The following is a 57,671-nucleotide window of genomic DNA, read 5'->3' as shown; positions in this document are numbered from 1 at the left end:
CACTTCTTCCGCTGACCTGCCACATACCGGTAAGCCCCGGCCGGATGCCCAGCCTTGCCTTGTGATGAAGCTCATACTGTTCAAATTCTTCTTCGGTAGGAGGCCTTGTCCCCACAAGGCTCATATCCCCTTTCAGTACATTCCAGAACTGAGGTAGCTCGTCAACAGAAAACTTGCGCATGAACCTGCCCACACCAAAAATTCTGGGGTCATGCTCCATTTTGAACATCAGCCCCTCCATCTCATTCTGAGCCATCAGGTCCTGTTTCATTTTATCTGCTCCCACCACCATGGTACGGAATTTGTAAAATTTGAATCGTCTGCCGTTTCTTCCAATCCTGGTCTGAGCATAAAAAATGGGCCCCGGAGACTGTACTTTAATAATCGGCGCAAAAATCAGAAATGCTATCCCCGTCAGCAGCAGTCCTGCCAGACTTCCCGTAATATCCATGCACCGTTTGATAAACACCTGTCTTGTGGTAGCAATTTTCATACTGGTAGTCAATACCATATATTTTCCGCATTTTTCCACCATTTTATTGGGCATAAGCCGGGATTCCCGTACCAGATTAAAATGTACCGTCAGTCCCAGCTCCAGCAGTTCATTGGCCAGTGCTTCACTGCTTTCTCTGGTATTTCCGTTGATGAATATTTCATCTACCACGTTAATACGCACATATTCCAGAAAACTGTCCGCGCAGGCCACCACCGGAACTCCGCAGATAGTATCTCCAATTCTGTTTTTATCCACAATCACCACGCCGGTCACTTCGAATTCCTTATACCGGTCATGCTGAAAATCACTTACACATTCTTCTGCATAGCGTTCTTCCGTAACCACAATCAGCTGGGAAAACTTCTTTCCCCGTATCATGCGCTGACGGATATATATTTTCCACAGACATCTGGAGAAATACTCTATTACTATGGCAAATCCCCAAAACACAAAAATAACCTGCCGGGAATAAATTTCCGACTGTTTGGTCGCCCATACATATACAGTAACCGTTGCAAATATTATGCTGCAGTGAACAATCACTGCCTTCAGTTCCTGAATTTTATTACGCCTCAGGATCCCGGTATATGCTTCAAAGAAAAATACAACACAGATATCCACAAGAAGCAAAACCACCGCCAGACGGTTATAGTAATCCATCAGTAAAGGAAGCCTTCTTATATTTCCCAGCCTGATCAGACAGGAAGTATAAAGAGCTGTTTCCAGACACAATAAGTCAAGTATCAGGAAATCCAGATGTTTTACCCAGCTTTTTTTCTGTCTTTTATACATAGTCCTTTCATCCTTAACGTAATTTTCGTTCCCTTATCAAACAGCCTTTTTACTGTCCCTGTTGTGAATTATCATACACGATTTTCCTATAAATAAGCAACAAAATTTCTCTTAAATTTTCCTTAATTCTGTGCAGTTTTTTCTGTACATACAGGGATACCCGGAGGGTGATTCCCTAGTTCCGGGTTTTATTCCGTATGTAGAGCCAGCTTTCCGAATAATCTTTTCTCTGCTGCTCATCCATCTCACTGTATTGTGAAAACGTCAGTCTGGAGGGAATCATTCTGGTTCCCCCGCATTTGTGGCAGTAAATTTCTTTCCTCCTGGATACTGTTGTAATGCTTCCGCATTCCGGGCAGATAAACACTTTCATCATATGTCACTTCTCACATTCAACTCTGTATTTTATCTTTGCTTTCACTCTATTGTAGCATTGAATTGGAAAAAGGGCAAGTTCAAAGGAACCTGCCCACAGAATTATTCCTGCTGTTCAGTTTTATGGTTTCAATGCATAGTTACATTTTTTCAGTGAAAAATTGGGATTATAACAGGGGTCACCCTCTTTCAGCAGTTCTATCCAGCGTGTACGGAAAAATTCTATTTCTTCCCCGAACCGCCGCACCTTTTCCTGGGTATCTTCGGCCCCGCGGGTTTTGGATTCATAGTGGTATGCTTCCACAAAAGGGTCATATACCACAAGATATCCGGCCTTTCTCACCCGCAGACAGAAATCCACATCATTAAAAGCCACTGCCAGCTTTTCCTCCAGTCCGCGTACTTTTTCAAACGCCTCCCTGGACACCATCATACAGGCCGCTGTCACGGCGCTGTAATTAAGCTGCAGGGCTGCTTTGTGGTAATACCCCTCCTGTCCCCTTCTGAGCCCCGGAAACATATTTGCGGCAATTCCGTCGATACCCACAACGATACCAGCATGCTGAACCGTATTATCCGGATAATACAGGCGGGCGCCCACAATCCCCACTTCCGGCCGCTGACAGTTTCCAAGGAGTTCCTCAATCCAGTCCTGGGTGAGGATTTCCACATCATTGTTCAGCAGAATAAAGTAACTGCCCTGAGCATGAGAGGCACCGAAATTGTTGATGGAAGAGTAATTAAATCCTTTTTCCCAGACCACCACACGGGCATGCTGTCTGTCCTGTAGCTCCTGATAATAAGCGAATGTTTCCGGCTCCGTACTGTTATTTTCAACAACAATAATTTCATAGTTCCGGTATGTGGATTTCCGGATGGACTCCACACAGCGGCGAAGCATTCCGGACTGATCTTTACTGGGAATTAAAATGGAAACCAGAGGTTCCCCTTCCACTTCATACTTCACCCGATAAAAGCCAAAATGGGGAAGCTGGGATACCCTCCCTTTTTTTCCTGTCCGTTCCAGATGTTCCTGCACCGCTCTTCTCCCGGCCTCATAGGCATAGGTTTTACTCAGAGGGTTGTCTGCTGTGGAATTACTGTGGACCCTCCAGTGATACAGCACCTTTGCCACATGTCCTGTTTTCCTGGCAAGTTCCGTACAGCGCAGAATAAAGTCATAATCCTGGGCTCCGTCAAAATCTTCCCGGAATCCTCCTGCCTGCTTTACCACAGAATCCTTTACACACAGAAAATGAGTGATATAATTGTTAGAACACAGCAGATCCGGACTGAATTCCGGTTTGAAATGGGGATTTTGATGTTTCAGCCCCTGTCTTGTTTCTTCCACCTGATCTTCATCCGAGTAAATAACCTCCACTTCCGAATCCTGATTGATCAGTGCGACAACCTCATAAAATGCTTCCGGAGCCAGCAGGTCATCATGATCCAGAAATCCAATCCAGGAACCTGCGGCCACCGCCAGCCCCTGGTTGGTGTTTCCTGCAATTCCAAGATTTTTCTCCAGACGATGACAGTGAATCCGTGTTTCCCGGTGTTCACTGCAGTATCGGCGCACTGCCTCTGCCACTGTTTCGGAAGGCGTGGCGTCCATCAGACAGAGTTCCCAGTTTTCATAAGATTGCTCCCGGACAGAATCCAGCATTTCCAGCAGATATTTTTCCGGCGTCTGATAACAGGGAACCACCACGCTGAGCAAAGGGCGGCAGGTAAATTTTCTGCCCTGCCGCCTCTGGCTTTCCAGTTCTTCCTGACTGGCCCTGTATTTCTCGAACCATGGCTGATACGCCACTTCCTCCGGCTCCATTTTGTCACGCAGCCGGTTCCAGAAAGCCTTTGGTCCATAATGTCTGAAATACCGGATTCCTTTTTTTATTTTATAGGGTGTGATTTTCATAGTAATCCTCCGACATGGCAGCCCGTCGTAAGACGGGCTTCATGACTGCCTGTTTCGGTATCCGGTTATTTTGCCCGGACATATTTCTGCGCAGAACAGGCGGAATATTTTACTTTCTTTCCATTGTTTGCATAAGATCTCACTTTGTAGTAATAGTTTTTTCCGGCTTTGGCGGTTTTATCCGTCCAGGAAACTGTCGTATTTTCAGTAATCTTTTTTATTTCCTGATATTTTCCATTTTTGGAAGTGGCACGGTAAATTTTATAGCCTGTGGCCTTACTGTCTTTCTTCCATTTTAATTTTACCTTTCCCTGAGAAACGGTAACAGAAGTCAGCGCCTGTTTATTCAAAGCGGTTTTCACTGTGCTGACTGTGGAATAACTGGAATATTTCCTTCCCCCGGACGACCCTTTCGCATAGGAACGTATCTTATAGTAATAAGTCTTTCCTGTCGTTATATTTTTGTCCGACCAGGATACGGTTTTATTTTTGGTAATGGTGGCAACTCTTGTATATTTTCCCTTTTTGGAAGTGGCACGGTAAATATAATAACCATCTGCTTTGGAATCCCGTTTCCAGGTCAGTTTAATCTTGCTTCCTCCGGAAACACGGGCTTTCTTCAGCTGAGGCTTCGCTATTTTCAAATCTGCCTTTTTGGTGCCGGTATATTTGGAGTAGTAGCGCTTTCCGTTTACCATCACATAACCGCGGATTCGGTAAGTATACTTGTTTTTAGGCACCACTTTGGTATCCTTGTAACTGATGGTGGCGTTTCCCTGTATGGTTGCAATACAGGAGTAACTGCCCGTACCCTTTTTTCGGTAAATCCGGTACCCGTCTACAGCCGTCTTTTCCCAGGCCAGTTCCACCGTCTTGTAATTTTTGATTTTAAATTTCGTCCAGGAAGTTGCCGGAACCCTGCAGTCCAACGTCTGTACCTCAGAATAAGAGGAATATTTATTACTTTTCAGCTTCATGTAAGCGCGTATTCTGTAATTATATATTTTGCCTGGTACTGCAGTGGTGTCTTCCCAGGTAAGGGTATCCCCCTTGCTGACCGTTGTAATCCTGGACCAGGAACCATCCGTTCCCACAGAACGGTAAATCTGGTATCCATGGGCAGCCGCCACTTCATCCCAGGACAGCCTTATGGACGCGGCTCCTGTTTTCTCTGCCCGCAGCACAGGTTTACTCAGATTTTCTTCCGGTTTTGGACATGGAGAGGCAGGCATATTGTTATACACCGGAACCTTAAATACAAAATTGTTGTTTAATGTTCCCATAGCGGCATAACTTTTCTGAACACTCTTCCCTTCACTGTCTGCTGCCAGAAGATTCTGCATATACTGATGCCAGTACAGTCCGTCATAGGACGCATCCACATCAAATTTCTGCAGATAAAACGTATCCTGTCCCCGTCTGATATATTTGGAGGAAACCTTGTCCGCTCCACCCTTAAGGGCTTTATACCGGGTGTTCCAGCCTGCATTTTTTGCTTCGCTCAGGCCGGTGATAATAACTTCCTGACCGATACCTGTTGCGCTCATATTAAAATAATTATAATATCCTTCATATCCGGGATAGGTGCCGGAAATCAGAGAAGATGTTCCGTTTACCCCCTGCTCCTGGCGTACCCGGCTGGCCAGAAAATACGGGCTGACCTTTAATTCTTTTCCTATGCTGATAAAAGCCTGGGCATAAGTCATGCCGTCGCCGGAACCATCTTCCAGCTTCCTGTGAGACATGAAAGTACCGTTTAATATCTTTTCCACACCGGACTCTGTATGGTATGTATTGTAGGTAAGCTGTTCAAACTGGAACACGGAAGTCTCATTCAGGAAATTTCTTGGGTCCAGATAATACTTCACAACAGCCTCAGATGCCTGTACCCAGTTGGTTCCGTTTTTAATCACCCATTTTCCTGTTTCCATGTTGTAGTCTTTGGACTCTGTGGACTTCCAGGTGTCAGGCTGATAATCCTCCACCAGATTCCGGGCATCAGCCATTTCATTTTTCAGCACCACAGACCACTCCAGTCCGGTATTCATGGGTACAAAACTCCAGTTGGGATGCGACTGCATCAGTTTCTGAATTAAAGTCCGGTAACTCTGGGGAAATGCAGACAAATCCGTAGCTCTGGCGCTTCCTCTGGTAAAATTCCGTACCTCCATGTTTCCGTTCAGATACTGTGTTTTCCAGGCTTCCAGCCTTTCATCCTGTGTGAGTACATACTCGCTCTCAATATATCCGCTGTACACCACATCGCTGACCGCAAATTCAATCTGAAACCACAGTCCTGCATCCGTCAGGGCAGCGCCTGTCAGTTTCACCTGATAACCGCTGGTAAGAATCTGCACCACCTCTGATGCTGCAGAAGCCTCCTGCCGAACCGGAAATTCCACATCATTGGCCAGAACCCCGTACATATCATATTCTTTTAACAGCTCTGCAAAGGCTTCCTCCGGAGAAATTCCATTTTCCCCATTATCCTCTGCTGTTCTCATCAATTCCTCCGGGAATTCAGACAGTTCATCGAATTCTCTGTTATCTTCTGTATTTTCTGACTCAGAACTTTCTCTTTCTGCCTCTTCTGATGCAGGCTGATTTCCCTCCGGCAGAAATTCTCTTTCTCCTGCCTGCTCCTGATTTTCCTCCTGAACTGCTGCCTGCTCTGTCTGCTGTGCCGCCTGAACCAGGCTGCTTCCTCCCCAGACATCTGTGGAAAGTACAACTGCAGCTAACAAAATGGCTGTCAGCTTCATACTTTTTCTCGGTTTCATAGCTGCTCTCTTCCTTTCTTTCTTTTTCACACTCCTCTTACGATTGTAGCACGTTTTTCCTTAACTTTCCATCCTGTTTCTGTATAAAAAGAATTTCCGGCTGCGCAAAAATCCATGGTTATTTCGCAGTTCCGGCCACTGGTTTACAGTAACCGCTGTAGCCGGTCTTTCTGTTCACCCGGTTCAGTACCTGGATTTTATAATAATATCGCTGCCCGCTCTTCAGATTTCTGTCTGTATAAGAGGTTGTGTTTTTTGACTTAACAGTTGCAACTGTTTTATATCCTCTGTTCTGAGAGGTACTTCTCTGGATACGGTAAGCGTATGCTTTGGGATTCCGTTTCCAGGTAATGCGCAGAGCGCCTTTCCCTTTGGCGGTGACGCTGAGTACCTTTGTTTTTTTCACCGCCCAGCCGGAATATATATTGGAAAAACTGCTGAAACCATTCTGTTCTCCGCCTCTGACCCGGACTTTATACAGATATGTCTGATGAGCCTCTACCTCCCGGTCCATATAGGTGGTCTGTCCGGCCTTCAGTGTGGCAATTTTCTCATATCCTTCCTCTTCTGACTCACTGCGGTAGATTTCGTATTTTTTTGCATCTTTTACACTGGTCCAGGTAAGATTAATCTGCTCATTTGTTTTGGAAATCACTTTCGTAAGGGTTGGCTGAGCCAGAGTTTTTCCTGATACCGGTTCTGACAGCTCCGATTCTGTTTCATCTGCATATACGGCACACAGCTTATAATAATATTTTTTACCGGCTTTCAGGCTGCTGTTATCATAACTGGTTCCGGTAACCTGTGCAATTTCAGAATAACTCCCATTTTCCGAGGTACTGCGGTATACACGATAAAAATCAGCCTCCGGAATATCTTCCCATCTCACCCGGAGTTTTGAGCTGTTTCTGGACTGTACATAGGAAATTTCCGGGATTTCACCTTCTCTTTCTTCATCTCCGCTGTCATCCCCTCCGTCACTTTTCAGTGAAAGGCCATAATAAGCAGCAATTCCCTGAGCATCTGCCACACCCAGCTTCTTTAATTTTGCATCAGAATTCAGAAATTTATTTACATCACCGGTATTGCTTATAAAAGCATGTTCAATCAGGACCGCCGGAAATCCTGCCAGCTTGCTTCTTCTGATAATCGCCAGGTAATCCGCCAGAGAACCATCGGGATATCTGGAATTATCCTGAGAATTGCGAATCAGAATACCACCTGCCCAGGTAGCAAGGCCAAGAGCTGCCAGCTTCCGGTAAATTTCCGTTGCAAGTCCCTTTCCTTCTGTTCCTATGGCCGGCCTGTAATTGCTGTTGGGATAATATACGCCAATTCCGTTGGCACTGCTGCTGGCACTGGCATTCAGATGAAAGCTCACGTAGACATTTGCTTTTTTTCCTGCTGCAAATTCCACCCTTCTGGCATTGCAGGTGGCTGCGTCCACACTTTTCCCTCCATTGGCACAGCTTACGGTTTCTCTTGTCATGTAAACGGTAACACCGCTGTATTTCTGTAATTCTGTTTTGCAATACTGTGCAATTTTCAGCACCAGATTTTCTTCTTTGAGCCCGTTATACCCGGCTCCGGAGTGGGTGCTGTCATGACCGGGATCCAGTACAATCACCATTTTTTTCGCCCCGCGTGTCATACTGTGCAGGGATAATCCGCTTCCTGCCTGTGCATTATCCAGCGCACGCTCCATGGTATTCCTGGAACTGGCCCGACCATTTTCATCCAGAGTTACCACATTGGCTTCCACCTGCTCCAGCAGTTCCTGATTCAGCAGCACTTCATCGGGCTCTGTCTCCACTGCCTGATTCACGCCATATACAATCCGCATATCCGTTTCGCTCATAAGTACACGGCAGGATTTCCGGTCTGTTTTCCAGGTGATTCCGGTAAGTTCATAGAGCCCTTTCTGCTCTTCTCTGTTGTATTCCATGGAAAACCGTACCATATTTTCAGCAATTCCTGCAGCCTCTGTGGTAAATTCCTGTCCTGTGACAGTATTTTTGTACTGGAGCCAGGCCTGCGTTACAACTTCTCCTTCTGCTCCAAGACCTGCTACCACATTCTGAACTCCCGGCACCTGAATCTGTTCAGATTCCTGCATAATAAAATTCAGAACCCCCGTTTCCCATTCCTGTGTCTGGCTCTGTTCCGCTGTTCTCTCCGGTTCCTGCTCTGTCCTGCTTTCCGGCACTCTCACTTCCGTTCTGCCATCCTGCAGACTCTCTTCCATTCTGTCTTCCAACAGCTCCTGTTCCGTTCTGCTTTTCACTTTTTCAGAATCAGACGACATTTTATCATAGGCTTCCGCCTGCATACTGCCGGAAGAAGCAAGCATACATACTGATAATAAAGCTGCCAGGATTCTTTTTGATAATTTCATTCCTCTGCACTCCATTTCTTTCTGTTTTATCATTTTGTGTCGCTTTTTATCGTATCACAATTTTTTTTCCAGTACAACTACCTGCCAGAAACTTACAGAAAAAAAAGAATCCTGCTTTGCAGGATTCTCCGCCAGATTATTCATCTTTAATTTTAATACAGTTCTTCCCGCTCTTCTTTCCAATATACAGTCTTCGGTCGGCCCGCCGGATCAGCTCATCCACATCTTTGCCGGGAACCTCACCGCATTCCGAAATTCCAAAGGTCATGGTCACCGAAATCTGTTTTCCGTCCACAGACAAATCTGCCTGTTTCAGCTCTCTTTGTACTTTATCAATCACTTTCAGAGCATAGGCCACACTGCCAAACACAATCATCAGAAACTCTTCACCGCCCCAGCGGCTGACAAAATCCTCCCGGTCCACTGCTTCCTTCATACTGAAAGATACCAGTTTCAGAACCTCGTCTCCCGTCTCATGGCCATAAGTATCATTAATTTTCTTAAAATCATCAATGTCCCCCATCACCACACAGTAATCGCTGCGCGTGATGTCTTTCCAGCAGTCCAGCATACTTCTCCGGTTTCTGAGTCTGGTGAGTTCATCATAACTGGCCAGGCGCTTCAGCTCTCTGTTCTGCTGATTCAGTTCTTCCCGGTTTGCTGTCAGTTCCAGAATAAACAGCATGGAAAAGGTCATTACAAAAAGAAAACACACCGTATTGTTGAAAAAGGAAACCCAGAAAGCCGTTTCTGTCCCGTAACTGTACCTGGGTTTTCCCAGATAAACATATCGGCGCAGAAACAATGTACCAACACAGTTGGCTGCCGTATAAATCATAGCATACCGTCTGGGATCTGAAATTCCCTTTGTCATATAAATCATATAAAACAATACCGGAATAATAACCAGATTGTAAAGGGAAAATCCGAAAGTCCATCCCAGAAACACACAGGAGGCCAGCGCATGGATACAGGTAAGAAAATAAATCAGGCTGATCCCCGGAAAATAGCTTTCCTTTTCCTTCCCCGCATGCAGCATCAGAAACTCTGCTGCCGCTGCAAATCCACTGATAAAAAACAACGGCAGACAGGGGAGCAGCAGCCCAATCCCTGTCAGTATCAGATGGGTGATCCCCATAAATACTGCCAGAAGCCGGAAGCGCTCCCTGTCCGTAACCCGCTTTTTTCCTCTGAAAACTAAAACCGTATTGTTCCATATTTCTGACATCTTCTGTACCACTATTTTTTCTTATAAGTAATATACCAGGCGTCCACTCCGCCTTCTGCCATGCCGGAATACATTTTCTTCCCGACTTTATTATAAGCAGTCACATAAAAATAATATTTCTTTCCGCTTTTAAAGGATGATTTTCCAAATTTCTTCACCGTTATTGTGGTTTTATTTGTGGTGGCACATTTCTTATATCCTGATTTGGCTTTATTGGACACATAGACCTCATATCGGTCCGCACCCTTAATAGTATTCCATTTTACACTGATTCCTGATTTTACGGATTTCAGCTTAATCACATCCGGCTGAGGACAGAAATACGTCCAGTCAGACCATTTTCCTTCCAGTTTCGTTCCGTCACTGTTGGTACAGTACCCGCGGACTCTCATTTTAAAGAAATTATATTTTTTGAATCCATTATAGCTGATAAAAGCAACGTCAGACCCCTGGGTTTTGGTTTTTAATTTCTTATCTTTCTTCTGATATGCAGACCAGATTTCCCATTTGTATCCATCTGCTGATTTTATGGAAACAGCGTCAGAGCGAATCTGCCCCAAAGCCTGCCAGTAAGCTGCGCAGGAAGGCTTTTTCGCTTTCCCCGGAACTACCGGAACACCGTACAGGGTGGCTTCTGATTTGCCTGCGGCAATGAACCCGGCAGAACTTTTCCTTATCGGATAAACATCCACATAGTATTCTTCATTGGGTGCAAGCTGATTTAACACCGCCTGATTCTGCTCCGAGTACGTTTCCGTATACTCACTGGCTGCACCGGCTTTATAGCGTATCTGATAACCGCTGGCCCCCGCCACCGGATTCCAGCTCAGACTGATACTGGTCTCTGTAGAACTGGTATGCTTCAGATTTTCAGGTTTTGCATTTGGGGCAGTCACTACTTCGATTGTTTCAGATACCGGCCCATATTCCCTCTGAAGCCCGTTTCTGATAAAAGGAACCACCTGAAGATAATAGGAACTGCCTGCGTTCGGAAGATTATAAAGGTAATCCTCTCCTCCGGAACAGACGGACCATTCTTTAAATGTACCTGTCGGACTGTCGCTCAGGCGGATTTCATATCTTACATCATTATCCACCAGTGCCTGAAACGTAATATTTACGGAATTCGTTCCTGCATTTGTCTGTTTTAATCCGGTTACCTGCCCCGGAGCTGCCTCTGCTCTGATTCCCATGCCCAGAAATACTGCAAACATCAGCACTATGGCATATTTGCCGGCCCGGTTCCATATTTTCCTCATATTCTTCCCTTTCCTTCCCGGTATGCTTCTTCCCGGCCGCTGTCATGAGAATTTTTCTTACATACAGCTGCCCGGAACATCTCCCAATACACTTCCGTTGTTACTGCTTTTATCATACCAGTATCTGACATCCGGTGTCAATGTTTCCGGGCACTTTTCACATTTATATCCAAATATCCCCTTTAATATCCTGTATTTGCCTTTATGGTGGCACTGATGCTTTTTACCGTTTCAGAAGGAGTATAATTATCACTGTTGTACAGGAACTGGTGAAGCTGAGCCACGTTATTTTCCAGGTTCACCGGTACCACAGCATCCCCGGCACTTCCCACATTGCCCGGAGTTTCTTTGTCAAATGGAAAACCTGTATTTTCTCCCATATGATATTTGGGCAGATTTCCGGCAAGTCCCAGCATTTCCGTAAAACTTAAACTGGTGGAAATCTGAGGCAGCATCTCATCCAGAAGATTATTTAATGTCATTAAATCGCATTGCTTTGCTTTTTCAAACATTTTGGTGATTACCGTACGCTGGCGTTCCGTACGCTGATAATCCAGGCCCACATAACGGATTCTCGCATAGGAAGTAGCCTGTACCCCGTCCACATGAACTCCCTGTCCCGGAGATACGGGGCCGCTGTTGTGGCCGGTCACTTCGTTGGTTTCCACCACATATCCGTTCAGCCATTCGGCCTCTTCCGGGGAAATATCCAGTTCTATGCCGCCCAGCAGGTCAATGGCATCCACCAGAGCGCTGAAATCCACACTGACGTAATCGGTAATATCCAGATCCAGATTCTTATTCAGCATTTCCATGGCCTGTTTCGGCCCTCCGTTGGCGTATGCCGCATTTGCCTTGCGATAGGTATTATCGCTGATATCCAGATAGGTATCCCGGTATACGGAAGCCATTTTGATTTCTCCGGATTTCCGGTTAATGCTTACCACTATAATCGTATCGCTGTTTCCTCTTTCAAAATTACCGGTAGAACGGTTGTCCAGTCCAAACAATGCAATACTCTCATAACCGTCTAGGTTCTTCTGAGTATCCTTTGACAGATCGTTCACCTTAACATCTTTATCTTTAATGGAAATTCTTCCCAGTTTTCCGTATTTACTCCAGGCATAGGCGAAAACCAGTCCCACCAGAGCCAGAATCACAGCCAGAATTACCAGAATAATCTTCCGCTGCTGGCGTTTTTTCCTTCTGGTTTTCTTTTTTTTCTTTCCGGTGCTGTTATAATTACGCGTGTCTTTTGCCATTTCTGTGTCCTCCTATCTGTTTTTGATACCCCGTTGTCTGCAGCGGGGTTTTAACTTTTCAGGAAGCGCTTCCACCAGCGTTTCCTTTATATTTTGCAGGTTCTGTCCTGTTTTCATACTAACCCCGTGAGTATATCACAAAATACAGGACTTTTCTATACATATTTTCCATTTCTTCTATTGCTTTCCTGCAAAATGTCATGTAAACTATCCATGATAATAATAATGATAATGATGCTGGTAATAATAAAAAAGAATCCTGTAACTTAACATTTCAAAGTAAAACTTTTTTCTGTCAGGGCCTCAGGCGGCAACAGGGTTTCTGGCATTTTAATTACATCAGATAAAAACTTTTACTGACAGATACGAGGTGGAAACATGGAATCTCATTTTCGTAAAATACATGCTTTTGGCAGACTGCACTTTTTTCTGACCGCACTTTTTCTTTTTCTGGTTTTTGCGTCTCACTGCATTCCGGACGAAAAAATTATGGGGCACAGAGAACTGTCTCTGCAGCTGCTGTCTGAATTTCCTGAGAACGGCTGTCTGCCGGGAGACACCCCTTCCCTGAAACCGGAAACGGAATTTCTGACTTCTCTGAATCAGAATCCGGAATATTCCACACTGTGGAACACGCTCACAGGACAGGACCAGGGATTTCGCTGGAACGGAATGCAGGCACCGGGCCGGTTTTTGCTGTGCTTTTTTCATATCGGCCAGATTCGTTATCTCTGCATGATTGCTTTTTTCATGCTTCTGTTCGGCGCCGCCTGGAAAATCAGCAGAACGTATTCCGCTCCATACGGATTTTTTTTCCTCTTTTTCTTTTTATGGGCAGACATTCTTCCCGTTTCCTGGACACTGCCTCAGACCGGATGTTTCCTTACCGCATTCTGTTCCATTCTGTTCCTGTGCGGAAAAAAAGAATTATTCCGGGAAGAAAACCTGCACCGGCTTCTTTTTTCCTTTTACGGAATCGGAGCAGTCACTGCTTTCCTGGATACGGGAACTGTTCCGGTTATTGCCCTGAGCCTTCCTCTTACCATTGCCTTTCTTTCTTTCCGTGACTATGGGCCAAAACAGAAAGCCAGCGCTGTGTGGAAATCTCTGACGGGCTGTACCCTTTTCTGGTTCCTGGGTTATCTGCTTCTGACCATAACCAAATGGGTACTGACTGTATTATTCACCGGAAGCAACCTGTTTCCTGCATATATGGCCCGGATCAAAGAATACTGTTTCGGTTCGTCTTTCTCAGCCGGCTCACTTAAAACCATGCTTTTTGAAAATCTGAACGGATTTCTTTCTCATGTGGGTTTTGGAAAGAAAACCCTTCTGATTCTGATACTGGCAGTTTTTGCAATATACATGATTCTGTTTTTTACGGGGCATAAAACCCGGCAGACCTGTGTGAGAAACCTGCCTCTTATTTTTATCGGCATGCTGCCTTTCCTGAGCTATGTGCTGGCGCCTGCCCACGGACTTATGGAGACAGCCGTTACCTTTCGGGCTCTGACTGCGGCCTTCTGGCCCTGGATGCTGTTTTTCTATTCCATGCTGGATTTACCGCAAATCCGCCGGTCACTACACACCATATGGAACTCGGCAGGGAGGAATTAAGATGACAAACATTTATTTATTGTGCATGGTTATTATTCTGCTGTATCTGATTTTCAGCTATATGTTAGGAGACCTGTTCCTGAGCTTTACAAAATCTCAGGAGACTTCCTTATCTTACCGGATAATCCTTGGGTTTTTCCTCTTCTTTCTTCTGTTTCAGGCAGCCGCCCTTCCGCTGAAATTCACACTGCAGCCCCTGTCACTGTTAGCAAAGCTCTGGTGTTTCCTGCTGGCTGTTACTGCCCTCCTGTATTTTCTGCGAAATCGGAAGATTTTAAAAGAAAAATGGAACCAGCGAAAAGAATTGCTGTCAGAATATAAATGGATATTCCTGTTTCTGATTTTCCTTGTGCTGATTCAGATTTGTCTGACCAATTACAATGGAGAGACTTACGCCCTGTGGGATCAGTCCTATTATATCGGAGACGTGAGTTCCTCGGTATACACTGATACCATCAGCCAGTACAGCCCCTATACCGGCCACCTGCTGGACAGGCTGGATGCGGAGTATCTGTTGGAAACCTACCAGAATCACAGCGCAGTTATCTGCACTCTGACCGGCCTTGCACCCCTGATTGAAACCAGAACCGTGGAAACCACTCTGATGGTGATTATGGCCAATCTGATTTACTATCAGCTGGGGCGTCAGCTTTTTCCCCTCTCCAGAAAAAAAAGCGCGCTCCTGGTATTTTGTCTGTTCTGGCTGAATCTGTTCAGTTTTAACTTATATACCAGTGCAGAATTTTTATTCTTCCGTGCATTTGAGGGAAAAACCATTCTGGCCTGTATTATCATGCCGGCTGTGTTTCTGCTGTTCCTGAAAATTGCCAGGGAATACCGGAATCACCACCACTGGATGGAGCTGTTCCTGATTATATGGGCCAGCTTCGGCCTGAACATGTCAGCAATTTACATGCTGCCTTTTGAACTGAGCATTTGCCTGATTCCTCTGGGATTCTGTAAGAAAGATACTTCTGTACTCTGGGAATCCGTGAAAGGCAAAAGCCGCTTCCGCCTGATGCAGGCCTCGGCAAAACCTTCGCTGTATATCTGGATACGATATGCTGTCTGCCTGTTTCCCTGTATATTGTATGGAGCGGCTTACCTGCTGACGAAACATCATCTGTTTATTTATACCGGTTAGGAGGATTGTTATGCAGAATTTGTATAAACCAGGCATGGACTTTCTGAACAAAGCCTTTGACGATGCATTTTCCAATATTGTAATTTTTTTCCTGGCTTATGTGCTGGCCTTGGCCGTATTCTGGCTCCTGAAAAAAAGAGATTTAAAAACCATCTTCGTCTATCCGGTGCTGTTTGCCTTACTTACCGTATTCAATCCTTATCTGATGATTCCTGTTGCGGACAAGATTGGCCTGTCTTCCCGAATCCGCCGGATTTTCTGGCTTCTGCCGGTCAATCTGGTGCTGGCTTTTTCCATCGTCTGCCTGGTTTACCGATTTACCAGACGGTGGAAACAGGCTGCTGCTCTGGCTCTTTTCCTTATCCTGGCAGCTGCAGCGGGAGAATGTCAGCTGCCCCATATGGTTCCTGCGGAAAATATCTACAAAATCAGTGATGAGTCCATTGCCATTGCAGATATGATTGAGGAAGACGCCCAAACTTCTGAACCGAAACGCTGCCTTTTTGCAGATATACAGCTTCTGGAACTGCGCCAGTATAACCCTTCCATTTACAATACCATTCGGCGGAAGGACATCCTGAACTGGTCCATGAATCCTGCAGATCCGTCTTCTGTGGAGCAGGTCCTGAATGAGCGGAGCAGCCATCATATTCTTACCATGCTGCTTTACTACGGAGTGCCGGTGGAATCGGATATTCTGAAACGTTATGTCAGGAGATTTCATATCCGGTATATCATTCCCAATAAGGAGAAAGGGCTTGACGGATATTTTGAAGAGATGGGATATGATGAGATAGGAGAGACGGAGCATTTTACAGTGTGGCGGGTGGGGTGAGCCTGCCCAGAGCCCAGACTGTAAAACTGCCACACCACACCATGATAGCAAATCCATGGTGTGGTGTGGCAGTTTCAATTTTTATTTCACTTTTTTAATCAATATACTAATACCACAACTCCCAGAATCTGATTCTTCTGCTCTCTGGCCAGATTCAGTTCATTGGAAATTTCGTCATAAATGGATTCCCCTGTCTGTTCCACAAAAATCATATTGCCGATTTCCGTACCCTGTTTTAAAGATTCAGCATCATAGAATATATTGCCTCCCTCTTTTACCTGAATATTCTGACTGGTTAATTCCCGCTTCAGCATATCTAATGTGGCAATATCTGCATTCTCATATTCACTGCCTGTCATATAGATATTTTCTATCCCCTGCTGCTTGCAGGAAAGAGAAATATTGGCAGCTATTACCTTAACCTGCTGCTCTACAGATAACTTCTTCTTTCTTCTGTTTTTTATAGCCAGAAGTTTATCGTCAATCACTGACAGAAAACGTTTTTTCTTTGATTTTACTGTTACTTCCCCTAACAGTCTGGTATTATACAGAGCACGGATTTCTTCCGGATTCTGCAGCCGGGCGGTAAAAAGCATTTTACAGGCTGCCCATGCGCATACCAGAAAAATTCCAAGGAAAGCACCAAGGAGGAAATATTTTTTGCTGGGGACGGGTTTTACAGGCTCTGTTTTAACATATCCTTCTTCCATCCCCTCCTCGCTATTCAGCAATTTTAGCTGTTCTTCTGACATACTATTCTTTAAATTAGTTAATTGTGTATTAATATATGCAATATTGTTGGAAAATGTATTTTTTCTTTCAGCTAAATCAGTATCAGCAATCACATTCTGTGACTCCCTTAATAACTTTAGCTTATGCGAACCAACTTCCTGAAACTCTGATTCCTTTTCAAGCAATTGCGATTTAATAAATTCAGAAATCTCTTCCAGTTTCTTTCCCTCAGCCCATGTAAAAATAATAACCATAGTGCTTCCATTTTGTGACACAGAACAAAGCTCACTATAATCTGCCTGATCAATAGAAAGTTTTGTGGCTTCTATCAGTTTATTACTCATTTCTCCACTTCTGACATAATTATAATACAAAGACATTAAATCATTGGTATAATCAGTCTGATTATCCTGTGTATAATTATACGTATAATCAGACTTCACGTAATATTGTAACTCAATAACAGGTTTTTTATAAGGATCAATTTGCATCAATGCTGACTCATTCAGATATTTCTGATAATTTTCAATTCGCTCTATCATTATCCTGGCATCTTCAAGCTGTTCCTGTTCTTCAGCAGTTAACTGACTTTCCTGTCCTACATCTGCATTTTGAGCTATATGATAAGCCCTGGTGTCTAAAACATACTTTACACCACTAACCATCAAAGCAACCAGCACACCCATACAGATAATCTGCCGCCAACAAAACAAAATGTCCCAAAATAATTCTGTCAGACTTATCTCCCGTTCCATCTTTTCCTGAGTTCCCATCCTATTTCCTCCAAACTACCTTAAATACAATCTGTTTATCAATTCATACAATTCCTTCTATTCCCATTAATCATACCTCTCTCACTTTCCCCTTTATATAGCCCGGTAATTATGGAGAACCTCCTTCAAAGCACAAACCACTTCATTCACTTCACATTCCATCAAATATGGATGAACTGGCAGACAAAGTACATGTTCACACAATCCTTCTGTTATCGGGCAATCTGCCACTTCGCTAAATGTATTTGAAAATGCCCCCTGTTTATGCATAGGTTTAATATAATAAATGTTTGTCGGAATTCCAGAATTCTTCAAAAAATTTTGCACTACTGCGCGATTAACTGTTTCAGGCAACTGCACTGTATATTGTGCCCAAGATGAATAACAGTTTTCTGGCACTGCAGGAAGTATCAATCCTTCAATTTCCTCTAATTTTTCAGTATAAAAATCCGCTACTTTATTTACATTCTCTAATTCATAGTCTTTAAATGCCTGTAACTTTGGTAAAAGTATTGCCGCCTGTAATGTATCCAATCTACTGTTCATACCAATTCTGACGTTATCATATTTATCGCCTGCATTTTTACCATGAACTGCAATCGAACGACACAAATTGGCAATACTTTCATCATCTGTAAATATTGCACCACCATCTCCATAACAGCCTAATGGTTTTGCCGGAAAGAAAGACGTGGTTGAAATATCTCCAAGGCTGCAGGCCTTTCTTCCATTATATACTCCACCAAACCCCTGCGCAGCATCTTCCACTAAAAGAAGATCATATTTATTACAGACAGAACGAACAGCCTCATAGTCAAAAGGAAGCCCGAACAAATCCACTGCAATCACTGCACGGGGGATCAATTTTCCTTCTTTAATTACTCTCCTCACTGCACGTTCCAGTGAGTCAACATCAAGATTATAAGTATCCTTTCTCACATCTACAAAAACAGGTGTGGCACCAACTGCTGCCGGGCACTCACCACTTGAGAAAAAAGTAAAATCCGGAACAAACACTGCGTCGCCTGAACCAACATTATGGGCAAGCAAAGCAATCGAAATTGCATCCGTTCCGTTACCACAACTTATGCAATATTTAACCCCCACGTATTCTGCCAGAGCAGATTCAATTTCTCCAACTGCTTCTCCTGATATGAAATGAGCAGAAGATATAACTTTTTCAATTTGAGCATCAATAGCTACTTTGAGTCTTTCATATTGTCGCTTTAAATCTCTGAATTCCATTAATTTCCTCCATCCCTACATTTCCTTTCGCCATACAAAACGATTAATCGTATCTTTATAAGACTGTATAATTTTTATAACTTTAGTACTGACATTTATATCTGTATAATCCGGCACTGGAATTCCAAAATCTCCATTCATGTTCATTGCTACCGCCAATTCTACCGACTGTAACAATCCTTCTGTATTGATTCCTGACAATACAAAACATCCCCTGTCCAGGGCCTCCGGTCTCTCTGTACTCGTCCTTATACAAATAGCAGGAAATGACATATCAATAGAAGTAAAATAACTGCTTTCCTCCGGCAACGTACCAGAATCAGACACAACGGCATATGCATTGACCTGTAAACAATTATAATCGTGAAAACCTAATGGTTCATGAGCAATTACACGAGGATCAAGCTGAAAATGACTTTCCTCAATACGTTTTCTGCTCCTCGGATGGCAGGAATAGAGAACTGGCATATTATATTTTTCCGCCATTGCATTTACTGCCCGAAACAAAGACAGGAAATTTTTTTCTGTGTCTATATTTTCCTCACGATGAGCAGAAAGCAGTATATATTTTCCTTTCTTAATATTCACACCAATTTCATCACTCAACCTTCTATGAATATCAGAATCCAATATAGGCTGGAGATTATTACTCAATACTTCTGCCATAGGAGAACCCGTAACATACGTACGCTCTTTCGGAAGACCACATTCTGCCAGATATCGCCTCGCATGCTCCGAATAAGCGAGATTCACATCGGAAATGATATCAACAATCCTTCGATTTGTTTCCTCCGGCAGACATTCATCCTTACAGCGGTTTCCCGCTTCCATATGGAAAATTGGAATATGAAGGCGTTTAGCTCCAATAACCGACAAACAGGAATTTGTATCACCCAGAACAAGAATAGCATCCGGCTTTATATGCGCCATCATTTTATAAGAAGCCGCAATAATATTCCCCATCGTACTTCCGAGATCATCCCCCACCGCATTCAGATATACATCCGGATCCGCAAGACCAAGATCTTTAAAAAATACACCATTAAGGTTATAATCATAATTCTGCCCCGTATGGGCAAGAATAGTATCAAAATATACCCGACATTTATTAATAACTGCTGACAGACGAATAATCTCCGGTCTTGTGCCTACTATAATCAAAATCTTAATTCTACCGTTTTCCTGCCATTTGATATCATTAAATTCTGTTTTCATTCCTCAGTCTCCACCTTCTCATAAAATGTATCGGGATAGTCTGGATTAAAAGCCTCATTTGCCCACATTACCGTTACAAGGTCTTCCGTATCAGAAAGATTCATAATATTATGCGTATATCCTGGTAACATCTGTACGGCTTTCATTTCTTCACCTGTCACCTCAAATTCCACCACCGGATATTTCTCACCCGTATCAGGATCAATCCCTATCTTACGCTCCTGAATTAATCCATGGCCACTGACTACAATAAATATCTCCCATTTGCTATTATGCCAATGCTGTCCTCTTATATTTCCAGGACGGGCAATATTAACACTTATCTGTCCACAGGAGCCAGTTTTTATTAACTCCGTAAAAATTCCCCTGTTATCCACATTCATATTCAATTTATATGACATCGATCCTTTCGGAAGATAGGACAGATACGTGCTGTAAAGTTTTTTCGCAAACGAACCTTCCGGTATCTCCGGCATAATAAACGTCGCCGGCATGGATTTAAATTGCTTCAATAAATCCACAATCTCCCCCAAAGTTGCGTAATGTGTCATTGGCGCATAACAATAACGCCCGGAAGATAATGGTTTTGTATTCACCCCTTCGTATTCACAACGGTTCTCTTTTCCTTCGAGGGCGTTGAACATTTCATCCACAAGATCATCTATATACAAAAGTTCCAGCTCAATAGCAGGATCACTGATCATGTATTCCAAATCATTAGCTACCGCATTACAAAATGTTGCTACTGCCGAATTATAATTAGGCCTGCACCATTTACCAAAAAGATTCGGAAAACGATAGACAAGTACTTTTGCCCCTGTTTCCTTAGCATACTCAAAAAATAAATTTTCCCCTTCCAGTTTGCTTTTTCCATATTCAGATTCTGCAAATCGACCTGCAAGAGAGGCCTGGGATGAACTTGCCAGCATTACGGGGCACTTATTATTATATTTTTTCAATATCTGCAACAACTTACTGGAAAATCCAAAATTTCCACTCATAAACTCTGCTTTTTCTTTCGGTCTGTTTACACCTGCAAGATGGAAAACAAAATCTGCTTTTTTGCATGCTTCGTCCAATATCACTTCGTCCGTATCTACATCAAATTCATAAATATCTGTAATCAACAACTGCGGTCTTGTCTGATTCTTTCCATCTCTGACATTCTTAAGGTTCTCTATTAAGTTTTTGCCGACAAATCCCTTACTTCCTGTAACCAAAACTTTCATTGTCTCACCCTTCTTTGTTCAATGCCTCCTGCACATATCCGGTTGTTAAAATTTTCTCAACTGTTCCTTCCACATCTAACAGCTTTGTATTATGACTTGTATAAGATTCCTCCGCTTCTGTAATAACCTGTCCATCAATAAAATACTTATCATAATTTAAATCCCTGTTATCCGCAGATACTCTGTAATACTGTCCCATATCCACCGAACGAAGCCCCTCTTCTTTTGTCATTAATGTTTCATAAAGTTTTTCACCATGGCGGGTCCCAATAATTCTTATACCCGTATCTCCAAAAAGCCGCTGCACTGCTTTTGCCAATACACCAATGGTACTTGCATCCGATTTCTGAACAAACAAATCCCCTGGGTTAGCATGTGTAAATGCAAATTTCACAAGATCCACCGCTTCATCTAAATTCATAAGAAATCTTGTCATATCAGGATTTGTAACCGTTATGGGCTGCCCGGATTTTATCTGTTCTATAAACAATGGAATTACAGAGCCCCTGCTGCACATTACATTTCCATATCTTGTACAACAGATAACTGTTCCACCACGTTCTGCCGCAACCCTTGCGTTCGCCTTCACCACATGCTCCATCATCGCTTTCGACGTTCCCATTGCATTAATAGGGTAAGCTGCTTTATCCGTACTAAGACATATCACTTTCTGAACACCTGCTTCTATTGCAGCATGAAGTACATTATTAGTACCTTCAACATTTGTCTGTACAGCTTCCATAGGAAAAAATTCACAGCTTGGCACCTGCTTCAGCGCCGCTGCATGGAATATAAAATCTACCCCCGGCATAGCATCACGCACCGACTGTGGATTTCTAACATTTCCTATATAAAATTTGACCTTTTTCGCATGTTCCGGATGATTTGCCTGGAGTTCATGGCGCATATCATCCTGCTTCTTCTCATCTCTGCTGAAAATTCGTATCTCTCCGATATCAGTTTCCAAAAAATGCTTAAGTACAGTATTTCCAAAGGAACCTGTCCCTCCTGTAATTAATAATGTTGCTCCGTTAAAATCGCTCATTTTCCAAAACTACTCCTTTTGTAATCATTATTTAAACACAATCCATTTATGGAATACTATATATTTTACCCTTTTACATAATTCTTATTTAAAAACAGGCTAACCATAACAGACACAAATTACCTGTCTATTTTACTCTGAATAAAATCCCTGATATAAAACAGCATCTCTTTCACCGTTTTCCTGTATAACAATATAAGAACAGATAAGCATATAAAATATCCTGCTACTGTATACATATTAAACTGAAAAAAAGTATTATAAAATGCATATATCGTGACAACAAGCGTTACAATATAATACGATTTAAGCTCAAAATCTATATAATAGTAATGTCTTCCAAGTACTGTTCTCATTATAAAAAAAACGATATAGGAAAGTCCTGTCGAAATAGCTGCACCTCTATAACCTAATATCTGAACCAGAATTATATTTCCAATAAGATTCACTGTACATGCCACCAAGGGGGGAAATATCTGCATATTTGATTTTTTCATGAAATACAGACCCGATACCGTAGTTTCTGAGACAGTGTACATTATAGGATTAAAAATTAAAAATGGAAGAAGATATGAGGCTTCTCTGTATTTTTCTCCAAGCATAAAAACAAAAATATCTTTTCCAAGAATCATTGTTAAACCAGCTGCAAATACAACTACTGTTATAATATTGTGCCCCTTTATATATAAACTTCTGTCTTCTGGATTTTTCTCATAATTCTCAAATGTCAGCGGCGTCCATAATGTACAAAAGGTAGTCTGTATAATGGCAAAAGCACTCACCAGTCCAAGAGCAGATGAATATATCCCTACATCAGAATAAGTCCCATAGGCTTTTACCACCATTTTATCTGTTACATTAAATATAGAAGCTACCCCGCCCGATACAATAAAAGGCATTCCATATTTTAAAATATCACGGGTAGAAATACATTCCGGATTATTACATCCCTTTTTTAAATTCCAAAAATTTCTCTCAAATAATACATTAAGCACCATGCTCAAAACCGCAGACAGCATAGTGGCAATAATGAGTATCTGGGCATAATGATTCTGCATGAAATATATCATTCCCACTGAAATCAACAGATATGATAACCGATATATAACATTCACAACCGAAAAACTTTTTGTTTTATAGGTCAAACGCAATAATAAAGAAGCAAATCTGTCAATTACAAGAATTGTGGTATAAATACAGAGACAGACCAAAATCCAATTATCATACTCAATTTCAAATATATCTGTTTTTTTTATAGCAAACAATATTATACTTGCTACTATACAAAGCAATAATGGATATTTTATACACCTGTATAATAAAGTTCTTTTATAGTCTTCCTCTTCTTTAGTATAGAAAAATCTCAACAATGCCTGATCCTGTCCCAGATAAAAGAAAGAGGCAGCCAAAGTTGCATACATAACAAACACGGACTGTATCCCATATTCATCCGGGGCAACTAATCTGGTTATAATCGGGGCCGTAATAAGATTAATTAACAGAACAACAATTGTTCCACTGCCAATTGTTGCAAAATGCTTAATAATACTATTTTTGTTCATATTCCTTTACCAATGGCAATAATCTGGTCTCCTCGCCAACTTTTATATTTAAAAGGTTTTTTTCGAACCCTCTCTAAGATAGAAAATATTTTATTGGTATACCTGTTTGCTCCGTTCCCCCCCCCCCCCAAAACTGGAGAACAATATTTCTTCCGGTTTAATTTCAGCCTCCATCATAACCTTACTAATGGTATAAGGCGTAAACCAATATCTATGATCTGTATTAATACATTCAATTCCTTTATAAAAAGAACCATTCCGCACCATACTTATTGCATTTGGAACTGTAATGACATACTTTCCCTTAAATCCATATGTATCCATATTTTTCTTCATTGAACTAAGAAAACTGACAGGATCATTTACATGTTCCACTATTTCGCCAAGCATTATGAAATCAAAATCATATTGGGGCAATTGTTTCAAGGATTCCAATGACATCAAATCCACGCACCAGACCGGGTTTTTACTATATTTGTTCTCATTTACAAAATCCACCGCTTTCTGATCAATATCGATTCCAAGAACAAATTCACAGGATTCGTCCAGCAATCCCTGTAGCCATTCACGCTTCTTTATTTTATCTGCAATAAGCGGAACATGGTCACAACATCCAACATGCAACACCTTTTTTCCTTTCGTGAGATTAATCAATGATGTAATTCTGTCATATAATACATTTTCACCCAAATCAAAGTAAAAGGCATTTGAAAATTTTTTACCATTTAAAAAATCATAATCTACTTTACTGAATTTCATTTTTATTTCTCCTTTGCCATAGATATAAGCATTTCAAAAAAATTACTGTAATTTTCTGACGCCATAAAACATTCTCTGTATTTTCTGACCGCGTTTTTCCTCAAATTAATATACTTATCGTCATCCAATAATAAAATCGAACGTATAGCTTCCATTAATACTTTTGGAGTAATATTTTTATCAAGAAGTATTCCATTTTCACTACTTACAATCTCACTATTGCCTCCTACATCTCGTGCAATAACCGGTATACCAAAAGAAATCGCTTCCATAACAGATACCGGCACGCCCTCCGAATCACTGCAATTTACGAATAAATCTATATGATTCCGCTCATAAAAATCATATATTTGCTGTTGTGTCAAAACGCCTTTAAACGTATACTTCACATATTTGTTAGAATCCAGCACTTTCGCCTGAGTTCTGATTTGTTCTCCCAGTTCTCCATCTCCAATATGAATCCAGTTAACGGGGATATTTATTTTTTCTAATGCTTTAATCATAAGATCCAGTCTTTTCACAATATGAATATTAGAACAGGTAAGGATTGTAAAGTATTTATTGCTCTTTCCTCCAAAATCTGTTGCAGAACTCTTTTTCATTATACCCAAACGTGATACTTTTATTTTCTCTGATAAACAACTTGTGAATGGAATCAGTCTTGCTTCAATGCTTTTCTTTCCAGCTTCACTAATGCTTATAATACAGTCAAGGCCCTCAATAATTTCTCTCCGAAAAGGTTGATAACATTCCTCTATAAAACAATCAAATCTATGTGTTCTGGACACTTTCAGAGCTTTCTTTCCTTTTATGGATAAATAATACGCCGGTGCGGCCATCCAATAACTATACAGAATATCATCATCCTCAATTACCTCTTTCTCAAACACACGTTTCAGAAGATTTGCATAATAATAATAAATAAATATCTCTTTCAGTATCTGTGGCATACTCTCTTTAGTTCGGAGCTTTTTCTTTGCAAAAACAATTTCCCGTATCGTCCGAATCCTCAACAATTGAAAGAAACTTTTTAAATAAACAGACGCCTCATAGCGTGCTTTCCTTGCATTAATTAATTTCGCATTTGGCGGCACATAACGAATATTACCTTCACCTATATGACCCGACATCGAAATCAACAAAATCTCATCAAAATACTTTTCGGCAATCTCCAACTCCTGTTTACAAAATGTTTCTCCACCATTATACGGATAATCTAATGTTATTTCAACCAGCTTCATATACATTCCTTTCCTGCCTGATATTCTGTTTGCTGTCAGACAAATAATATCCTGAGAGATAAAACATAATGATCATAATCCAAAAAATCTTAAACTTGTTAATACTGCTGGATGATATACTCGCCATAATCAGGCTTGGAACAAATGCAAAATATATGCATCTGCTATTTTTCGAAATACAGGGTTCAAATGCCATTCTCCAAATATACCATAATATAAAAAGAATTCCTGTAAAGATAAGAATTCCATATTCCACTAAAATCTCCACCAGAAAATTATGCAAATTCATTTTTACCAAATATATACTCTGTCCCGCTCCGACGCCAAAACCATGTGATTCCCTGAAAAACTTCATTCCATCTCTAATTAAATTAATGCGATACAAATCTGAACCATAGTCACCTTGACCCGAAAAACTATCTACCAACCAGTTTATTATTTCCAATAAGGCCCCAGAAACTATAATATAGCATACCAGAGGTATTGCCATAGCAAATAACAATTTAAAAAAAGATCCATTCCCTTTAAATCCATAATAAACCTTCATAGCACAATAGGCCAAAACAAAAATAATGACTGCATACAATATCCCTCTTGAATGAGAAAAAACAATACAAATTACAGAGCCTGTAAGAAGCAGTTTTATTTCCATTTTCAACTTTCCCTGTAAAGAAAACAGAACAACCCCCATCATGGCACAATACATGGTTGTTGCATACTCATTTGGATTATTTGAAAATGCTCTGGCAGTATTAGCATCCCAAATACTTTCTGCCTCCACAAAATGAATTCCTGTTAAAATTTCAAATATTCCCATTAAAGTGTTTACCACCAACACACCTGTCATAGCATTTCTTATTGTATTAAACGACCTCCTATCGTGAACTGTATAACAAACCATAAAAGCAAACATTGCATTTGTAATTAACTGATGTAAGCCAGTTGAAAAATATTCTTGATTAATATCAGTAAAAATAACCTGCACGCAGGCATAAAACACCCAAAACATAAAGAAAAAAACAATAAACCATTTATTTCCATATTTAAAATAAGACACGGATTTATTTTTTCGCATTAAATCCATTATAATAAAAGCAAATGCGAGCACTGTCAGATAATTAACGACATTTACACCTGCAATATACAATACAAAGCCCAATCCATTCATAAATACACATAGTGCAACTATCCATTCATATAGTCTGTCCACCTTTACCTTTATCATTTTTGCAATTCAACCTCATTATTCACTGTAATATTACACATTACTGAAGAAAAACAGTAATTGTGTCATTTAATATTCTCATATTTACATTTAAACTTCAAAGTTTCATTTTCTAATGTATATTCCTTTTTGCAATCCTTACAAATTAAAGTTTCGCTTAATACCTGTCCACATTCACATACCCATCCAATTTGTTTTGCGGGAACTCCTGCCATAAGCGCATGTGGCTTAACATCTTTTGTTACTACTGCTCCCGCTGCTATAGTGGCATACTCCCCTATTGTGTGTCCACAAACTATAGTACAATTTGCTCCCAAAGTCGCATCATGTTTCACTACTGTCTTCTTATACTTATGATTTTTTGAATACCTGGCTCGTGGCGTGGTATCATTTGTAAACACCATCGATGGCCCACAAAATACATAGTCTTCCAGTTCCACACCTTCATACACAGAAACATTATTTTGTATTTTTACACTATTTCCAATTCTCACGTTATTTGCAACATTTACGTTCTGTCCCAGCGAACAGTTCTCACCAATAATGGCCCCAGACTGTATATGGCAAAAATGCCATATCTTTGTCCCATTCCCTATTTTCACGTCACCATCTACATAACTGCTCTCATGCATAAAAGAATTATTATTATTCATCCACTTTCCTGTTTTCAAACCTTCCTGTAAATTCTATTGTAGAACACTCTTCTAATGGTAGTTTAACAGTTTTCCCTTCCGCTGCCGATTTATAAATTGCAAGTACAAGTTCCAATGCTCTTTTTCCAGCTTCTGCGTTCACATACGCTTCCCGCTCCTGTTCAATTGCTTCAATCATGTCTGCATAAAGAGGATTATGCCCAAATCCATACACATTTGGTGGATTCTCGGCAAATTCTTCTATTACTGCCTCTGGCCTGTCCAGAGAATCTGCAAAACGCCATTCTTCAATTTTATTTACACTTTGTCCTCCGGCTTTTACCATTCCCTTTTCTCCGAACAAATAAAGCGTCTCTTCCAGATTGTTGGGATACACATCCGTGGTTCCTTCTATAATGCCATATGAACCATTTTTAAATTTTACTAATGCTATTCCAAGATCCTCTGCTTCTATATAATCATGATTCAGTCTGTCAGTCATTCCCATAACTTCTTCTATCTCGTCCCCCATCATCCAGCGGAGTAAGTCTATATTATGAATACACTGATTCATTAACGCGCCCCCATCCTGCTCCCAGGTACCGCGCCATTTCGCTTTTGAATAATATTCATAATCTCTGCACCAGCGTATGTGGGCAGTCCCATAAAGCATTCGACCAAACCGATCCATCTCCAGTGCTTCTCGTATCTTCTGTATTGATTTATTAAAACGATTCTGATGCGACGTACAGACTTTTACTCCTTTTTCTTTAGCTGCTTCTATAATTGCATCCGCCTCCGCAATTGAAAGAGCAATTGGCTTTTCAATAATTAAATTGCACCCCTTATTGATACAATCCAGAGCAATCGCTGCATGTTTTCCACTTTCTGTAGCAATTGCCACAAGTTCAGGCCTCTCCTTCTCAAGCATTAAATGATAATCCGTATATTGATGGATATTCTCAAGTTGAAACTTTGACACCTTATCTTCCATCATACTTTTGTCAATGTCACATAACCCTACAAATTCCAGGTTATTATTTTTTGCTGCTACTATATGATTCGGAGATATCCGACCACATCCAATTAATGCATACTTCATTGCTATTTGTCTCCTTTTTTTATGTTTCTAATTGTTCTCGCCGGAATCCCGGCTACAACAGAACCATTCTCTACAGATTTTGTCACTACAGCTCCAAGACCTACAAATCCATCTGTTCCTATTTCAAGCTGATTTTTCACTATCCCTCCAGGTGCAATATATGCCCCATCGTGTAATACCACACTTCCACATATTGCCGCTCCCGCCACTACACATACAGATCTTCCAATTCTGACATTATGTGCTATATGAACAAGATTATCTATTTTTGAATTGTCTCCAATAACAGTATCATCCAGAGTTCCTCTGTCAATACACACATTCGCACCAATTTCCACATCATTTCCTATAATCACGCCACCAAAATGCTCTACTTTTCCAATTGTTCCGTCATCCTTAAAAAAATAACCATAACCATCTGTTCCAATTACCGTTCCGGAATGAATCATACAGTTATTTCCAATTTTAATATTACCCTGAATTACTACATTATTCTCAATTACGGTATGAGTCCCGACTGATACATTACCCAAAATGCTACAATTACAGCCTATTGACACGGTTGAATCAATATCTGCCTTTTGATCTATCACGGTGCCCCTGCCAATATTTCCTTCTTTATATCCTGTCCCCCAGAAATTTCTTAATATGGCAAAAAACATTTCTTTCGAAAATTCACTTATGATAATATTATCGACATCTATATTTACACCTTTCTGTACAACTGCACAGTCTATATTAACAGGCCTTCCTGCATCAATATAATTTTTCTCTTTTTTAATCCATGTAATTGTATTTTTATCATAATTCATTAACGCTGAAAAGCCTGAAATTTCTGTGTCCTTATCTCCCTTAAATTCATATCTATATTCCTGATTATCCAACCATTCTAATATTTCTTTTATCTTCATTTAACACCGTCATTTTATAAACCTTTCTTTACAATACTTCTCCTGACAACATAACAGATTCCAGGTCAGTAAAATTAGACTGTAAAAAATTATATCGACTTCGATTAGCATTATTAACAAATTCAAAAATAGAATCATGGAGACTTCTGTCTGTCATATTATACCAAAAAGGATGTGTCAGGATATGCAATCTGTCATATTCCTGTGCTTCAATAATATGTTCCACTGGTTCTCTCCATCTACGTCTGGAATCAGACAAGTACTTAAATTCTTTAAAAAATTTTTGCCCATAACTATTAATCATTCCGGGTATTTGCAAATCTACATCTAATATGGCTTTACCTGGCCTGTGCATGGAAACACATTTAATATCCTGGCCAACTGCAACACTCAACAATTTTCTCTCTTCTATTATCTTACTTTTAATTTTCTCCGGATTACCAGCAATTTCCGGATACCGAACTTCATCAAAATGTAAACCAATTGTATGCCCGCAATCTACAATTTGTCTTAAAGCGTCAACATTTTTTTTAGAAAATACATTATAAAAATCAGATGTTAACAAAACAAAATACGTTGCTTTGTACCCCCCCCCGGTTTCTTTTTCCAACATGGCCAAATCAACTGCTTTTTTTATATCATAATCAATATCATGTCGAAGAATTACAGAACGATCGTACTCATTCCAATTCTCATAATTCACTATGTGGTATCCATTCCTCTGTAACTTTCGCAATAATTCTGTATATGATTCATATGTGAACTTCATTTTATAATACCTCTATATTTTCACGATTTTTAATCTTACTCATGACATTTTTCGTATCAAATATTGCTTTCGCATTTTGTTGAACCATATCATAATCCACATTATGGTGGGCTGTCGTAACCATTATGAGATCATAAGAAGCAACAATTTCCGGTGTCAGACTTTTCAGGCTTTTTCCACTTTGTCCATACATGTTTTTGAACTCCGGTACCCATGGATCATAATATTCAACGTCTGCTCCCACTTTTCTTAATTCCTTCATCACACGAATTGCAGGCGACTCCCGATAATCATCGATATCATTCTTGTATGACACTCCTAACATCAGAACTTTTGCACCATTTATCGCTTTTTTATGGCGATTAAGTATATGCATGGCACGCTCCATACAATATTCCGGCTGACTGTCATTGATCACCATGGAATTTTCAATAAGCGTCGTATGAAAACCATACTCTCTTGCCTTCCAGGTTAAATAATACGGATCCAGCGGTATACAATGGCCGCCAAGCCCTGGTCCCGGATAAAAAGGTTGAAAACCGTAAGGCTTTGTTTTAGCAGCTTCAATTACCTCCCATATCGATATACCCATCTCATGGCATAATCGCCCTATCTCGTTAATCAGTCCTATATTAATATTTCGATACGTATTCTCCAGAATCTTTTCCATCTCAGCAACTGCCGGTGATGATACTGTAAAAACCTCCCCTTCCAACACTGCACGATACATGGCGCTGATAACATCTGCTGCATCTTCTCCTATTGCCCCGACAACTTTGGGTGTATTTTTTGTTTTGTAAATTAAATTTCCTGGATCAACCCGTTCCGGACTAAAGCCCAGAAAAAAATCTGTTCCACATGTTAAGCCAGAACCTTCTTCCAATATTGGTTTTATCAATTCTTCTGTCGTACCTGGATACGTAGTTGATTCCAACACCACCATTGTTCCCGCCTTTAAGTACTTCGCTACTTCTGTCGCGGAATTTTTTACATAACTGATATCTGGTTCCTGATGCTCGTCCAACGGAGTCGGTACGCAGATTGCTATAAAATCTACATTTTTAATAAAAGAAAAATCATTGGTTGCAGACAGCATACCTTTACTTACCAGTTCTGCCAAATCTGAATCAACAACATCCCCTATATAATTGTGCCCACTATTGACCATATCTACTTTGGAGTTTTGCACATCAAATCCAATTGTTTTAAATCCTGCTTTTGCCTTCTCAACAGCAAGGGGCAATCCTACATATCCCAGACCTACCACACCTGCAATAATCTCTTTATTATTGATTTTTTTTATAAGATTCTCTTTCATAATCTTCTCTCCATAATCTCGCTCTTTATCTTGTCATTTGCAATATCTTTTCGCAAGTTTTTTATAATCCAGTATATTCTCAGCGCACCTGACCGTTTCTTTTTTCAACTTGTCCAATGATATTTTTCCATTCATTATATCTTTAAATGCCTTCACTATATCATTTTGTTTTTTAACCCAAATAAAATTACCACAATCTATATCCCTATATGCCTGAAATGGATATGCAAGTACAGGCAAAAAATTACATATTGCATTCTGGAGAGTAGCAGATACACTACCTGGCTGGCAATAAAGGTCAGAAGCACATAAGTATTCCATCATTTCATCAGGTCTTTTCCATCCTAAAAATGTAACCCTTTTATCCCTTTCTATTAATTTCCTCAGAATTTTATCCCTCTCATTTGGAATTGAACCAATTATTATCAGTTTGGCATTTAATTCTTTAACGGTATAAAAAGCATTTAATAAAGCATCTGTCTTTTTAAATGCATCTAATTTTCCTGTATGAACCAATAACAATTCTTCTTCCGCCAGCCCTAATTCTTCCCGTTTCTTTTTCCTTACATAATCATATTTATCTTTCTCTGGTAAAATCCCTCCCAGAGGAAAAAACTCCATAATAGTTTCAGGAACTTTATATACCTCCATATTAAACTTCTTTTCATTTGCACCAATATAATAATATTTTTCCAAAAACGGAATCGTTTTCTGAATCAAATATTTGTAATATTGCTTGTGTAATAAATTCATTGACAGCCAGCCTGTACCACTGTTATAATATGCCGAGTGTGTATCTGCAAACAACCTTACATCCGGATTTTGCTTTTTATATTCCACTACTTCCAGAACAGAAGCAAAACACAAATCATGCATAAAAATAATATCTGGCTTTATCTTCCTTAATTCTTTATAAACTCCTTTATATTTCCTTATCTTGGATGATACAAACTGGTTAATAACCTTTTTATACGCCAGTCTTTTTACCGGAATACCACTTTCTGTTACATATGCTCCCGGATTTACAAATCCAAGTTTCACATTTTCAATAAATGTTTCTGTGGAGGCTAAAATATATACTTCATGCCCATCCTCTTTATTAATTTCAGGTAATACATTTTCCTGGTAATTATAATTATCTACATAATAACACGCTAAACATAAATGAAGAATTCTCATCCACTGTCCTCTGCTTTCTTTATAAATTCCTCTACATTATCTGCAAAGTTAGCCAAACCATCAATTTTCTTCAATGAATAATTCCACCAACAAATCTTTTCTAACCTATGAATTACATCATCCGAAAATCTGTATCTAATAACACGAGCAGGATTTCCACATACTATGGCATATGGAGGCACGTCTTTTGTTACAACGGCCCCCATACCTACACAGGCTCCATTTCCAATTACTACCCCCCCCCCCTTACCAAAACGTCTCTTCCTATCCAGACATCATTTCCTATCCTTGTTTTGGCAGGACTCGCATCATACGACAATTTAGCCAAGTTTTTGGGGATACTGTCTTTCCCATAATAAAATGCAGGAGAGGTTGAAATCCATTCTAACGGATGATTTGCCGCTCCTATAACCACATTATCCCCTATTGATGTAAATCTTCCTATTTCTGCATTTATAATAGTACAATTATAACCGCAATATGAATATCTTCCCATTTTTGAATTAATAACTGTACTTCTGGCTTCTGCCTTGGATGGCTTTTCAAAACGGCTGTTTTTTATGGCCGACAAAGGCAGTTTTTTACAAAATTTAGACCATAAATATGTGATTTTAAACATCCTTCTACTCCTTAAAAATATTGTATGAGTAATAATCTTCTTCCGTTGGTGCAGTTATCAGTACTGCTTTAAGTTTTCCATAATACACAAACATACTCCCTCCGGCTGCGGCATGAGCATGTCCTTTATGGAGCACTTCTTTTAAATCTTCTATCCCTGCCGCTCCTCCACAGGCAGTAACCGGAATATTTACAGAATTCACGATATTCTTCACTAATTTTAAATCATAGCCACTCATCATCCCATCACGGTCCACAGAATTAATAAATATCTCTCCTGCCCCCAATTCTTCTGCCTGTTTCGCAAGTGTCTTCGGCGATATTTTCACAATCTCCTGTCCATCATGAATTGCACACATATATTTTCCATGAACAAGTTTCGCGTCAATGGAAGCAACCACACTCTGGCTTCCCAATACTTCTACTATCCGCTTCACCAGTTCCGGATTGCGGATAAGCTGTGTATTTATTACCACTTTTTCATATCCAATCTTTGCAAGTTCCCTGGCCTGTTCTACGGTTGTAATGCCACCACCATAAGCCAATGGCATAAACGCTTCCGCCGCTATATCTTTCAATATTTCAAAATCTGGCTCTCTGTGTCTGCTTGTTGCTCCGATGTCAAGAATTGCCAGCTCGTCAATCCCTTTACGGTTAAATATTTTTACTGCATTAACCGGATCTCCCAGATAAGTTCGTTCTTTAAAATTTATCGTTTTTATCAAATCCCGGTCATCTATCAGAAGAACCGGAATAATTCTTGGTCGTACAAACACTTTTTCACCTCGTTATTCGTCAACACTTTTTTACAAAATTCTCCAAAAGAGCCATTCCAAAATTATGGCTTTTTTCCGGATGAAACTGGACACCCAGCACGTTTTCCCTTACTACTGCTGCCGCAAATTCATATCCATAATCACAGGTCATCAGAACATTTTCTTCATTACTGCATACTGCATAGTAGGAATGCACAAAATAATATCTTTGTTGCCCATCCAACTTGTCCAGCAGGGGATTTTTCTGCTTGAATCGGACAATATCCCACCCCATATGGGGAATTTTCAATTCTGTGTTTTCAGGAAATTCAAATCTCCGGTTTGTAAAAGGAATTAATCCAAGACCTTCAAGATTCCCTTCTTCACTTTTTTCTCCCAGCAACTGCATTCCAAGACATATTCCCAGTACGGGTTTCTTATCTTCCAGCGCAATTTTCTTTATTGCTTCCGATAAACCTTTTTCATTCAGATTTTTCATTCCGGCATCAAATGCGCCGACTCCTGGAAGAATCACCTTATCCGCAGACAAAATCGTATCAATATCGTCTGTAATAATATTTTTTTCTCCAATAATTTTAAGCATATTGGCTATTGAGCCAAGATTTCCTAATCCATAATCAATAATCGCTATCATTCTATACCCTTAAATTCCTCTTCTCCATTCCTAATAATTTAGAAACTGCAACACCGGCCCGTATCATCCACATCTCATTCTTATAATCTTCCGGATGTTTATTGGGCTTCGCTATTATTTTATCAAATTCTTTTTCCGTAATTCCCATTTTCTTGGCAACATATTCCTTATCCTGAGCCATCTGATCAGGGTCATATGGCGGCTGCTCCAGTATTTCCAGAGCTTCTTCCCTCGTTATAGTACCGGCAAGAATCTGATTGGAAAGCACATTCCGCCGCGTATCATACCCAAATTTATGGGGCAGATAATATCCTTCAAAAAAACGTGTAAATACATTTTCATAATGTTTGTTTTCATACTTTGTCCAACCATATTTTTCATGAAGAAATTGCTGTGCCTTCTCTTTATCATATACCACGTAATCAAGAGGATATACGCGACGCATTCCATTAATATAGCGATATGCTACTCTGTATTTTACCATCCCACACATTGGGAAGGTTCTCAGGGGAACCCTGCCATATTTTCTGTGAATATCTTTCATCATGGTTAGATCATTCATATATAAAATTCCAACAGGGGGACGCACAAATTCCGTTGAATTGTTTGAGCCTGTAAGTACATATTTAATATGATGTTTTACCGCATAATTGTAAAGTCCCGCAAATATGGCATGATCCTGCGGCTGATCACACGAAGATATGGAGGCTTTAAAATAAGAAAGCTGCAAATCCGCCATTTCTTTCCAGTTTACAACCTCTGTATACATATCAAGGTCCAGCCCTTTTACGATTTTCTCAATATTCTCAACGGCAACATTCAAATTCCAGCCCGTATCCACAACTAACACCAGTGGTCGCAAATGCATGACTTCCTTTGCAATATAGGCCATATAGGAACTGTCCGCCCCACCACTGAGCCCAAGTATACAATCGTAATCATGTCCTTTTCCTGCTTTACGAATTTTTTTTGCAAGTTCTTCCAACTCATCAAAACGATTTTCCTGTGGCTTCCAATATGGTTTTATGTTTTTTTCATAGTTTCTGCAATGATCACACACACCTCTGCTGTCAAAAGTAATTTTTGAATCAGAAGTGTCCATAACACACTGTGTACAAATCTGATATTTCTTCATATTATATTTCCCTGTCCTCACATTCTTCTCATAATTATCTTATACGCCGTTTCCGTACTGTAATTATCCTTCAAATAATTATACGCTTTACTACCCATGATCTCTTTGTCATCCCTGCAGGCTTCAAGAATTTTCCTGGCAAAACCTGCTGCAATATTACTCTCACACCACCATCCAAAGCCATTATCGACAATAATTTTCCCAATATCCGTAGCTTTGTCTGTTACTGCCAGCACCGGTAATTTAGCTCCCATATATCCGAGGAGCCTGCTTGGAAAATTGGGAATTGTAAATCTGTGATCAAGAAAAATCATTCCCACATCACAGGCAGCTAATACTTTATCATAATCTTCTTTCGGCAGCCAACGATGTAATGAAATATTTTTAATCTTATACTTTTCAACATAATACTGAATTCTTTCATATTCTGTTCCATCCCCTATGATAAGGAAATAAACATTTGCATTTTTTCTTTGAGTATGCAGACATTTCAGCATAAACTCTATGCCCTGAGGTTTTCCAAGGTTACCCCCATAAACAAAAACAGTCTTATTCTCCGGTATATTATATTTTTTTCTTATCTTCAGGCGCTCCTCCGTATTAATGCTCACATCTGCCACATTTATACTATTGGGACATACCTCAATTTTAGAAGAATGGATTTCCTGATTATGCTTTAAAATATATTTAACATTGGCATCAGACATGCAACCAATCGTATCTGAAATTTCATAAAGCCTCTTTTCCTTATTTCTGAAATATTTATACACCCCACCTTTTATACCTTTTTTACATAACAGTCCTATATCCACAGCATTTTGGGGAAAAATATCTTTTAACAGTAAATACGTTTTTGCGCGATCTCTCTTTTTTACATATTGTATTACTTTACAAAATGTAATCGGTGGTGTAGAATACAGTATAAGATCAAACTTAACATTTCCAAAGTATTTCCTGATTGCCATCATAAACTGCGATTCGATACATAGAGTGCTAATCCCTTTTTCAAAAATATTTGTCTTTTGTATATTACCAGTTTTCAGCTTCAATATGTTACAATTTTGCTCTGATACTAAATGTGTCCCCTGCTTTTTTTTACGTTCTACCGGAGAAATCGCATATACTTTGTGCCCATTTCTCAAAAATTGTCTGAGCAGATCTGTATATATATTCCGTTCTTCCACAGAAGCAAAATCAACAAGGGTTAAAAATAATATATTCATACCTTTTCCTGTGTCATCTCCTGTTTTCGTTTAAAATTCACATAATAACATACATAAATAATCCATAATTTTCCAGTGTTACAGAGTTAAGAATAGCACAATTCTGATTTTATGTCAACGTACCATGCTTTTCATGGCTTTTTCTCCTCGAAATTCTTCCATGGTTGCAGACGTCTCACTGTTAATACCTTCATGCCCTAACACCGTCTTTATCGTCTTCAGTATGATTTTTACGTCATTCATAAACGTAATATTTTCCACATATCTGACGTCCCATTCAAATTTTTCTTCCCAGCTTATGGCATTTCGGCCATTCACCTGTGCCAGACCAGTAACTCCCGGTCGTACCCTATGCCGCTTTCTCTGTCTTTTACTATAAAGGGGCAAATATTTCACCAGTAAAGGACGCGGCCCTACAATGCTCATATCTCCTTTTAAGATATTAAACAACTCTGGCAATTCATCCAGACTCGTACTCCTCAATTTTTTCCCAAAAGAAGTCAGTCGTTCTGCATCCGGCAATAAATTTCCTTTTGCATCTTTTTCATCTGTCATTGTTCGAAATTTATACATTTCAAATATCTTCTCATTCTTTCCTGGCCGTTTCTGTTTAAACAGAACAGGCCTGCCCAGTTTCTTTTCAACTAAAATACTTATAATCAGAAAAACAGGGCTTAGAATTACAATTCCCATAAGCGATAAAACAAAATCTATCCAACGTTTTAAAAATTTTTTATACATATATCCCTTTCCACATTATTTTATTTTTCTTGCAGGTATTCCTGTATAGGTACCCTTTTCCACAATATCTTTTACTACTACTGCTCCCGCTCCTATTACCACATCATCACTAACAGATACATTATTACAAATAATTGCTCCTGCCCCAACCCATGTACTTTTTCCAACTTTCACATTGCCAGCCAGATGGCTTCCCACTGATATATGAGCATAATCGTCTAATTTACATCCATGATCTACAGAAGCCAGAGTATTTACAATAACTCCATCTCCAATTTCAACGCCGGACTGAATAACAGCTCCGGCCATTATCACAGTCCCTTTTCCTATTCTGACTGTTTCATCTGATAATATTCCCTCCGGATGAACCAGTGTTACAAGATTTACTCCTGCCCTTTCGTACTTCTCCTGAATCTGCTTTCTGATGAATGCATTTCCTACAGCAATAATTACATCAAATTCTCCCTTATGATTTATTGCAAAATCAACACATCCAACTACTGTTTTTTCTGTTTTCAACAGCGTCTCATCATCGTCCAGGAAATAAATTTCCTGGTAAATTCCTGTTTTTCCGGCAAGCTCAAAAATGACCTTTCCGTGTCCACTCGCGCCTGCTATAAGGAGTTTTTTCCCCCCCCCCCCCAAAAAATTTTACAGGTTTTGCAGGCATGCCCATGGCTGTACAATCTGATGGCAAATTACGCACAACAACCGCTCCCGCTCCCACAATGGTATTCTTCCCTATCGTTTTTCCCTGAATAATTTTGCATCCTGTACCTAATTCTACGCCCTTCTCTATCTGTGTACATCCGGAAATATTCACACCAGGATAAACTGTAACAAAAGATTCCATAGTTACATCATGCCCTACCGTACATGAGAGATTTAAAATCACAAAATCTTTTATTATAATATTTACAGTGAGGATATTTCCCGCACAGATAATATTTCCTTCTCCCATAGACAAAAATGTGGATGACTGAACATCCGGATCTATCAGATTGGGAAACTGAAAATTTCCAATCTTCTTTATTTCGGAAATTATTTTCTCCCTTGTCTGTGCTGAACCCACTGCACATACTACTGACATGGAATCATCATATTCCCGTAGTTTTTCCATGCCCCCCAGCACTTTATATCCATTGACCTCTGTTCCCGGCTCCAAGCCATCATCCAGATAACCCTCTATCTGCCAAAACGGTTCTTTTTGGTTAATACGTTCTATCAGCCATTGTACTTCCCTGCCAAATCCACCGGCGCCAAATATCAGAATTTTTTTCATCCTATTTCCACAACTTTCTTACTACAGCACACACCCGTTCCAAATCATCATCCGTCATCTTACTGTCACTGGGCATGCAGACACCTCTCTCAAAAATCTGCCCACTGATACTGTTATCTGCGCCTGTTTCTTCATCCACTATGTGCAGTCCTTCCACTGTAGAAACAAAATCACAATCTGCAAACACCGGCTGCAAATGCATGGGTTTCCAGATTGGTCGGCTCTCCACGTCATCATCTTCCAATGCCTGCATAATATCCAGTGGCTTTACTTTGCAATCCGCATCTAATTGGACAGATGTAAGCCAACAGTTGCTTCTGGTATTTTCCATCATTGGCATAAAATGAATCTCTGGCAAATCTCCCAGATGTTTTCGATAATATTCATAAATATATCGTTTCTTTTTCACACGTCTGTCCAACACCTTCAGCTGTCCTCTGCCGATTCCGGCTACGATATTGCTCATACGATAATTATACCCAATTTCTGTATGTTGATACCAACGTGCAGGCTCCCGTGCCTGCGTCGCCCAGTAGAGGACCTTCCTGGCTTTTTCTTCCGCATCCTCTGTATTTACCAGCAGCATACCTCCTCCGGAACTTGTTATAATTTTATTCCCGTTAAAACTGATAATTCCATAATCTCCAAAAGTTCCTGTATATCTTCCATGATATATGGTTCCCAGGCTTTCGGCTGCATCTTCAATCAATGGAACCTGATATCTTTGGCATATCTCCACAATTTCATCAATATGAGCACAGATACCATATAAATGTACCACAAGAACTGCTTTCGGCCGCTGTCCCTGCTTCTCATATTTTTCAAATGCAAGTTCCAGAGCCTTCGGATCCATATTCCAGGTTCCTTCATCACTGTCTATAAACACCGGAGTGGCTTTTTCATAAACAATTGGATTTGCAGTAGCAGAAAAAGTCAGGGACTGGCAAAACACGATATCGCCCTGACTTACTCCAATTGCTTTTAATGCCATATGTATGGCGGCGGTACCTGCGGAAAGAGCTACTGCCTTCTCAACTCCCAGCTTCGCTGCCATCTCCTTTTCAAATTCTGTCACATTCTTTCCAAGAGGTGCAATCCAGTTGGTATCAAATGCTTCCTTTATATATTCCTGTTCATACCCTTCTTCGCTCATATGGGGCGAGGAAAGAAAAATATGCTGCTTCATCTTGTCCTCCTGTCATGCAAAATACTCTATAGACTTATACATTGTTTTCTATTGTACTACAGTTTTCCAATAATTGCAAATATTAAAATTCTCCCGAACTTCTGTATTTTCATTATCATATAATATATATTACATATTCTTTGTCTTTAATATAACAGTTTCATAATAAAACACGCTAAAGTTTTATTTACAATCTAATTTCTTTTTTGCAATTACTACTATTTTTTTCTCCATATTCCAGATATATGTAACAAGAAGTGAAGCAAAATATGTAAGGAGCATTAATAAAATCAACGATAAAACACCCCATTGTGGCGCTACAACCAATCTGACAACATCATAAAAATAGTAACAGAAAAAGCCATGTATAAGCCACATATTTGTACTTTGTTTTCCAATATACAATAACATGTTTTCTAATATATGTATTCTCTTTACCAAGTCGAGAATTGCTACTATCATAACTGGAACATAAAAAATATCCAGAGCATCACCAGGTCCACTTGTTCTGATATAAACTATTAATACAAGAATAATTACATCTGATATTGGATTCAACATATTATTTTTTTTCATCTGTATTTGTAATTTGATTAATAAATCATCTTTTGCCATACCCCCCCCCATCCAAAAACACGCAATATATGGTGCAGGCTGACACAGAAATGCCTTATATAAAAAATTATTATTCAAAGTTCCAATCATCTCTATATTTCCTATTACAGGCAAAATATTTGTAACCAGTATGCTGCCCAATATTATAATTGTAATATTGATTGCCGCCGAATATCGGTCAAGAATTTTTTTTACCACTACAAAAGATACTACCGCATAGATATAGCTTTGAAAAAACCACCATTCACTGCTATACGTACTATAAATACCCAGGAAATTTTTCAGCAACTCATCCCAGCTAAAAACAGAAAATCTGTTACAAAATTCCGAGCTTTTATAATATACTGGATAGTCTCTAAAAAATATGAATCCTAATGGAACAAAAATAACAAATACTTTCCAATAAGATAAATACAGCCCTTTCAATTTTCTGAATAAATCAACCCCCTGTTCCTGAAAAGTTTTATACATTCCATATCCGCCGACAAAGAAAAACAAAGACACACATATTTTTCCAAACATTCCCAAATACATAATCGCACTTTCTCCGGAAACAGATAACAGACATTTTAGTTCGCCACCTGGTAATCTTTCCGGAAATGCCCACAAATGATGCAAAATCATCAAAGTGACTGCCATACCTTTTATTATTTTTGTATCTTCGCGTGTAAACATTCTTCTTTAGCCTCCACAAAATATTTTTCATTTTTAGTATAACACAAAAAACAAAAGAAAACATTTGTTTCAATATAATATTTAAATTTTAAATCTGTTCTGATACTACACTTTACAAGTTTTAAACATAAAATGCCATATAGGATACTTAGGTGTATAATAAGTTTGCACACTAAAATATACGAACGGGGGTGCGGACAAAAAACTGGACTTCCACGGACTCCGAAAGGAGCTGGATCACTATGTATTCTCAGGACAAAATCAACATCGCATTACAGGTTTATCACCAGTGCGGTTCTGTAACTAACACCATACGCGTGCTGGGATATCCAACCAGAAGGGCACTCTATACATGGATTGAAAACGAGGGTATCCAAAAGACGCCGCGAAAGGCATTGGATAACACTAATACCGCAACGCACCCACGTAACCCTCCCGTCGAAGTCAAAATGGATGCGATCCACCGTTGCTTTGAGCTTGGAGAAAGTATAAAATATGTGTCAGAGGAGATTGGCTACAGCCGGGCAAGCATCTATGCCTGGCGGAAAAAATATCTCCAGGGAGGCACGGTCGCACTGATGAACGACAAAAACATAAAACCTGGTACCCTTGTGGAAGGCACGCAGGATTCCCCTGATGCTGAAATGCGGCATCTGCTTGCCCGAATGGATGACATGCAGATGGAAATAGACATATTAAAGGAAACCATCAATGTATTAAAAAAAGACCCCGGCATCAACACAGAAACCCTCAAAAACAGGGAGAAGGCAGCGATTGTTGATGCCTTGAAAGGGAAATATCCGCTGCCATTGCTGCTAAAACAGCTTAAACTGCCAAAAAGCAGTTATTATTATCAGGAGACTGTCTTCAAAAAACAGGACAAGTATTCCAGCATACGTAAAAGGATCTCCGCCCTTTTCCATGAAAACAACGGGCGTTATGGGTATCGCAGGATACACGCCCTGCTCAGCCGCGAGGGAACCGTCATCTCCGAGAAAGTTGTGCGCAGGATCATGGCGGAAGATGGGCTTGCGGTCAGAGTCAAGAGCAGGCGGAAATATAGCTCTTATCAAGGGGAGATCTCGCCTTCTGTGCCAAATGTGGTAAACAGGGACTTCCATGCGGAAAAACCGAATGAGAAATGGCTTACCGACATCACAGAATTCGCCATCCCTGCCGGAAAGGTCTATCTTTCCCCGATTGTGGATTGTTTTGATGGGATGCTGCCATACTGGACGGTCAGCACGACACCGGATGCTGCCCTGGTGAATGACATGCTGGATGGCGCAATCTCACAGTCAGGGGTGGCGGAGCATCCCGTCGTCCATTCTGACAGGGGATCACTACCGCTGGTCTGGCTGGATAAGCCGCATGGAGAAAGCCGGATTGGAGCGTTCCATGTCAAAAAAGGGATGCTCCCCTGACAATTCCGCCTGCGAAGGGCTGTTTGGCCGTCTGAAAAACGAGATGTTTTACAACCGGGACTGGACAGGAGTAAGCATCCAGGAATTCATTGACATACTGAATGAATATCTGTCATGGTATAACGAAAAGCGGATAAAAATATCCCTTGGAAACATGAGCCCGTTGGAGTACAGGAGGAGCCTTGGTCTGGCTGCTTAGCCAGTTCAAGAAAATGTCCGCACCCCCAAAGAAGTGATTTCATACGTCAAACTTATTATACAACGATAAACACATAATTGATAGGCTTAATAAAATTCTCTGCATATTTTATCACTTTCCCTGCCCAACTGCTGGAACCCTGTTTCTGTTCGTGCTTTCCGTGCTGGCAATGAATCCGCAAATTCCATCCGCTCTCTCTACAAGCACTTTTTATCCGGCATAGCGCTCAAGTCCCTGAACGCTTTTTTCTATGTGTGCTCTCACGCAAAGACCGACTATACCCCTTTCATGAATGTCACTACAGGGATTTCCCTGCGCCTTATCCCTGACAGCCTGAATTCACAACCGGTATTCCTGTGCATCGACAACACTATGGTTCCAAAATTCGGGACAAAGTTTGAGGACGTGTCAAAGCTTTTCGATCATGCAGCGTATAACGTCTCCAATTACCTGAATGGGCATTGCTTTATCAATATCATGTTCTGTGTCTCTATCTAGAACCGACACAAAATTTCATACCTCTCTGTTCCGCCTGGATACCACATATGGCAGAAAAAGGAATCAAAGCTAGAGCTTGCGACATGCATGGTACTGATCAATGTCAGCTACTGCGCTATGAAGCTGCTCCCATATATGGATAGAGCGATTTGCAGCATACAGGAGTGGCAGCGTACAGGAGTTCCGGTTTGCCCTTAGTGAACGGATACGCCAACAGGTATTTTATGCCAATTTGATACTGAATACCGAAACCACATAAAATCAAACATCATTATCAAAACCTTGAAACTCCTGTGTTTAAAACAAATGGGCTAATCATAAACTTGTAAAGTAGTGTTCTGATACATAATAGCCATAGTGACAAAACCATTCTTCAGCGCAATTTCCACCTACAACTTCTCTATAACCCCCTTCATAACCAGAAAATTCAACACCATAGTAATTGGCGTTACCAGAATTTTGGCAATAACAGAAGAAAATCTCACAATAATTTCCATAGTGCTGTCATTTAAGATTAGCATATTAATTTCATCTAATACTTTTGATATAAACACAATCAATACACTTTGATATAATAAATATATGAAATACTTATATTTCAGCGGTATTTTGCTGCTATTTTGAAATACCCGTCTGGTTGCAAACATAAAAACAAACGTTACCCCTGTCCATGAACTTAATATGTTATTTACAGCTAAATTATCAGAAACAAGTCCCAGGGCAACATAGGAACAAAAATCAAGACTCCAGCCTATACCGCTTATCCCTGTAAATTTTATCGCCTGCAACAGTATATTTTTCAAATTTTATCCTGCTTCCTTTCTAAAATGACATGTAATTCATACCTGACCTTATATTTATTTTTCACACTTTCAAATTACATCGCTGTTTAAAAAAACTTCCAGTTCCTCTGGTGTTCCCAGCACGTGTACCTTCTCAGGCACAATATCCGAAATGTATATTTCACCTCCTTTTGACAGTAAATAATCATATAAAGGAGCCACATATTTTTCCCCGTTTATAAATTCTCCTGTATTATTATAGTACTCATTATACAATCTGTCATACAGTTCACAGGTCTTAAAATAATATGCCCCTAATGTACAATAATTCGATATTCGCTTTTTTTCTTTAATTTCTGTTACTTTTCCCACTTCATCAAGGCGCACAAAACTCCAATGTTCCCCGTCTGCCTGGAAACATGGGATAAATCCATCTCCTTTCAGTTCCCTGTCATTCATTTCCCCTGGCTCCACATATGTATCAATATTATAAATTAAAAGCCCATGTTCGGAATCCCAATATTTTTTAGCCAGCATTGCTGTCGTTGCCTGACCATCCGTAAGATAATCCAGCATTATAATATGATAATTCATAAGACCAAGTTCACGGCATTTTCTGTTTATAAAAGATTCCGCATCATATACGTCATCTTTCATTGCTATAAAAGTATATTGTTCTACACTGTCCTTATATCCATCCAGACTAAGCAGAGACCATTCAAAAAGTGTCCTGCCTTTTGCTTCTATCATATACTTTGGAACGGTATATCCCATATTTCTGAATCGAGAACCCACCCCACCCATGGTAATTACTACATCAAGCTTTTTCTTCATTTTTCTCTCTCCTGCCTATAGTTTCTCAATCTGGAACCAGCACAGATTTTATCTAATTCTTCTAATGAATATTTAAGAAATTCATCCGGCCTGACAGTTCTGTCATCAACATAAAATCCCTTATGTCCCGGCCAGACCTTGCCATACACAATCTCATCGTATGGAATATCCCACTTTTCAAGCCAGGATGAAAGAACCTTCGCCGTATGCTTATTAATCAAACCTATATTTCCATTATAGGAATTCATATTTCTTGATGTATAAAGGATAATTTTAGCTCCCTTTTCCTTATAGTATCTTAACTTCTTCACCATATCCGGAAAAGGAATCAGTTCCTCATACTTTTCATCTTTATTCTTAATTGGACAAAGGGTACCGTCAATATCAAACACAAACGAATAATCTTCAAACATTTTCCTCAATCTCCTTTAGTATATTTTTCAGATTCAATATAAATCCAAACACTTTATGCGGATTGTCAATGTGCAATGGCAGCATGGAAAGAAATAAAGATACTTCATATATTCTTACTGACAGATAATCAAACCCATTTTCCTCCACTTTCTTTTTAAAAATTTTAATATATTCCGCATTATCAAACGGTATCTCCAAATCATAGGAAAAACGACTGTTTACCTTTATCTCAAATAATGCATTGTTAAAAAAATCATATTTCCCGCATACGGAATGACTGAGTTTTACAATATCATAATATGGATTTGTCCAAAGCTCATCCTCTGTCAGAGCGCCTCTTGGATCAATAAATTTCAGCGTTTTCGTAGATTTGTTATACAAAGCATTGGCAAAACACGGGTCCCCATGCCCTATTACAAATTCTTTTGGATATTGTATACGTCCCTCAATATTTTTCTTCAAAGAAAAATATTTTTCCACCAGAAAATCAATATTAGTATCTTCTGCAACTTCCAGCAATGTTTTTATTTTTCGGTATTCCGGCAGCCCCTTCAGCTCTGCTATTCTGTTATTCACCTTATCTACATACAATTCTTTTGCTTTCTGCTGATAAGCCATATCAGAACATTTTTTTATATGTCTGCTTTGAAAAAAAAAGAAATACTTATCCAGCAACTCTTCAAACTCTGTTTCGTCCATGGAACCGTGCACCCACTTAATAGCCAAATCTGTCATATGAAGGCGCTCCATCATATAACTGGCATTCCCGGAACATTCTTCCCTGTAATTGAAAGGCATCACAAACCAAAATTTCATATCATCCGGCAAGAGATGATAAAAACTATATTCTGCTCTTATTTTCCTTCTGTTAGAAGAACTTTTGACAATCGTATAGTCGTTCCCCTGCAATGAATTAAAATACCTTGAATCAAAGTTCCCTGTAATACACTGGATAAAATTTCCAATTATTCCAATGTCCACCAGCCCTTCTATCTCAAAGCATTCCTTCATCCCTCTTACAACGTCCCATGCCCGCTGTCCGGACATAATATTTTTGCAAAAGGAAATGTAAGAATCCGTATCCGGAAACATTGCAGCAACCGCTCTTTTACCATCAATAACAGCAAACTGCTCATCTATAAAATAAAGTTTTTTTAATGACAAAGCTGCCTTTTTACCGTCTGAAATCAAATAATTTGAAAAACAATGCAATATTTTTGTATCTGTCCCAACATACAGTTCCATCTCTTTCAGCAAAGACTCATACTCAAAAACTGAATGAATTCTTTTCCAGACCACCTCAGAAAAAATATCTCTGATATTATCATAATAATATTCTTCCAGTCTCCTCTTTTTTACAAACACATCTCCAAAGCCTTTATCACCTATAATGTCTGTTATAACTTCACTTTTACGCCCTGTATCATCATAAACAACGATAACCTTCAATCATAAACCTTCTTTCCAAACAGCATTTCTCCTACCTTGCTTGCAGAATAAACCGCAATAAGGAGGCACGCACTGACAATTACAAATTGTTTCAGTTCTACAGACTGATTTCCTTTCACAGCTGACGCCAGATAATCAGATATCACATGGCTTATATCACTGTAACGGGAACTGGCATCTAAAAACATTAAACTGCCAATTTCTATTCCCCAGGCAAATAATGACATAAAATAGAGAATCATCCCTCTTCCTTTAGTCACATTTTCTATTTCTCTGTAAATTAAATTTAACATCTCAAGTATTTTCAACACTGCCATTTTTCGTTCCGATGCTTTTGCCCTCAGCAAATATCGTTTCCAGAATTTATAAACTTCCGGATAAACAAAATATATCAGCAGTGTAATAATCAGAAAAACCAGAAACATATATGCAAATGAAGTTATTTGTCCGCCATGGAAAATCCATACAAGCAAAATTGCTGTCATAAGTGCTGTGGTATCCATAAAACGATCAAACAGTATAATCACGACACCTTTTAAATTATTTCCAAGCAACTGACCATAACAGTACATCCTGAAAAGCTCACCCAATTTAAAGGGCAACATGATACTTACCGGAGTCACCTTACAATATGTGTTCAGATACGTAATGAATGCAATCTCCGAACCATACAAAGCAAGATACAGCCTTCCTGCCTTTATCACGTGCACCAATATCACAGTTATGCCCAGAAGAAAAACAGATGTCAAATCTTTTTCCGCAAATATTTCCGGCAAATCTCTGCAATTGTATATAAAAAAAAGCATAGTAATTAAAAGTACAACGACATTTATGATATTATACTTCATCTTTTTTTCCATAAATATCTCACCTGAGCCTATTCGTTTTGCCAAATCACCTGGGCTGTATATTCCGCAATTACCTTGTCCCTGTGCTCGGATATAATAAATTTCTTCCTGTTTATCACAAAAGAGCCCAGCAATTTCAACACATTTACCGCCTGATTTACCATCTTCACATTTGATACCTGATCATCTTCCCGCCAGATAATAGGGAAAAATTTTACCCTGTGCCTGTAATAGGATGAACCCATTACCATACAATAATTAAAAATCAGATTATCTTTATATTTTAAATAAAATCTGTCCTGCAAAATATCTGTACGATACATATTTAAGCCTGAACCCAGATCATACACTCTGTAGCCACATCCTGCAGAAAACAAAAAATTATAAACCCTGTTGCCAATAGTTCTGAATTTTGAATATCCCTGCAGCTGAGAGCCTTTCATAAAACGTGCTCCCAGAAAACAATCATATTTTTCATATTCTCCGCTTTTCAAATATGGAATGATATTGGAAATATCCCCCTGATCATCTCCATGAAGTAAAATCACATACTCAAAATCATATTCCACTGCATACTGAAATGCCACTTTATGCGAGCCTCCCAGTCCGTAATTACTGTCGTTGCGCAGCAATTTCACCTTGATTGGAAATTTATGTTCTGACAGATATTCCTTTACAACTATTTCACCATTATCTGTACTTCTGTTGTTGACAATAATTATTTCATTTAAGTAATTGCAAACTTCATCTGTAAGCTGCTTCAAAACCCTGATAACCTGCTTTTCACAGTTGTACATAGGGATAAAAAGTAATATTTTCTTATTCACAACATTCACTCCACTTCCCGCAATTTCAAAAATTCCAGATTTGAAATATCCGGTACTGCAACAGTTTCACCATTTTGATTAATAACATTAATAGAAATCTCTGAATGCTTATTTAACAGCCATCCTCTTCCTCCGCCTAACGGAATTAACAGCTTTCCCTGTCCCATTGCACAATTCATGCTGTGACTGTTTCCTGCTTCGTCTCTCCAGGAAACAACCACTGTCAAATCTCTGTTATAATCTCTTTTCGCCAGATATTTTAAAAATGGATACTTGTCCGTATCCTGGACAACTGCCTCTTCTAAATTAAACAATATATATTCATAGTTATTATCCATCTCAGCAAATTCCAGATATGCAAAATCAGCTTCATCACCATCTATCACTTTCTTCAATTTAGCCTGAACTGTATTATCTGTATTGATAAACGAATACGCTATCCCCGGACTGGAAAAAATACTTTTAAGGCTATCCATAGACAGTCCCCATGAGCCTGCTGTTCTTCCTAAAGACGCACCATCTGCTGCTATTTCCATATTCTTATTTCGCAGTAATATTTCATTTAATGACACAGTACCATCATTGGGCTCAAACCTTAAATTTTCTTCTGACCAAACATAGGCTCCAGACGTGAGTAACCAATGATAAAAATAATAATTATTAATGGAACTAATACCAGGTCCTACAATAGTTTTCTGCTTTTGAATTAAATCTATTGTTTCCTGTGCTGCATCTTTTCCCTTGATAGTATAAGATTCCATTACACTATCGCCCTTAATATCACATAAGTAATAATAACCAAAAAAAGATACAATTCCAAAATATGACTCTTCTCTGTCAAGATTCTGAACACTATTATAAATGCCTTCTATACTGTCATATACAGATTGTAATACAAAACAGGTTCCTAACTTTTCAACCGGATCGTTTTCAACATACACATATCCTTCTGGAACTGTGTAATGCGCATCTAATTTAGCACTTGCGCTCATTTCAGACATATATCTGAAAAGGCTAAAATTCTCAATACTATGAGCATCTGATTTAACTCTTGTGTCAACAAAAAGAAATCCTTCCCCTGATACCGCCGCAATCAAAAACACTGCAAACGCTAACACATATTTTTTTACTTTATTATCTACAATAAAATTATCAGATACAACCACAAACATCACAAAAGAAACAAATACTGTACCTGCACTTCGTGCATAAATATCATCAGGATCCATTCGTATAACTGTATAACTAAAAGATATCAACATCAAAATACTGAGTGATAACGCTATATATGCAGGAATTGGCTTTTCAATTATTATCTTTTTATTCTTAATCTGTACATTGCCAAGCTTTAAAAATAGTGCTACCGATACCCAAACAATACTCACAACAATCAAAAATGAAAAAACATAATACATGATTAATCGAAGAGACGCATCCTGAATGTAAGGCAAAAAATTATCCGCAATTACTTGTCCAAACCTTGATATACCGTCTGCGTATATAGTCTGCCCTCCCATGGCTTTCATATGTCTTATTGTTCCCAGTAAATATGGTATCCCCAACATTACAGGTATGGAACATACAGCCCACCACATCCAAAACGATATTTGCTTTATATCTCTTTTAAATGTTTCTGATTTTACATAAGAAATAATCTGCCATATACCTAAAGGAAAATATCCCATACAAACAGCAGCTCCAAATACCGGATAATAAAGACCCTGGAAAAAACTGGATAAATACCAGCATTTTAACCACAAATTTTTATTTTCAATTAGTTTTGGATAAGCCAGCAATAACATAGTTGGAAGGATAAAAGCTATACGGTTATAATCCAGCACAAGGAACACCATTGAAATAAATAATGCCCACTCCCCTTTCACCTGCTTTCTCAATAATGCTACTATTATAGTAATGACAAAAAGATAGAATATGTTCTGCGTCAAAAAGTAATAAGCCATTTGTCCATATCCAAAAAAAGATAAAAAAAAGCCCTGTATAACAGAATACATACCTGAAACCGGAATATATTCTGAAAATGCTTTCTGTCCCAGTTCCAACATTTGTGAATAGCCGATAATATTTTCGTAGGGATGATGAAGATCAGATGAAATAATAGCACCGCTCCCGCTATATCTGTTAAAAGCCATTATCGAAATACATACCCCATATGAAATAATATCTCCAACACTATTCCCCTTTTTCTTCCAGTTTTTTAAAGCAATCAAAATCGCCTCTATCACAAATGCTATTATAAATAACCCTATGAGTATCTGTACTCTATATGGAATATGAAGTACAAGATACTCTTCTTTATACTTGTACTTTGATACTAAAAATATAAGCAAAGAAAATGGTATTAACACCTGAGCAATCATTACACCATGCACATATCCTGTTTTATGGTTTCTGTTTACAAATAATATTCCTGAAGAAATTGCCAATGAAATCAAGGCTACAGTTGCTATACTTAATGACTTTTCACCTCCAGCAAAAACATATACTCTATATATTGCATACACAGAATATATACAAACGAAAAAAAAGCTGATACCGGAAATGATTTCTTTCTTATCTACAAGCATTATAAGCAAAGAAAAGAGAGACGCCACTAGCAAAAGAGGACTTATCTCAAGATATACAAAATAATATGTTCCTGTGAATACTACTAATGCCAGAATAATATAAATATAACCATTTTCTCCGACTCCAGACGCAGCAATTCTGGAACTGTTTACTTTTTGAGTTATAAAAAAATAAAGCGTATAACTTATAATTCCCAAAAAAGAAAGAATATAAAATAAGTTTTTTTCTGCTGATTTATTACTTCCATGCAGTGCTGTATATTCATTCACAACATCGTAAAACATTTGTGGAGTATTTCCAGTAAAAACCAGGTAAATAATTATTAAGGCAGCCCCTGCTATCACCATTCCACCGAAAAATAAAATCTTCCTATTTTCCGTTTTACCTTTTTCTTTATTTTCCCTTTCCATGTCTAACACACTCCCTGAATTTGACAATTGCAATTGCCAATTATGCTTAATTTATATCTTCCCCGCAGCAAATTCTCATCTGTAAGAATCATAACTCCATATACTATTAGATAAAACTCTCCTAATTATATTTTATTCAGTATAATTTTTAAATTAAGTTTTGTCAAGAAAATTATTCAAACATACATTTAATTCTTCCATTCTTGCCAAAACAGATATATAATTAGTACTATAGTACAAAATCATATTCCTTACACCAAAAGAGGCATGCAAAATCACATTTAAAATTATTCTTTTCTGACACGGCAACCAATCTCTGTGGACACTTCACTATACTACAAAGAAAAGGAAAATAATGGATAAAACAATGAAATATTTTTAGGTTATATACTGTCAGTTTCCATAATAATAACAGCTATCCTGCCACACGGATTATAGCGGCGAAAAATCAAAATTATGCTGTCACAAAAACAGAAACACAGACTCCGGAGCGGCTTCCGCAACCAGAAGAAAAAATTCAAGGGGGCTGTCGGAAGATATATAGCCTTACACAGGGGTGGGTATGATTCATACGAATCACACCCGCTCCCTGAAATTTTTCCATGAAAAAGAAAAAAGATGGCTAACGACAACCATCTCTTCTCCGTTCCATGTCATAATGGAACTATGCTAAAACAAGATTATTATAACGAATTTTTTGAATTAGGGCAACAGAAAATGAATTTCAGTTTTTCAAATTGTGTTTACCTGAGATGAGCCGGCCTATACCCTGAAAAAAGTAATGGAGGAATTAAATTTTCAGGCTTGTTAGCCAATTGTTCAGATAAAAGAAGAACTGGGTACAATCCAATTATGATATATGCTGTAGTTACTTACGCAAACATGCGTGGGATAAGAGCTGTTGGCCGCATTGTGGAATTATGTGAAAGGAATCTTAAACCGCCAGATCCGTCCCACACAGACAGGAAGGCATTTTGGAGATATCAAAGAAAATGACATCTTCCGTCGGTTCAACTACCGGACATCCTAAAAAGTATATAAGGAATTCATGCTGTATGCGATTAGAAGAAATATAAATATCACCGTTTTCTTCTTGATAAAATTCAAAAATTTGAAGGAAAAAGAAAGAAAATACTGCTTGGAAAAATGCACTTTCAAAAATGCAGTTAAGGTATTTTTGCGCCCTGAAATACATACAGAAAAGAAAAAATACAAACCTCTCGCAGAAGTTTCAGGTATCAAAAACACTGATTTCTACGGAAGATTCGTATTTTAAAATTCAGAGTCTAAAAATCAGTATTAACCGCCAGGCCCCTTTTCTAAATTTTCTGCGGATGATACGTGGGCACAATCTCCTGCACCCATTTCCTGATATCTTCGGGCTCCTGTACCACATATTCTTTCAGATTTTCCAGCTGCAGCAGAAAATGCCCTTCATCCATTTTAATTGGCTTCCCTATATGGATGAGTTTATTCTCTGTCTCCTGCAACCCTTCTTCATGCATCAGCATTTCTTCATATAATTTCTCTCCTGGACGCAGTCCGGTATAGACAATCTGTATATCCTCATCGGGCTTATGGCCTGACAGCAAGATCAGGTTTCTGGCCAGGTCTGCGATTTTCACAGGCTCCCCCATATCAAGCACAAAGATTTCACCGCCTTTGGCATAGGCTCCGGCCTGAAGTACCAGAGACACTGCTTCCGGAATGGTCATAAAATACCGGATAATATCAGGATGGGTTACGGTAACAGGCCCCCCCTGTTCAATCTGTTTTTTAAACAGAGGGATAACGCTGCCGTTACTACCCAGCACATTTCCGAAACGTACCGCCACAAATTCTGTTTTAGAGCGGGTATTATAAGTCTGGATAATCATTTCACAGATTCGTTTGGTTGCGCCCATAATATTCGTGGGATTTACCGCCTTGTCCGTGGAAATCATTACAAACCGTTTTACCTTCCACTTATCCGCAGCCTGTACTACTTTCCAGGTACCAAGGACATTATTCTTCACAGCCTCATTGGGGCTGTCCTCCATCAGGGGCACATGCTTGTGAGCCGCCGCATGGTATACAATATCCGGCCGATAGGTCTCAAAAATCATATCCATTCGTTTTGTATTGCGCACAGATGCTATCAGTACAACAAGGTTCAGCTCCGGATACTTACTTTTCAGTTCATTCTGTATATCATAGGTGGTATTTTCATATATATCTACCAGTACCAGCATTCTGGGATGGTGCTCCGCCACCTGGCGGCAGATTTCACTTCCGATAGATCCGCCTCCGCCGGTTACCAGAATCGTCTTTCCGGAAACATAATTTAATATGGTAGACAAATCTACTTTCACAGGCTCCCGTCCCAGTAAATCGTTCACATCTACTTCTTTCAGCTTGCTGATACCAACTTCTCCGTTTACCAGCTGGTAAACGCCTGGCAATCGTTTCAGCTCACAGCCTGTCTCTTTGCAGACATCCAGAATCTCTTTGATTTCCCTGGCTGGGGCGGAAGGCATGGCAATGATGATTTCGTCTATTTTGTACCGTTTGACCAACTCTGGAATATTTTGCCTGTTTCCCAAAACTTTCACTCCATGAAGATAGCTGCCTTCTTTGGACTTGTCATCATCTACAATACACACTACCTGTTTACTGATATAATTGCTGTTGCGGATTTCCTTCACCAGCATATTTCCGGCAGCTCCAGCTCCTACCAATAGTACGCGGGAAGTATTTTCTCCACTGGCCTGGCGTTTCATCAAAGTCCGAATTCCCCGATAGGAAAACCGACTGAGAAATACCATTATCCACAGAGACACTCCATAGAGAATATAATAACTTCTGGGCATTCTCACATCAAAAAATACCATCACCATCATCTGTACCATGGCAGACAATGCACTGGCAAAGGTAATGTTAATCAGTTCCGGCGCCCCCGCATAGGTCCAGAGGCTGCTGTAAAGACGAAATCCATAAAAAATAATTAACGTTATTACAATAATTGCCGGAATATACTGTAAACTTCTGGAAATATATTCCTTTGGAATTTCAATATAACGTCCTTCAAACCGGATAAACAGAGCCAGAAGACTGGCCGCCACAACTGCAACAATATCATAAACAATCAAAATAATCCTTTTGAATAAAAGCTGATTTGTTTCTGTCAACGTTTTCACCTGCATTTCCTCTTTTCAAGTATTTTCTTCTCACAATTGTATCTTAATTTTCCTGAAATTGCAACCGGCTTTCAAGACATCCTGCTGCCAGATGAAACGAAAACCACAAAGGATGTCCCCATACCATATCCACATTTCCCCATATACAGAAACAGATATATACCAGACTGGTCAGCAAAATCAGGCTGTCTTCCTGATAAGTTTCCTGACAGGATTCTTTTCTGCGAAAAAAATTTTTTCCGCTCCTGAACAGAAGCGCCGCCTGATATCCTATATAAGGTACCAGAATAAAAAGCCCTGTTCCATATGATATGGCAATGTATCCGTTATAAGCAGGGCTTCGTTTCCGAAACACCCTGGGTTGTTCCGAATGGCCAAAGAGATTCCATCTGCGTATATAACTACGCCAGATGGTACGATATTCTATATCCTGCTTTCGCTTTACCCCTTCGGCCTCTTCCGGATACATTGTGAAATAGTCTATATAGTCCTCGTCGGAAACCCCTGTCACCAGATGTTCATTTTCATAAGTTATATTCAGGTTTAAGAACTGTGGAAGCTGTTTTGTTGCAATATGAACGACAGACACCGCCAGAATTGCCGTAACTATCCCCAGACCTGTAGATTTCAGCAATTTTCCTGTATGCTCCCGCACCGGTTTAAAATTTCCCAACATCCGAAACAGAACTAATATCCCTCCAATTGCCGACGCCGCAAGGCCCGCTATACAGTTACTTCTAAGCACAAAATAAAGTGATACTGCGGCGCCTGTGATATACTTCATATAGGATACGTCCGTATATTTTTTTTTCCGCTTCATTCCATTGAACAGACCTGTATCTTCTTTTATCAGGTTATCCAGTTCCACCAGAAACATGCACCACATAAAAGCTCCGTACATGGAAAATTCTTCGGAACTCCGAAACAGTCCGTTGTAATCAATAGCCGGTCTTTTCATGCGGAACAACATACAGTATACGGTTCCCGCCAGAAATACCAGTTCCAGAGCATCCAGGAAATCGCGTATCATGTCACGGGGATATTGCATATTCTGACAGGAAAAAATCAGAAAGGAACCTGCAAAAAGCATCACCTGTCCAGTTAATTCCCATTTCTTTATGACAAAAAAATCAGAAATTATCATACCTCCCCACAAAAACAGCCAGCATACCATCCAGGGGGTCTTCCAGGATACTTTCTGCAAAGGCTTCTCCCAGCTAACCAATGCCAGCAACACCAGCAGCACCATACAGGCAAACACATGATACCGATACATTTCCATACTGTTTGTCCAGTTCAGAACATTCCCGATGATCATCCAGGAAAACAGCAGGCCAAACAGGAGTTTTCGCATGGCCTTTCTCTGGCCCGGCTTTAATTTTCCACCTGTTCTTTCTCCAAAATAATCTCCGAACAGCCGAAACATATATTGCAGCAGAGCAACCAGTTTGTATACATCTGGTATTTTTATGTTTACAGACAGCTTTTTTTTCAGATAAAGCAAAACTCCTGAAACTGTCAGAAATCCCAGAAAACAGAATGCAAACAATTCTGCAAAGTGTTTTCCGGTATACCAGGAAGGTCCCGTCCGAATCTGCATGGAAGAAAGGGAAAGAAACTCTCCCTTCTCATTTAAAATTCGGATAGACATTTTGTACATGGGCACATCTGTCGCAAGCTCCAGAGCATTCCTTCCCTCGGTCAGACGAATTGCCTGTTCCGCTACCTTTACCTTTCCTGCATTGTAATATTCCAGTATACCTTCCATGGACGGCACGCTCATATTTTCCACATCAATATAAAGAAAGCCCCAGGCGTCTTCTTTCCCATTTAATTTATAGCGGTTGACAGCATTATCCTCTGAAAGCCGGTATCCTCCTTCCTCCAGTTGGTAAATCCAGGTGGAAGAATTTTTAGTCAGCTCTGAACGGGAAAAATCGTACACTTTGCCTGCAGACATAAATTCTTCCAGATTAATGGCTCCGCCCAGCCGCATAAAGACTATCATGACACTCAATAATATTCCGGTCAGAAAAAAAAGAAGCAGATAAAACTTTTTTTCTCTCTTCATCGCTGTCACCCTCTTACTTTTTCTGCCTGTTGTACAAATAAACTGCCGATTGCAAAATAAAAAGTCAGCCAACTTGCAAAGGCATATGGTGAGATTACATCCTCCATCAAGCCTGTAACATGAAAATTCAGCACCGCTCCCAATATAAACAGGCTCCCTTTTCGATTCTGAAGAAAATTCTTTAAACTGTATTTCATACTGTAATATATAATTGTCAGATAAGGCAACGC

The 57,671-nt window shown here is 39.6% G+C and carries 49 protein-coding genes (2 of these 49 only partly in view); 5 read left to right on the top strand and 44 right to left on the bottom strand.

Annotated elements, in window-relative coordinates:
- The 8 genes from C805_RS09505 to C805_RS09475 form a co-directional block, all read right to left on the bottom strand.
- A protein-coding gene (locus tag C805_RS09505) for a sugar transferase (protein WP_016213618.1) crosses the window boundary here: on the bottom strand, positions 1–1,288 show its 5' portion. Its footprint begins 128 nt before the window's first position; the window shows 1,288 of its 1,416 coding nt (coding positions 1–1,288); the start codon lies at positions 1,286–1,288; its stop codon lies beyond the left edge, outside the window.
- A gap of 175 nt (positions 1,289–1,463) precedes the next feature.
- Positions 1,464–1,664 (bottom strand): hypothetical protein, encoded by a 201-nt coding sequence (locus C805_RS09500; protein ID WP_016213617.1) that lies wholly within the window; start codon positions 1,662–1,664, stop codon positions 1,464–1,466.
- A 120-nt stretch (positions 1,665–1,784) separates the two neighbouring features.
- Positions 1,785–3,581: a glycosyltransferase family 2 protein gene (locus C805_RS09495; RefSeq protein ID WP_016213616.1), complete on the bottom strand. Its 1,797-nt coding sequence runs from the start codon at positions 3,579–3,581 to the stop codon at positions 1,785–1,787.
- Between the two features lie 65 nt (positions 3,582–3,646).
- Complete coding sequence (locus C805_RS25065) at positions 3,647–6,361, bottom strand: hypothetical protein (RefSeq protein WP_016213615.1); 2,715 nt, start codon at positions 6,359–6,361, stop codon at positions 3,647–3,649.
- Between the two features lie 118 nt (positions 6,362–6,479).
- Entirely contained in the window at positions 6,480–8,756 is a 2,277-nt protein-coding gene (locus C805_RS25060; protein WP_016213614.1) for an N-acetylmuramoyl-L-alanine amidase, read from the bottom strand.
- Positions 8,757–8,892: 136 nt separating this feature from the next.
- Positions 8,893–9,984, bottom strand: coding sequence for a GGDEF domain-containing protein (locus tag C805_RS09485; RefSeq protein WP_016213613.1), 1,092 nt, complete (start codon positions 9,982–9,984; stop codon positions 8,893–8,895).
- Positions 9,985–9,995: 11 nt separating this feature from the next.
- The gene (locus C805_RS09480; RefSeq protein ID WP_016213612.1) at positions 9,996–11,243 is read right to left on the bottom strand and encodes a fibronectin type III domain-containing protein; all 1,248 of its coding nucleotides are present in this window, start codon (positions 11,241–11,243) and stop codon (positions 9,996–9,998) included.
- Positions 11,244–11,425: 182 nt separating this feature from the next.
- Positions 11,426–12,505 (bottom strand): LCP family protein, encoded by a 1,080-nt coding sequence (locus C805_RS09475; protein WP_016213611.1) that lies wholly within the window; start codon positions 12,503–12,505, stop codon positions 11,426–11,428.
- Between the two features lie 378 nt (positions 12,506–12,883).
- Between C805_RS09475 and C805_RS09470 the strand changes: the two genes are divergently transcribed.
- From C805_RS09470 to C805_RS09460, 3 genes are read left to right on the top strand one after another with little or no spacing between them, the layout of a single operon-like run.
- Positions 12,884–14,122 carry a hypothetical protein gene (locus tag C805_RS09470; protein WP_016213610.1) on the top strand — a complete coding sequence of 413 codons (1,239 nt, stop codon included), beginning with the start codon at positions 12,884–12,886 and terminating at the stop codon, positions 14,120–14,122.
- A gap of 1 nt (position 14,123) precedes the next feature.
- Positions 14,124–15,266, top strand: coding sequence for a DUF6077 domain-containing protein (locus C805_RS09465; protein ID WP_016213609.1), 1,143 nt, complete (start codon positions 14,124–14,126; stop codon positions 15,264–15,266).
- A gap of 10 nt (positions 15,267–15,276) precedes the next feature.
- Positions 15,277–16,101, top strand: a complete 825-nt coding sequence (locus C805_RS09460) for a hypothetical protein (protein WP_016213608.1) — start codon at positions 15,277–15,279, stop codon at positions 16,099–16,101.
- A gap of 98 nt (positions 16,102–16,199) precedes the next feature.
- Here the strand turns inward: C805_RS09460 and C805_RS09455 are convergent, their stop codons facing one another.
- The 26 genes from C805_RS09455 to C805_RS09345 form a co-directional block, all read right to left on the bottom strand.
- Entirely contained in the window at positions 16,200–17,606 is a 1,407-nt protein-coding gene (locus tag C805_RS09455) for a hypothetical protein (protein ID WP_016213607.1), read from the bottom strand.
- A gap of 93 nt (positions 17,607–17,699) precedes the next feature.
- Positions 17,700–18,851: a DegT/DnrJ/EryC1/StrS family aminotransferase gene (locus tag C805_RS09450; protein ID WP_016213606.1), complete on the bottom strand. Its 1,152-nt coding sequence runs from the start codon at positions 18,849–18,851 to the stop codon at positions 17,700–17,702.
- 15 nt (positions 18,852–18,866) lie between these two features.
- Positions 18,867–20,066: a UDP-N-acetyl glucosamine 2-epimerase gene (locus C805_RS09445; protein ID WP_016213605.1), complete on the bottom strand. Its 1,200-nt coding sequence runs from the start codon at positions 20,064–20,066 to the stop codon at positions 18,867–18,869.
- A complete protein-coding gene (locus C805_RS09440; protein ID WP_016213604.1) occupies positions 20,063–21,295 on the bottom strand; it encodes a polysaccharide biosynthesis C-terminal domain-containing protein in 1,233 nt (410 codons plus the stop codon). The genes C805_RS09445 and C805_RS09440 overlap by 4 nt, the downstream gene beginning before the upstream one ends.
- Positions 21,296–21,299: 4 nt before the next feature.
- Positions 21,300–22,340, bottom strand: a complete 1,041-nt coding sequence (locus C805_RS09435; protein ID WP_016213603.1) for a polysaccharide biosynthesis protein — start codon at positions 22,338–22,340, stop codon at positions 21,300–21,302.
- 119 nt (positions 22,341–22,459) lie between these two features.
- Positions 22,460–23,902: an oligosaccharide flippase family protein gene (locus C805_RS09430; protein ID WP_016213602.1), complete on the bottom strand. Its 1,443-nt coding sequence runs from the start codon at positions 23,900–23,902 to the stop codon at positions 22,460–22,462.
- A gap of 90 nt (positions 23,903–23,992) precedes the next feature.
- Positions 23,993–24,661 (bottom strand): class I SAM-dependent methyltransferase, encoded by a 669-nt coding sequence (locus C805_RS09425; protein WP_016213601.1) that lies wholly within the window; start codon positions 24,659–24,661, stop codon positions 23,993–23,995.
- A 2-nt stretch (positions 24,662–24,663) separates the two neighbouring features.
- Positions 24,664–25,902 carry a glycosyltransferase gene (locus tag C805_RS09420; RefSeq protein ID WP_016213600.1) on the bottom strand — a complete coding sequence of 413 codons (1,239 nt, stop codon included), beginning with the start codon at positions 25,900–25,902 and terminating at the stop codon, positions 24,664–24,666.
- The gene (locus tag C805_RS09415) at positions 25,889–27,127 is read right to left on the bottom strand and encodes an O-antigen ligase family protein (protein WP_016213599.1); all 1,239 of its coding nucleotides are present in this window, start codon (positions 27,125–27,127) and stop codon (positions 25,889–25,891) included. Before C805_RS09415 ends, C805_RS09420 begins: the two co-directional genes overlap by 14 nt.
- Before the next feature lie 65 nt (positions 27,128–27,192).
- Positions 27,193–27,780, bottom strand: coding sequence for an acyltransferase (locus tag C805_RS09410; RefSeq protein WP_016213598.1), 588 nt, complete (start codon positions 27,778–27,780; stop codon positions 27,193–27,195).
- Positions 27,773–28,861 carry a Gfo/Idh/MocA family protein gene (locus tag C805_RS09405; protein ID WP_016213597.1) on the bottom strand — a complete coding sequence of 363 codons (1,089 nt, stop codon included), beginning with the start codon at positions 28,859–28,861 and terminating at the stop codon, positions 27,773–27,775. Before C805_RS09405 ends, C805_RS09410 begins: the two co-directional genes overlap by 8 nt.
- 2 nt (positions 28,862–28,863) lie before the next feature.
- The gene (locus tag C805_RS25055; protein ID WP_016213596.1) at positions 28,864–29,772 is read right to left on the bottom strand and encodes a UDP-3-O-(3-hydroxymyristoyl)glucosamine N-acyltransferase; all 909 of its coding nucleotides are present in this window, start codon (positions 29,770–29,772) and stop codon (positions 28,864–28,866) included.
- 28 nt (positions 29,773–29,800) lie between these two features.
- The gene (locus C805_RS09400; protein WP_196811060.1) at positions 29,801–30,475 is read right to left on the bottom strand and encodes a polysaccharide deacetylase family protein; all 675 of its coding nucleotides are present in this window, start codon (positions 30,473–30,475) and stop codon (positions 29,801–29,803) included.
- 67 nt (positions 30,476–30,542) lie between these two features.
- The gene (locus C805_RS09395) at positions 30,543–31,859 is read right to left on the bottom strand and encodes a nucleotide sugar dehydrogenase (protein WP_016213594.1); all 1,317 of its coding nucleotides are present in this window, start codon (positions 31,857–31,859) and stop codon (positions 30,543–30,545) included.
- A gap of 33 nt (positions 31,860–31,892) precedes the next feature.
- Entirely contained in the window at positions 31,893–33,038 is a 1,146-nt protein-coding gene (locus C805_RS09390) for a glycosyltransferase (protein WP_016213593.1), read from the bottom strand.
- Entirely contained in the window at positions 33,035–33,244 is a 210-nt protein-coding gene (locus tag C805_RS27405) for an LbetaH domain-containing protein (protein WP_016213592.1), read from the bottom strand. Before C805_RS27405 ends, C805_RS09390 begins: the two co-directional genes overlap by 4 nt.
- Before the next feature lie 26 nt (positions 33,245–33,270).
- Positions 33,271–33,657, bottom strand: coding sequence for an LbetaH domain-containing protein (locus C805_RS25045; protein WP_016213591.1), 387 nt, complete (start codon positions 33,655–33,657; stop codon positions 33,271–33,273).
- Between the two features lie 4 nt (positions 33,658–33,661).
- Complete coding sequence (locus C805_RS09380; RefSeq protein ID WP_016213590.1) at positions 33,662–34,432, bottom strand: AglZ/HisF2 family acetamidino modification protein; 771 nt, start codon at positions 34,430–34,432, stop codon at positions 33,662–33,664.
- A 19-nt stretch (positions 34,433–34,451) separates the two neighbouring features.
- Positions 34,452–35,066 carry an imidazole glycerol phosphate synthase subunit HisH gene (gene hisH, locus C805_RS09375; RefSeq protein WP_016213589.1) on the bottom strand — a complete coding sequence of 205 codons (615 nt, stop codon included), beginning with the start codon at positions 35,064–35,066 and terminating at the stop codon, positions 34,452–34,454.
- Position 35,067: 1 nt separating this feature from the next.
- The gene (locus C805_RS09370; protein WP_016213588.1) at positions 35,068–36,201 is read right to left on the bottom strand and encodes an N-acetyl sugar amidotransferase; all 1,134 of its coding nucleotides are present in this window, start codon (positions 36,199–36,201) and stop codon (positions 35,068–35,070) included.
- A 17-nt stretch (positions 36,202–36,218) separates the two neighbouring features.
- Complete coding sequence (locus C805_RS09365) at positions 36,219–37,424, bottom strand: glycosyltransferase family 4 protein (RefSeq protein ID WP_016213587.1); 1,206 nt, start codon at positions 37,422–37,424, stop codon at positions 36,219–36,221.
- 114 nt (positions 37,425–37,538) lie between these two features.
- Positions 37,539–38,165, bottom strand: a complete 627-nt coding sequence (locus C805_RS09360) for a sugar transferase (protein ID WP_016213586.1) — start codon at positions 38,163–38,165, stop codon at positions 37,539–37,541.
- A gap of 15 nt (positions 38,166–38,180) precedes the next feature.
- Entirely contained in the window at positions 38,181–38,810 is a 630-nt protein-coding gene (locus C805_RS0104380) for a NeuD/PglB/VioB family sugar acetyltransferase (RefSeq protein ID WP_022750913.1), read from the bottom strand.
- Positions 38,746–39,447: an acetyltransferase gene (locus C805_RS09355; RefSeq protein WP_016213584.1), complete on the bottom strand. Its 702-nt coding sequence runs from the start codon at positions 39,445–39,447 to the stop codon at positions 38,746–38,748. The genes C805_RS0104380 and C805_RS09355 overlap by 65 nt, the downstream gene beginning before the upstream one ends.
- A 1-nt stretch (position 39,448) precedes the next feature.
- Complete coding sequence (locus C805_RS09350) at positions 39,449–40,633, bottom strand: aminotransferase class I/II-fold pyridoxal phosphate-dependent enzyme (protein WP_016213583.1); 1,185 nt, start codon at positions 40,631–40,633, stop codon at positions 39,449–39,451.
- A 183-nt stretch (positions 40,634–40,816) separates the two neighbouring features.
- Positions 40,817–41,923, bottom strand: a complete 1,107-nt coding sequence (locus C805_RS09345) for an acyltransferase family protein (RefSeq protein ID WP_016213582.1) — start codon at positions 41,921–41,923, stop codon at positions 40,817–40,819.
- Between the two features lie 242 nt (positions 41,924–42,165).
- Between C805_RS09345 and C805_RS09340 the strand changes: the two genes are divergently transcribed.
- On the top strand, positions 42,166–43,347 hold the full coding sequence (locus C805_RS09340; RefSeq protein ID WP_016213581.1) for an IS3 family transposase: 1,182 nt from the start codon (positions 42,166–42,168) through the stop codon (positions 43,345–43,347).
- The gene (locus C805_RS26945; protein WP_016213580.1) at positions 43,322–43,546 is read left to right on the top strand and encodes an IS3 family transposase; all 225 of its coding nucleotides are present in this window, start codon (positions 43,322–43,324) and stop codon (positions 43,544–43,546) included. Before C805_RS09340 ends, C805_RS26945 begins: the two co-directional genes overlap by 26 nt.
- A gap of 887 nt (positions 43,547–44,433) precedes the next feature.
- Here C805_RS26945 and C805_RS09335 read toward each other — a convergent pair.
- The 10 genes from C805_RS09335 to C805_RS09290 all read right to left on the bottom strand — a co-directional run.
- Positions 44,434–44,847, bottom strand: a complete 414-nt coding sequence (locus tag C805_RS09335; RefSeq protein ID WP_016213579.1) for a GtrA domain-containing protein — start codon at positions 44,845–44,847, stop codon at positions 44,434–44,436.
- Between the two features lie 69 nt (positions 44,848–44,916).
- The gene (locus C805_RS09330; protein ID WP_016213578.1) at positions 44,917–45,660 is read right to left on the bottom strand and encodes a glycosyltransferase family 2 protein; all 744 of its coding nucleotides are present in this window, start codon (positions 45,658–45,660) and stop codon (positions 44,917–44,919) included.
- On the bottom strand, positions 45,657–46,073 hold the full coding sequence (locus tag C805_RS09325; protein WP_016213577.1) for an HAD family hydrolase: 417 nt from the start codon (positions 46,071–46,073) through the stop codon (positions 45,657–45,659). Before C805_RS09325 ends, C805_RS09330 begins: the two co-directional genes overlap by 4 nt.
- Complete coding sequence (locus tag C805_RS09320) at positions 46,066–47,523, bottom strand: hypothetical protein (RefSeq protein ID WP_016213576.1); 1,458 nt, start codon at positions 47,521–47,523, stop codon at positions 46,066–46,068. Before C805_RS09320 ends, C805_RS09325 begins: the two co-directional genes overlap by 8 nt.
- Positions 47,520–48,371 (bottom strand): lysylphosphatidylglycerol synthase domain-containing protein, encoded by an 852-nt coding sequence (locus C805_RS09315; protein WP_256379640.1) that lies wholly within the window; start codon positions 48,369–48,371, stop codon positions 47,520–47,522. The genes C805_RS09320 and C805_RS09315 overlap by 4 nt, the downstream gene beginning before the upstream one ends.
- Positions 48,372–48,400: 29 nt before the next feature.
- A complete protein-coding gene (locus C805_RS09310) occupies positions 48,401–49,198 on the bottom strand; it encodes a glycosyltransferase family 2 protein (protein WP_016213574.1) in 798 nt (265 codons plus the stop codon).
- A gap of 5 nt (positions 49,199–49,203) precedes the next feature.
- The gene (locus tag C805_RS09305; RefSeq protein WP_016213573.1) at positions 49,204–52,194 is read right to left on the bottom strand and encodes a hypothetical protein; all 2,991 of its coding nucleotides are present in this window, start codon (positions 52,192–52,194) and stop codon (positions 49,204–49,206) included.
- Positions 52,195–53,513: 1,319 nt separating this feature from the next.
- Positions 53,514–55,370: a polysaccharide biosynthesis protein gene (locus tag C805_RS09300; protein WP_016213572.1), complete on the bottom strand. Its 1,857-nt coding sequence runs from the start codon at positions 55,368–55,370 to the stop codon at positions 53,514–53,516.
- A 43-nt stretch (positions 55,371–55,413) separates the two neighbouring features.
- The gene (locus C805_RS09295; RefSeq protein WP_016213571.1) at positions 55,414–57,441 is read right to left on the bottom strand and encodes a hypothetical protein; all 2,028 of its coding nucleotides are present in this window, start codon (positions 57,439–57,441) and stop codon (positions 55,414–55,416) included.
- A 5-nt stretch (positions 57,442–57,446) separates the two neighbouring features.
- Positions 57,447–57,671 carry the end of an O-antigen ligase family protein gene (locus tag C805_RS09290; RefSeq protein WP_016213570.1) on the bottom strand. Its footprint extends 1,770 nt past the window's final position, so the window shows 225 of its 1,995 coding nt (coding positions 1,771–1,995); its start codon lies off the right edge, out of view — the gene reads right to left on this strand; it ends in the stop codon at positions 57,447–57,449.

The sequence above is a fragment of the Eubacterium sp. 14-2 genome (assembly GCF_000403845.2).
Taxonomy (GTDB): Bacteria; Bacillota; Clostridia; order Lachnospirales; family Lachnospiraceae; genus Petralouisia.
This window is presented reverse-complemented; position numbering and strand designations above follow the sequence as displayed.

What these genes read in the sequence shown, in the direction of transcription:
- C805_RS25045 (WP_016213591.1), bottom strand. Translation starts at nt 33,657, where the DNA reads ATGTTTAAAATCACATATTTATGGTCTAAATTTTGTAAAAAACTGCCT.
- C805_RS09390 (WP_016213593.1), bottom strand. Translation starts at nt 33,038, where the DNA reads ATGAGAATTCTTCATTTATGTTTAGCGTGTTATTATGTAGATAATTAT.
- C805_RS09345 (WP_016213582.1), bottom strand. Translation starts at nt 41,923, where the DNA reads ATGTTTACACGCGAAGATACAAAAATAATAAAAGGTATGGCAGTCACT.
- C805_RS09440 (WP_016213604.1), bottom strand. Translation starts at nt 21,295, where the DNA reads ATGAAAGTTTTGGTTACAGGAAGTAAGGGATTTGTCGGCAAAAACTTA.
- C805_RS09340 (WP_016213581.1), top strand. Translation starts at nt 42,166, where the DNA reads ATGTATTCTCAGGACAAAATCAACATCGCATTACAGGTTTATCACCAG.
- C805_RS09360 (WP_016213586.1), bottom strand. Translation starts at nt 38,165, where the DNA reads ATGTATAAAAAATTTTTAAAACGTTGGATAGATTTTGTTTTATCGCTT.
- C805_RS09405 (WP_016213597.1), bottom strand. Translation starts at nt 28,861, where the DNA reads ATGAAGTATGCATTAATTGGATGTGGTCGGATATCTCCGAATCATATA.
- C805_RS25055 (WP_016213596.1), bottom strand. Translation starts at nt 29,772, where the DNA reads ATGAAGATAAAAGAAATATTAGAATGGTTGGATAATCAGGAATATAGA.
- C805_RS09305 (WP_016213573.1), bottom strand. Translation starts at nt 52,194, where the DNA reads ATGGAAAGGGAAAATAAAGAAAAAGGTAAAACGGAAAATAGGAAGATT.
- C805_RS27405 (WP_016213592.1), bottom strand. Translation starts at nt 33,244, where the DNA reads ATGGGGGCCGTTGTAACAAAAGACGTGCCTCCATATGCCATAGTATGT.
- C805_RS09455 (WP_016213607.1), bottom strand. Translation starts at nt 17,606, where the DNA reads ATGGGAACTCAGGAAAAGATGGAACGGGAGATAAGTCTGACAGAATTA.
- C805_RS09370 (WP_016213588.1), bottom strand. Translation starts at nt 36,201, where the DNA reads ATGAAGAAATATCAGATTTGTACACAGTGTGTTATGGACACTTCTGAT.
- hisH (WP_016213589.1), bottom strand. Translation starts at nt 35,066, where the DNA reads ATGATAGCGATTATTGATTATGGATTAGGAAATCTTGGCTCAATAGCC.
- C805_RS09500 (WP_016213617.1), bottom strand. Translation starts at nt 1,664, where the DNA reads ATGATGAAAGTGTTTATCTGCCCGGAATGCGGAAGCATTACAACAGTA.
- C805_RS09325 (WP_016213577.1), bottom strand. Translation starts at nt 46,073, where the DNA reads ATGTTTGAAGATTATTCGTTTGTGTTTGATATTGACGGTACCCTTTGT.
- C805_RS09315 (WP_256379640.1), bottom strand. Translation starts at nt 48,371, where the DNA reads ATGAAGTATAATATCATAAATGTCGTTGTACTTTTAATTACTATGCTT.
- C805_RS09355 (WP_016213584.1), bottom strand. Translation starts at nt 39,447, where the DNA reads ATGAAAAAAATTCTGATATTTGGCGCCGGTGGATTTGGCAGGGAAGTA.
- C805_RS09430 (WP_016213602.1), bottom strand. Translation starts at nt 23,902, where the DNA reads ATGAACAAAAATAGTATTATTAAGCATTTTGCAACAATTGGCAGTGGA.
- C805_RS09460 (WP_016213608.1), top strand. Translation starts at nt 15,277, where the DNA reads ATGCAGAATTTGTATAAACCAGGCATGGACTTTCTGAACAAAGCCTTT.
- C805_RS09475 (WP_016213611.1), bottom strand. Translation starts at nt 12,505, where the DNA reads ATGGCAAAAGACACGCGTAATTATAACAGCACCGGAAAGAAAAAAAAG.
- C805_RS09485 (WP_016213613.1), bottom strand. Translation starts at nt 9,984, where the DNA reads ATGTCAGAAATATGGAACAATACGGTTTTAGTTTTCAGAGGAAAAAAG.
- C805_RS09295 (WP_016213571.1), bottom strand. Translation starts at nt 57,441, where the DNA reads ATGAAGAGAGAAAAAAAGTTTTATCTGCTTCTTTTTTTTCTGACCGGA.
- C805_RS09350 (WP_016213583.1), bottom strand. Translation starts at nt 40,633, where the DNA reads ATGAAGCAGCATATTTTTCTTTCCTCGCCCCATATGAGCGAAGAAGGG.
- C805_RS09330 (WP_016213578.1), bottom strand. Translation starts at nt 45,660, where the DNA reads ATGAAGAAAAAGCTTGATGTAGTAATTACCATGGGTGGGGTGGGTTCT.
- C805_RS09415 (WP_016213599.1), bottom strand. Translation starts at nt 27,127, where the DNA reads ATGATAAAGGTAAAGGTGGACAGACTATATGAATGGATAGTTGCACTA.
- C805_RS09450 (WP_016213606.1), bottom strand. Translation starts at nt 18,851, where the DNA reads ATGGAATTCAGAGATTTAAAGCGACAATATGAAAGACTCAAAGTAGCT.
- C805_RS25065 (WP_016213615.1), bottom strand. Translation starts at nt 6,361, where the DNA reads ATGAAACCGAGAAAAAGTATGAAGCTGACAGCCATTTTGTTAGCTGCA.
- C805_RS09435 (WP_016213603.1), bottom strand. Translation starts at nt 22,340, where the DNA reads ATGAGCGATTTTAACGGAGCAACATTATTAATTACAGGAGGGACAGGT.
- C805_RS09365 (WP_016213587.1), bottom strand. Translation starts at nt 37,424, where the DNA reads ATGAATATATTATTTTTAACCCTTGTTGATTTTGCTTCTGTGGAAGAA.
- C805_RS09480 (WP_016213612.1), bottom strand. Translation starts at nt 11,243, where the DNA reads ATGAGGAAAATATGGAACCGGGCCGGCAAATATGCCATAGTGCTGATG.
- C805_RS25060 (WP_016213614.1), bottom strand. Translation starts at nt 8,756, where the DNA reads ATGAAATTATCAAAAAGAATCCTGGCAGCTTTATTATCAGTATGTATG.
- C805_RS26945 (WP_016213580.1), top strand. Translation starts at nt 43,322, where the DNA reads ATGTCAAAAAAGGGATGCTCCCCTGACAATTCCGCCTGCGAAGGGCTG.
- C805_RS09410 (WP_016213598.1), bottom strand. Translation starts at nt 27,780, where the DNA reads ATGAATAATAATAATTCTTTTATGCATGAGAGCAGTTATGTAGATGGT.
- C805_RS09425 (WP_016213601.1), bottom strand. Translation starts at nt 24,661, where the DNA reads ATGAAATTCAGTAAAGTAGATTATGATTTTTTAAATGGTAAAAAATTT.
- C805_RS09465 (WP_016213609.1), top strand. Translation starts at nt 14,124, where the DNA reads ATGACAAACATTTATTTATTGTGCATGGTTATTATTCTGCTGTATCTG.
- C805_RS09420 (WP_016213600.1), bottom strand. Translation starts at nt 25,902, where the DNA reads ATGAAGCTGGTTGAAATAACATTAGATTATCCGTATAATGGTGGAGAA.
- C805_RS09470 (WP_016213610.1), top strand. Translation starts at nt 12,884, where the DNA reads ATGGAATCTCATTTTCGTAAAATACATGCTTTTGGCAGACTGCACTTT.
- C805_RS09445 (WP_016213605.1), bottom strand. Translation starts at nt 20,066, where the DNA reads ATGAAAACAGAATTTAATGATATCAAATGGCAGGAAAACGGTAGAATT.
- C805_RS09495 (WP_016213616.1), bottom strand. Translation starts at nt 3,581, where the DNA reads ATGAAAATCACACCCTATAAAATAAAAAAAGGAATCCGGTATTTCAGA.
- C805_RS09395 (WP_016213594.1), bottom strand. Translation starts at nt 31,859, where the DNA reads ATGAAAGAGAATCTTATAAAAAAAATCAATAATAAAGAGATTATTGCA.